This is a genomic window from Pandoraea captiosa (genome assembly GCF_902459775.1).
Classification (GTDB): domain Bacteria; phylum Pseudomonadota; class Gammaproteobacteria; order Burkholderiales; family Burkholderiaceae; genus Pandoraea; species Pandoraea captiosa.
The window spans coordinates 1-56888 of record NZ_CABPSQ010000007.1 but is presented as its reverse complement, the minus strand read 5'-3'; the positions used below and the strand labels follow the sequence as shown (position 1 = coordinate 56888).

55 protein-coding genes and 1 pseudogene (1 of these 56 running past the window's edge) are annotated in these 56888 nt (G+C 63.1%); 4 read left to right on the top strand and 52 right to left on the bottom strand.

The annotated features are described in order from the left end of the window. The 8 genes from PCA31118_RS17770 to flgB form a co-directional block, all read right to left on the bottom strand. Window positions 1-412, bottom strand: the 5' portion of a protein-coding gene (locus PCA31118_RS17770) for a flagellar basal body P-ring protein FlgI (RefSeq protein ID WP_425495375.1). It extends 770 nt beyond the left edge of the window; 412 of the gene's 1182 nt are visible here — the first part of the coding sequence; the start codon lies at window positions 410-412; its stop codon lies off the left edge, out of view. 8 nt (window positions 413-420) lie between these two features. Continuing rightward, complete coding sequence (locus tag PCA31118_RS17765; protein ID WP_246190295.1) at window positions 421-1134, bottom strand: flagellar basal body L-ring protein FlgH; 714 nt, start codon at window positions 1132-1134, stop codon at window positions 421-423. A gap of 55 nt (window positions 1135-1189) precedes the next feature. After that, complete coding sequence (gene flgG, locus PCA31118_RS17760) at window positions 1190-1972, bottom strand: flagellar basal-body rod protein FlgG (protein WP_150626439.1); 783 nt, start codon at window positions 1970-1972, stop codon at window positions 1190-1192. 67 nt (window positions 1973-2039) lie between these two features. Then, complete coding sequence (locus tag PCA31118_RS17755; RefSeq protein ID WP_150626438.1) at window positions 2040-2783, bottom strand: flagellar basal body rod protein FlgF; 744 nt, start codon at window positions 2781-2783, stop codon at window positions 2040-2042. Between the two features lie 46 nt (window positions 2784-2829). After that, the gene (gene flgE, locus PCA31118_RS17750) at window positions 2830-4086 is read right to left on the bottom strand and encodes a flagellar hook protein FlgE (protein ID WP_150626437.1); all 1257 of its coding nucleotides are present in this window, start codon (window positions 4084-4086) and stop codon (window positions 2830-2832) included. 85 nt (window positions 4087-4171) lie between these two features. Beyond that, on the bottom strand, window positions 4172-4900 hold the full coding sequence (gene flgD / locus PCA31118_RS17745) for a flagellar hook assembly protein FlgD (RefSeq protein WP_044457470.1): 729 nt from the start codon (window positions 4898-4900) through the stop codon (window positions 4172-4174). 23 nt (window positions 4901-4923) lie between these two features. After that, window positions 4924-5328, bottom strand: a complete 405-nt coding sequence (gene flgC, locus PCA31118_RS17740) for a flagellar basal body rod protein FlgC (RefSeq protein WP_039394038.1) — start codon at window positions 5326-5328, stop codon at window positions 4924-4926. Window positions 5329-5333: 5 nt separating this feature from the next. Next, window positions 5334-5774: a flagellar basal body rod protein FlgB gene (gene flgB, locus PCA31118_RS17735; protein ID WP_150626577.1), complete on the bottom strand. Its 441-nt coding sequence runs from the start codon at window positions 5772-5774 to the stop codon at window positions 5334-5336. 427 nt (window positions 5775-6201) lie between these two features. On the opposite strand from flgB, the gene flgA reads away from it, so the two are divergent. The 3 genes from flgA to PCA31118_RS17720 all read left to right on the top strand — a co-directional run bounded on the left by flgA (window position 6202) and on the right by PCA31118_RS17720 (window position 8192). Next, on the top strand, window positions 6202-7269 hold the full coding sequence (flgA, locus tag PCA31118_RS17730; RefSeq protein WP_150626436.1) for a flagellar basal body P-ring formation chaperone FlgA: 1068 nt from the start codon (window positions 6202-6204) through the stop codon (window positions 7267-7269). Window positions 7270-7394: 125 nt separating this feature from the next. Then, window positions 7395-7730, top strand: coding sequence for a flagellar biosynthesis anti-sigma factor FlgM (flgM, locus tag PCA31118_RS17725; RefSeq protein ID WP_150626435.1), 336 nt, complete (start codon window positions 7395-7397; stop codon window positions 7728-7730). 3 nt (window positions 7731-7733) lie between these two features. After that, a complete protein-coding gene (locus PCA31118_RS17720; RefSeq protein WP_150626434.1) occupies window positions 7734-8192 on the top strand; it encodes a flagella synthesis protein FlgN in 459 nt (152 codons plus the stop codon). A 950-nt stretch (window positions 8193-9142) separates the two neighbouring features. Here PCA31118_RS17720 and PCA31118_RS17715 read toward each other — a convergent pair. From PCA31118_RS17715 to flhD, 21 genes are all read right to left on the bottom strand, one after another. Beyond that, window positions 9143-9871 carry an RNA polymerase sigma factor FliA gene (locus PCA31118_RS17715; protein WP_150578064.1) on the bottom strand — a complete coding sequence of 243 codons (729 nt, stop codon included), beginning with the start codon at window positions 9869-9871 and terminating at the stop codon, window positions 9143-9145. Window positions 9872-9908: 37 nt separating this feature from the next. Next, window positions 9909-10772 carry a MinD/ParA family ATP-binding protein gene (locus PCA31118_RS17710; protein ID WP_150626433.1) on the bottom strand — a complete coding sequence of 288 codons (864 nt, stop codon included), beginning with the start codon at window positions 10770-10772 and terminating at the stop codon, window positions 9909-9911. Then, complete coding sequence (flhF, locus tag PCA31118_RS17705) at window positions 10765-12027, bottom strand: flagellar biosynthesis GTPase FlhF (protein WP_150626432.1); 1263 nt, start codon at window positions 12025-12027, stop codon at window positions 10765-10767. Before flhF ends, PCA31118_RS17710 begins: the two co-directional genes overlap by 8 nt. Then, on the bottom strand, window positions 12024-14084 hold the full coding sequence (gene flhA / locus PCA31118_RS17700; RefSeq protein WP_425495377.1) for a flagellar biosynthesis protein FlhA: 2061 nt from the start codon (window positions 14082-14084) through the stop codon (window positions 12024-12026). Before flhA ends, flhF begins: the two co-directional genes overlap by 4 nt. Window positions 14085-14132: 48 nt before the next feature. Further along, window positions 14133-15284 (bottom strand): flagellar biosynthesis protein FlhB, encoded by a 1152-nt coding sequence (gene flhB, locus PCA31118_RS17695; RefSeq protein ID WP_150626430.1) that lies wholly within the window; start codon window positions 15282-15284, stop codon window positions 14133-14135. Between the two features lie 236 nt (window positions 15285-15520). Next, the gene (gene cheZ / locus PCA31118_RS17690; protein ID WP_281356277.1) at window positions 15521-16144 is read right to left on the bottom strand and encodes a protein phosphatase CheZ; all 624 of its coding nucleotides are present in this window, start codon (window positions 16142-16144) and stop codon (window positions 15521-15523) included. A 53-nt stretch (window positions 16145-16197) separates the two neighbouring features. Then, complete coding sequence (gene cheY / locus PCA31118_RS17685) at window positions 16198-16596, bottom strand: chemotaxis response regulator CheY (protein WP_044457477.1); 399 nt, start codon at window positions 16594-16596, stop codon at window positions 16198-16200. Window positions 16597-16728: 132 nt separating this feature from the next. Next, complete coding sequence (locus PCA31118_RS17680; RefSeq protein WP_072617536.1) at window positions 16729-17808, bottom strand: protein-glutamate methylesterase/protein-glutamine glutaminase; 1080 nt, start codon at window positions 17806-17808, stop codon at window positions 16729-16731. Then, the gene (cheD, locus tag PCA31118_RS17675; protein ID WP_150626429.1) at window positions 17805-18479 is read right to left on the bottom strand and encodes a chemoreceptor glutamine deamidase CheD; all 675 of its coding nucleotides are present in this window, start codon (window positions 18477-18479) and stop codon (window positions 17805-17807) included. The genes PCA31118_RS17680 and cheD overlap by 4 nt, the downstream gene beginning before the upstream one ends. A gap of 1 nt (window position 18480) precedes the next feature. Continuing rightward, window positions 18481-19422: a CheR family methyltransferase gene (locus PCA31118_RS17670; RefSeq protein ID WP_150626428.1), complete on the bottom strand. Its 942-nt coding sequence runs from the start codon at window positions 19420-19422 to the stop codon at window positions 18481-18483. A 50-nt stretch (window positions 19423-19472) separates the two neighbouring features. After that, window positions 19473-21101, bottom strand: coding sequence for a methyl-accepting chemotaxis protein (locus PCA31118_RS17665; protein WP_150626427.1), 1629 nt, complete (start codon window positions 21099-21101; stop codon window positions 19473-19475). Window positions 21102-21374: 273 nt separating this feature from the next. Next, the gene (locus tag PCA31118_RS27520; RefSeq protein WP_150626426.1) at window positions 21375-23168 is read right to left on the bottom strand and encodes a methyl-accepting chemotaxis protein; all 1794 of its coding nucleotides are present in this window, start codon (window positions 23166-23168) and stop codon (window positions 21375-21377) included. A 124-nt stretch (window positions 23169-23292) separates the two neighbouring features. Beyond that, a complete protein-coding gene (locus PCA31118_RS17655) occupies window positions 23293-23601 on the bottom strand; it encodes a hypothetical protein (protein WP_150626425.1) in 309 nt (102 codons plus the stop codon). A 9-nt stretch (window positions 23602-23610) separates the two neighbouring features. Then, window positions 23611-25674 carry a methyl-accepting chemotaxis protein gene (locus tag PCA31118_RS27515; RefSeq protein WP_150626424.1) on the bottom strand — a complete coding sequence of 688 codons (2064 nt, stop codon included), beginning with the start codon at window positions 25672-25674 and terminating at the stop codon, window positions 23611-23613. 101 nt (window positions 25675-25775) lie between these two features. After that, a complete protein-coding gene (locus tag PCA31118_RS17645) occupies window positions 25776-26291 on the bottom strand; it encodes a chemotaxis protein CheW (protein WP_044457480.1) in 516 nt (171 codons plus the stop codon). Window positions 26292-26308: 17 nt separating this feature from the next. Continuing rightward, window positions 26309-28591, bottom strand: coding sequence for a chemotaxis protein CheW (locus PCA31118_RS17640; RefSeq protein WP_281356270.1), 2283 nt, complete (start codon window positions 28589-28591; stop codon window positions 26309-26311). 51 nt (window positions 28592-28642) lie between these two features. After that, on the bottom strand, window positions 28643-29026 hold the full coding sequence (locus PCA31118_RS17635) for a response regulator (RefSeq protein ID WP_044457482.1): 384 nt from the start codon (window positions 29024-29026) through the stop codon (window positions 28643-28645). Window positions 29027-29043: 17 nt separating this feature from the next. Further along, window positions 29044-30048, bottom strand: a complete 1005-nt coding sequence (gene motB / locus PCA31118_RS17630; protein WP_150626423.1) for a flagellar motor protein MotB — start codon at window positions 30046-30048, stop codon at window positions 29044-29046. 12 nt (window positions 30049-30060) lie between these two features. Further along, window positions 30061-30921, bottom strand: coding sequence for a flagellar motor stator protein MotA (gene motA, locus PCA31118_RS17625; protein WP_044457484.1), 861 nt, complete (start codon window positions 30919-30921; stop codon window positions 30061-30063). A gap of 138 nt (window positions 30922-31059) precedes the next feature. Next, window positions 31060-31668, bottom strand: coding sequence for a flagellar transcriptional regulator FlhC (gene flhC / locus PCA31118_RS17620; RefSeq protein WP_150626422.1), 609 nt, complete (start codon window positions 31666-31668; stop codon window positions 31060-31062). Window positions 31669-31755: 87 nt separating this feature from the next. Then, the gene (gene flhD / locus PCA31118_RS17615) at window positions 31756-32073 is read right to left on the bottom strand and encodes a flagellar transcriptional regulator FlhD (RefSeq protein ID WP_023598340.1); all 318 of its coding nucleotides are present in this window, start codon (window positions 32071-32073) and stop codon (window positions 31756-31758) included. Window positions 32074-32265: 192 nt separating this feature from the next. Between flhD and PCA31118_RS17610 the strand changes: the two genes are divergently transcribed. Further along, the gene (locus tag PCA31118_RS17610) at window positions 32266-32559 is read left to right on the top strand and encodes a hypothetical protein (RefSeq protein ID WP_150626421.1); all 294 of its coding nucleotides are present in this window, start codon (window positions 32266-32268) and stop codon (window positions 32557-32559) included. A gap of 61 nt (window positions 32560-32620) precedes the next feature. Here the strand turns inward: PCA31118_RS17610 and PCA31118_RS17605 are convergent, their stop codons facing one another. The 23 genes and pseudogenes from PCA31118_RS17605 to PCA31118_RS17495 form a co-directional block, all read right to left on the bottom strand. Then, complete coding sequence (locus PCA31118_RS17605; protein ID WP_150626420.1) at window positions 32621-33877, bottom strand: Bcr/CflA family multidrug efflux MFS transporter; 1257 nt, start codon at window positions 33875-33877, stop codon at window positions 32621-32623. A 154-nt stretch (window positions 33878-34031) separates the two neighbouring features. Continuing rightward, window positions 34032-35750 (bottom strand): AMP-binding protein, encoded by a 1719-nt coding sequence (locus PCA31118_RS17600; protein WP_150626419.1) that lies wholly within the window; start codon window positions 35748-35750, stop codon window positions 34032-34034. 410 nt (window positions 35751-36160) lie between these two features. After that, complete coding sequence (locus PCA31118_RS17595; protein WP_150626418.1) at window positions 36161-36577, bottom strand: F0F1 ATP synthase subunit epsilon; 417 nt, start codon at window positions 36575-36577, stop codon at window positions 36161-36163. 147 nt (window positions 36578-36724) lie between these two features. Next, the gene (gene atpD / locus PCA31118_RS17590; protein ID WP_023598336.1) at window positions 36725-38116 is read right to left on the bottom strand and encodes a F0F1 ATP synthase subunit beta; all 1392 of its coding nucleotides are present in this window, start codon (window positions 38114-38116) and stop codon (window positions 36725-36727) included. Window positions 38117-38177: 61 nt separating this feature from the next. Then, window positions 38178-39065, bottom strand: coding sequence for a F0F1 ATP synthase subunit gamma (atpG, locus tag PCA31118_RS17585; protein ID WP_150626417.1), 888 nt, complete (start codon window positions 39063-39065; stop codon window positions 38178-38180). Between the two features lie 88 nt (window positions 39066-39153). Next, the gene (atpA, locus tag PCA31118_RS17580) at window positions 39154-40695 is read right to left on the bottom strand and encodes a F0F1 ATP synthase subunit alpha (RefSeq protein WP_044457490.1); all 1542 of its coding nucleotides are present in this window, start codon (window positions 40693-40695) and stop codon (window positions 39154-39156) included. Window positions 40696-40745: 50 nt separating this feature from the next. Further along, window positions 40746-41276 carry a F0F1 ATP synthase subunit delta gene (locus PCA31118_RS17575; protein WP_044457491.1) on the bottom strand — a complete coding sequence of 177 codons (531 nt, stop codon included), beginning with the start codon at window positions 41274-41276 and terminating at the stop codon, window positions 40746-40748. Between the two features lie 2 nt (window positions 41277-41278). Further along, entirely contained in the window at window positions 41279-41749 is a 471-nt protein-coding gene (locus PCA31118_RS17570; RefSeq protein WP_044457492.1) for a F0F1 ATP synthase subunit B, read from the bottom strand. A gap of 125 nt (window positions 41750-41874) precedes the next feature. Continuing rightward, entirely contained in the window at window positions 41875-42141 is a 267-nt protein-coding gene (gene atpE, locus PCA31118_RS17565; RefSeq protein WP_044457493.1) for a F0F1 ATP synthase subunit C, read from the bottom strand. A gap of 82 nt (window positions 42142-42223) precedes the next feature. Further along, window positions 42224-43072, bottom strand: coding sequence for a F0F1 ATP synthase subunit A (gene atpB / locus PCA31118_RS17560; RefSeq protein WP_150626416.1), 849 nt, complete (start codon window positions 43070-43072; stop codon window positions 42224-42226). A 69-nt stretch (window positions 43073-43141) separates the two neighbouring features. Beyond that, window positions 43142-43648 carry an ATP synthase subunit I gene (locus tag PCA31118_RS17555; RefSeq protein ID WP_150626415.1) on the bottom strand — a complete coding sequence of 169 codons (507 nt, stop codon included), beginning with the start codon at window positions 43646-43648 and terminating at the stop codon, window positions 43142-43144. Window positions 43649-43891: 243 nt separating this feature from the next. Then, window positions 43892-45007 (bottom strand): SLC13 family permease, encoded by a 1116-nt coding sequence (locus PCA31118_RS17550; RefSeq protein ID WP_150626575.1) that lies wholly within the window; start codon window positions 45005-45007, stop codon window positions 43892-43894. Between the two features lie 105 nt (window positions 45008-45112). After that, window positions 45113-46012, bottom strand: coding sequence for a ParB/RepB/Spo0J family partition protein (locus PCA31118_RS17545; RefSeq protein WP_150626414.1), 900 nt, complete (start codon window positions 46010-46012; stop codon window positions 45113-45115). A gap of 27 nt (window positions 46013-46039) precedes the next feature. Next, window positions 46040-46810, bottom strand: coding sequence for a ParA family protein (locus tag PCA31118_RS17540; RefSeq protein ID WP_150626413.1), 771 nt, complete (start codon window positions 46808-46810; stop codon window positions 46040-46042). A 222-nt stretch (window positions 46811-47032) separates the two neighbouring features. Continuing rightward, window positions 47033-47608: a lipocalin family protein gene (locus PCA31118_RS17535; RefSeq protein ID WP_246190293.1), complete on the bottom strand. Its 576-nt coding sequence runs from the start codon at window positions 47606-47608 to the stop codon at window positions 47033-47035. A gap of 5 nt (window positions 47609-47613) precedes the next feature. Continuing rightward, complete coding sequence (gene rsmG, locus PCA31118_RS17530; protein WP_150626411.1) at window positions 47614-48291, bottom strand: 16S rRNA (guanine(527)-N(7))-methyltransferase RsmG; 678 nt, start codon at window positions 48289-48291, stop codon at window positions 47614-47616. A gap of 12 nt (window positions 48292-48303) precedes the next feature. Then, window positions 48304-50286: a tRNA uridine-5-carboxymethylaminomethyl(34) synthesis enzyme MnmG gene (mnmG, locus tag PCA31118_RS17525; protein ID WP_150626410.1), complete on the bottom strand. Its 1983-nt coding sequence runs from the start codon at window positions 50284-50286 to the stop codon at window positions 48304-48306. A gap of 2013 nt (window positions 50287-52299) precedes the next feature. Further along, window positions 52300-53031 carry a hypothetical protein gene (locus PCA31118_RS17520; RefSeq protein ID WP_150626409.1) on the bottom strand — a complete coding sequence of 244 codons (732 nt, stop codon included), beginning with the start codon at window positions 53029-53031 and terminating at the stop codon, window positions 52300-52302. A gap of 142 nt (window positions 53032-53173) precedes the next feature. Continuing rightward, on the bottom strand, window positions 53174-53419 hold the full coding sequence (locus tag PCA31118_RS17515; protein WP_150626408.1) for a DUF2274 domain-containing protein: 246 nt from the start codon (window positions 53417-53419) through the stop codon (window positions 53174-53176). After that, complete coding sequence (locus PCA31118_RS17510) at window positions 53416-54687, bottom strand: TraB/TrbI/VirB10 family type IV secretion system protein (protein WP_150626407.1); 1272 nt, start codon at window positions 54685-54687, stop codon at window positions 53416-53418. Before PCA31118_RS17510 ends, PCA31118_RS17515 begins: the two co-directional genes overlap by 4 nt. Before the next feature lie 2 nt (window positions 54688-54689). Beyond that, window positions 54690-55682, bottom strand: a complete 993-nt coding sequence (gene trbG, locus PCA31118_RS17505; protein ID WP_150626406.1) for a P-type conjugative transfer protein TrbG — start codon at window positions 55680-55682, stop codon at window positions 54690-54692. Next, window positions 55679-56383: a conjugal transfer protein TrbF gene (gene trbF / locus PCA31118_RS17500; protein ID WP_150626405.1), complete on the bottom strand. Its 705-nt coding sequence runs from the start codon at window positions 56381-56383 to the stop codon at window positions 55679-55681. The genes trbG and trbF overlap by 4 nt, the downstream gene beginning before the upstream one ends. 18 nt (window positions 56384-56401) lie before the next feature. After that, window positions 56402-56888, bottom strand: a pseudogene (locus PCA31118_RS17495) (P-type conjugative transfer protein TrbL); the annotation flags it as partial.

Genomic DNA, 56888 nt, shown 5'->3' with positions numbered 1-56888 from the left:
TCGACGACACCACGACGTCGATGGCCTGACCGGGGCGTGTGAACGCCGGCAACGTGGCCGTCACCATCACGGCGGCTACGTTCTTCAACTGCATGTTGGTGCCGGGTGCGACGGTGATACCCAGTTGAGAGAGCATGTTGGTCATGCTCTGCACGGTAAACGGCGTCTGCGTCGTCTGGTCGCCCGAATTGTCGAGACCGGCAACAAGGCCGTAGCCGATCAGCTGGTTGTCGCGCACCCCCTGAATCGACGCCAGTTCCTTGAGGCGCTCGGCGTGCGCCACGCCGGGCGCCAGCAGCACGGCAGCGCCTGCCACGCTCGTCGCGATGGCCACGGCAAACGTGGAGACCGCGCGGCCGATGTGCTGGCGGAGGAGGCTGGAGTCAGGCGCGCGGCGCGACGGGGACGGCATGATCGACATCAGAATGGCGAAACGTTAAGGAAGAAGCGCTGCAGCCAGCCCATGGTTTCGGCCTCGTTGATATAGCCTTTGCCACGGTATTCGATGCGCGCATCGGCCACCTGCGTCGAGGGCACGGTATTCGCGCCCGAAATCGTCTGCGGGCTGACGATGCCCGAAAACTTGATGTACTCCGTGCCCTGGTTGATGGCGATCTGCTTTTCGCCGGCGACCGCGAGGTTGCCGTTCGAGAGCACTTCCATCACGGTCACGGTGATCTGACCGGAGAACACGTTGTTGGCGTTGGCCGCGCCCTTGGCGTCGAACTTGTTCGCGCCGCTCGCGTCGAGCGCCTGATTATTGAGCACACCGCCGATCACACCCGGCGTCTGGTTCAGCGTCAGATTGCCGCTGCCCGAGCGCGTGGTATTGGCCGCCGAGTTCTTGCTCGCCGCCGTGTTTTCGTTGATGACGATCGTGAGAATGTCACCCACGTTGCGCGGACGGCGGTCCTCGAACAGCGGGCGGTTCGAGTACAGCGGACGGTAAATCGAGCCTTCCGGGTCGGCCGCCACGGGCGGGGGCGGCGGACGCGTGGTTGTCGGCCCGTTCACGACCGGTTCCTGCGGCACGTACGCGCAGCCCGCGAGACCGGTCAGCGCAGCGACGGCCACGAGCGCCAGAAACTGCGCGAGGCCTGCGCTGCGGTGCGTTTCGGTCTTGCGTGCGGACATATCGACGTTCATTCCCAAGTGCGTATTACTGGAGGCATTCGCGGCCAACCGCGCCTTACATCTGCGTCAGACGTTGCAGCATCTGGTCGGATGCCGTCACGGCCTTCGAGTTGATTTCGTAGGCGCGCTGCGCGGAAATCATGTTCACGAGCTCTTCGACCACGTTCACGTTCGACGTTTCGACGTAGTTCTGATTGAGCACGCCCGCGCCGTTGGTGCCCGGCTGCGCAACGTTCGGCGCGCCCGAGGCGGCCGTCTCGGCGTACAGGTTCTCGCCCATGCTTTGCAGGCCGGCGTTGTTGATGAACGTGGCGAGCTGGAACGTGCCGATCTGCACGTTGGCCGTATTGCCCGGCTGCGTGACCGACACCGTGCCGTCGCGCGCGATGGTCAGCGACAGCGCGTTGGCCGGAATCGTAATCGCCGGCTGGATCGGGTAACCCGAGGCCGTCACGAGCTGGCCGTTGTTATCCACCTGGAACGAACCGTCGCGGGTGTAGGCCGTCGTGCCGTCCGGCATGAGCACCTGGAAGAAGCCGTCGCCGTTGATGGCCACGTCCTTGGCGTTGGCGGTCGACGTCAGGTTGCCCTGCGTGAAGATGCGCTCGGTAGCGGCGGGACGCACACCCGTGCCCAGCTGCAGGCCCGAGGGCAGCAGCGTTTGCTGCGACGACTGCGCGCCCGGCTGGCGCAGCGTCTGATACAGCAGATCCTCGAACACCGCGCGGCCCTTCTTGAAGCCGTTCGTGCTGGTGTTGGCCAGGTTATTCGAAATCACGTCCATGTTCGTCTGCTGGGCGTTCATGCCGGTGGCAGCGATGTAGAGCGAACGGATCATTGGATGTTTCTCCCCGTATTCGGTGGCGGTGCGTGCTCGCTTTCGGGAGCGCCGCAGCCGGTGCCCGTTAGCTGAAGTTCAGCAACTGGTTGGCGGTTTGTTCGTTGGTGTCTGCGGTTTGCAGCATCTTCATCTGCATCTCGAAGGCACGCGACTGCGAAATCATGTTCACGAGACCGCTCACCGGGTTGACGTTGCTCGTCTCGATGGAGCCGGCCACGACCACGACATTCGGATCGACCTGCGCGGGGGCATTGTTGGCCTGACGGAACAGACCGTCGTCGCCACGCACCAGATTGCCTTCGGGCGGATTGACCAGCTTCAACTGCCCCATCACCGCGATGGAGTTGGGCGGATCGCCCTGCCCCAGCGCCGAGATCGTGCCGTCGGTGCCGACCGTCACCGCAGCCCCCGGCGGCACGGCGGCCGGACCGGCGTCGGTCATGACGGGCAGACCATGCAGCGTGATCTGGCCGTCGGCCGTCATTTCGAGATTGCCGCCACGGGTGTAGGCTTCGCGGCCCTGCGCGTCGCGCACCGCCAGCCAGCCTTGTCCCTGAATGGCCACATCGAGCGCTCGGCCGGTTTGCTGCATCGCGCCGGGCGTGAAGTCCGTGCCCGGCGTCGAGGTGGCGACGAACGTACGCGTGCCGGTCGTGCCGTCGGCGGCGCGCACCGGCGCCTGGCGGAACGCCGAGAGCTGGGCCCGAAAGCCCGGCGTGGAGACGTTCGCCAGATTGTTGGCGGTGGTCGACTGCTGCTCCATCGCCTGCTTCGCGCCGGTCATGGCCACATAGATCAGGCGATCCATCGACGACCCTCCTGCAAGTTACGCATACGCGCCGCTCCCCGTGTGCTTACAGGTTGACCATCGTCTGCATCAACTGGTCTTCCGTCTTGATCGTCTGCGCGTTGGCCTGATAGTTGCGCTGCGCGGTGATCATGTGGACCAGTTCGGCGGTCAGGTCGACGTTCGACGCTTCGACGGCGCCCGCCTGGAGCTTGCCGAGGTTCGTGCCGCCCGGCACGCCGACGATCGGAATGCCGGACGCTGCCGATTCCGCCCACAGGTTGTTGCCCAGCGGGATCAGGCCGTTCACGTTGTTGAAGTTGGCGAGCGCGACCTGGCCCAGCACCATCGACTGCGTGTTCGAGTACGTGCCGACGATCGTGCCGTCGGCGTTGAAGGTGAAGCCGGTCAGGCGGCCCGACGAGTACCCGTCCTGCGTGAGCGTGTTCGGCGTGTAGCTGTTGCCGAACTGCGTCGTGCCGGTCAGGTTCAGGGTCAGGTTGCCCGAGGCCGCGCCGTTACCGTACGTGATCGTCGGCAGCGTGATCGGGCCGGTCACGGTGGCGCCGGTCGAGTCCGTTTGCGACACGAGGCTGCCCGACGAGTTGAACGTGAGCGTGCCGATCGGGCCGGTGCCGACCTGGGTCGTGCCGTCGACCGAGGCGTACACGGTCCAAGTGGCATTGTTGGTCGTGGTGTCGACGCTGGTCTTCGTGAAGTACAGGTTGACGTCGTGGGAATTGCCCAGCGAGTCGTAGACTTTCAGCGATGTGGCGTTGGTGTACGAGTTCGGATCGGTGATCGAGAACGGCGTGGTGTTGACTGCGCTGCGCGAGTCGAGATTGAACTGACCCGTGATCTTGCTGGTCGCCGTGGGCGCCAGATCGCCCGTCGGGATCTGCAGGTCGACCGGCGAGACGCTGTTGATGATGCCGTTCGGGCCCGCCAGATAACCGGTCAGGTGATCGCCGTTCGAGTTGACGATGTAGCCGTTCTTGTCGAGCGAGAACTGGCCGTTGCGCGAGTAAGCAATGGTGCCGTTGTTCGAGACGCGGAAGAAGCCGTTGCCCGAGATCGCCAGGTCGAGCTGGCGGTTCGTGACCGTGATGTCGCCCTGCGTGAACTGCTGGGCGACGGCGGCCACGCGCGTGCCGATACCGACGGTGTTGTTGCCTGCGCCGAACAGCGAGTTCGCGTAGATGTCGGCGAACTGCGCCTGACCCTGCTTGAAGCCGACGGTGGCCGCGTTGGCAACGTTGTTGCCGACGACGTCCAGGTCCTTGGAAGCGGCGTTCAGGCCGCTCAATCCGGTCGAAAAGGCCATGTGTTACTCCTGAAATTCGGTTGTCGACGACACCTGTCGCGACGAAAACGATTCAAAAACGAGAAAGAGCTTGCGTCGTGTCGGGTCAGAGAATTTCGCGCACGTCGGAGAGCTTGATGTTCGAGCCCGTACCGACGTTGAGCAGCGGCGAGCCGGTCGTGCTAGCGACCACGCTCTGCACCTGTGCGTACGAGAGCAGCGTCGGCGTGATGGCTTTGCCGTTGGCCGTTGCCGTCACGCTCAGCGTGTACTTGCCATCGGCCACGTCGACACCCGCGTCGTCCTTGGCGTCCCAGGTGAGGGCCTGCACGCCGGCATCCAGCGCACCCGCGTTGACAGTGCGAATCGTCTTGCCGGTGCTGTCCTTGATCTCGATCTTCACGGTGTCGGCATCGCTCGGCAGCTCGAAGCCGAACGGCGTGGCCGTCTTCGTGACGGTGCCGTCGTCGGCCTTGGTGCTGCCCACGCCGATGTTGGTGCCCGGAATCAACACGCCCTTGCCGACCAGCGCCGCCGCTTGCAGGCTTTGCGTCGAGTTCAGTTGCGAGGTGACGGACGAGAGTGTCGTATTCAACTGGGTGATGCCCGAGACCGTGCTGATCTGCGCGAGCTGCGAGGTCACCTGCGAGTTGTCCATCGGGTTGAGCGGATCCTGGTTGTTCATCTGGGCGACGAGCAACTTGAGGAAGCTGTTCTGCAGATCGTCTGCGCTGCCGGCGGACGACTTCGAACTGCTGCTGTTGGCAGTTCCGTTGATCGAGTCGAGAAAGTTCTGCGAGAAATTCGCAGCGTTCGACGTATTGATGCTGGCCATCTGTCTGGTCTCCGCGCGGCCCCTTACTGGCCGACCGTGAGGGTTTTGAGCATGAGCGTCTTGGCGGTGTTGAGCGCCTCGACGTTGGCTTGATACGAACGGGAGGCGGAGATCATGTTGACCATCTCTTCCACCGGATTGACGTTGGGCATGGTGACGTAACCCTGCGCGTTCGCCGCCGGGTTCTTGGGGTCATACACCGTCTTGAGCGGCGACGGGTCTTCCACCACGCCGGCGACCTTCACGCCGCCCACGTCGGTGCCCGTCACCGGGTTGACCTGAAACACGACCTGCTTGGCGCGGTACGGCTGACCATCCGGGCCGGTCACCGACTCGGCGTTGGCCAGGTTGCTCGCCGTCACGTTCATGCGCTGCGACTGGGCAGTCATGGCGGAGCCGGCGACGTCGAAAATGCTCATGAGTGGCATGGCGCTTACCCTTGATTCGTGATGGCTGTCAGCATCGTCTTGATCTGGCTGCTCAGGACCGTGAGGCCCGTCTGGTAATGCACGGCGTTATCGGCGAAGTTCACTCGCTCGGCGTCGAGTTCGACCGTGTTGCCGTCGACGCTTTGCTGATAAGGCACGCGGTAAAGCAGTTCCGGGCCGCCCATCGGCGGGGCCGTGGTCGCGGCACGCGCGGCGATGTGGCGCGAGGAGGTACGTGTGAGCGACACGCTCGACTCGCTGGCGATCTGCTGCTGCGCGCCGCGCTCGACGGCCTGATTCAGGGCATTGTTGAAATCGAGGTCGCGCGCCTTGTATCCCGGCGTGTCCGCGTTGGCGATGTTCGACGAGATCACTTCCTGGCGATAGGCGCGCATCGACAGCGCCTGCTGAGAAAATCGCAATGCCGCGTCCAGTTTGTCCATGATCTCGTCTCGCTGATGCTTGCCTTGATGCCAGGTACTTGGGTGATGCACAAGAAGCTGTGCCCCGTGCGGTCGCGCGCCGGGCCCGGCTCAGTCTCGTGGCGCGCTGATGCGCCTTGACTGACGGGCGTCGCGCTGTGCGCAGACGGGATGTCCTGCCGGGTCCGGAAAAAATAGGGACCTTTTGGCATGCTTTGCATCGTATGCGTACCCCCCTCGATTCAATCGGAGGAATAGGCAGGAGATTGACCGCCATTTCGGGCCATGCCCGGTCGCGGACATCTCTAGAATGGCTTCCTGACGGCATCGGGCGGGGTTCGCCCCCCAGGCAAAGGAACACTGCCCGGTGCCGTCGGCTTCACAGCTTGAAGTGGGTTGAGTGCCGGCTACCCCGTGGTTCCCCCGGGCGGCGGCCGCTAGGAGAGTGAGCATGGCAGGCAAATCCGACGACCGACTCGTCGACGCCCCGCGCACGCACGGCGTGCAGCGGCACGGCCTGCGCACGCGCCTTCGATCGGGGCTGCTCGCGGCCGCGTTCTCAACGCTCTCGACGTTCACGACCTTCGGCGTGGGCTTGGGCCTCGGTCTGGGCCTGACGCTCGTCTCGGCCGCTTCGGCTCACGCGGCCCCCCAGAATGCAGGGGTCGCCACCGATCCCGCCGCACAGAACCTCGGCAACACGCTTGGCCCCAGCGCCATTGTCATTCCCGGCAACAATGCCGCCGCCGGCGGTGTCGCGTCGAATGTGCCGAACATGGTGCGCCCGGTAGCGACGGTGAACGCATCAGTGCAACCGACCGTGCAGCCGTCTTCACAGCAAGCCGCCGTCCTGGTTCCGCAGAGCTCCGGCGCTCAGAATTCCCAGTACCAGAATCCCCAGATCATCCGCCAGACGGCCGAACGTTTCCTACGCGAGCAGACGACCGGCCTGCCCGGACAGGTCAACATTACCGTCGGCGAATCGGTCTCCGACCACATGCCGGCCTGCACGGCGCTCGAACCGTTCCTGCCCCCGGGGGCCCGCCTCTGGGGCTCGACGAGCGTCGGCGTGCGTTGTGCGGGCGAACGGCCGTGGACGCTGTATCTACAGGCACGCGTGAGCATCAACGCAACCTACTTCGTCGCCGCCCGCCAGATCAACCCGGGTGAGACGATCTCGGCGACCGATCTCTCGCCGCGCCAAGGCGATCTCACGCTGCTGCCGCGCACGGTGGCCACCGATGCCGGCCAGATCGTGGGCACGGTGGCGGTGAACCGCATTACGTCCGGCCTGCCGATCCGCTCCGACCTGCTGCGCAGCGCGATTGCCGTACAACAAGGACAAACCGTGCGGGTCGTCTCGCGCGGATCCGGATTTGAAGTGAGCACGGAAGGCCAGGTGCTCACACGCGCGAGCGCGGGTGATCCCGTGCAGGTGCGCACCCGCGCCGGACAAGTCGTCAGCGGCACGGTGAAGACAGGAAAAAATGGCAACGTCGAAGTCGAAGTTGCACTATGAGTGATTACTCACTATCGTTAAGTATTCGCTGAATCACCCGGGCACTTGAACTGGTAACAGGATGTTACTTGCCTAAAGTTATGGCGGATAATGCCGTTACACAGGCAGGTTTCTGGGGAAAGCACATGAAAATCGAACCACCCGCCAATCCGTTGAGTGGCGTCGGCGCGGGCAAGGCGACGACCGATCGCGCGACTTCCGGCGCTGTGAGCGCCGACACGAATGCTGCAACGACTGCGAATGTCGGCGGCGGTGCGAGCGTGAGCACGAGCGCGTTGTCGTCGGAGATGCGCGCGTTGCAGGAAGCACTGGCACAGACGGGCACGGCGGATATCGACGTTGCAAAAGTGGCGTCGATCAAGGCGGCCATTGCCAACGGCCAATTGGTGATCGACACCTCCAAGATTGCGGACGGTCTCATTGCGACCGCGCGCGATCTGCTCTCTGCGCAATCGAAGTAAGCCATGACCACTGAAGCCCTGTTGAACGCCCTGTCTGCCGAGACGACTGCCATTGGCACGTTTTCGGCGTTGCTCGGGGAAGAACAGCAGGCTTTGGTGAGCGGCACGCTGGATGCGTTGCCGGAGTTGACCGAGCGCAAAGGGCGCGCGGTCGCCGAACTTTCTGCACTCGGTCGCGAACGCGATGCGCAGTTGCAGGCGCTGGGCTTCACGCCGGACGAAGCGGGTGCAGCGGCCGCCGCGGCGACCGATTCCCGCATCGATACCGCGTGGAAGGCACTGCTCGCGGCTGCCGGTGAAGCCAAGCGGGCCAACGACACGAACGGCCTGCTCATCAATACGCGCCTGACCTACACGCAACAAGCCCTTAACGTACTCTACGGCCCGGGCAACAACGCTCCGCTCTACGGCCCCGACGGCCGTACCACGCCGCGCTCCAGCGGTGGAAGTGTGACGGCTTAAGCGCTGTCAGATCATCCTCAACGACATCGGGCACGGCTTCGTCGTCGATCAGCATTTCTCTGCATTGAGAGGCCGCTCTCGCTTATCAAACGGATCCGTGCTGGTCGCCTGACCGGGTATGCGCACGCAATACAGCCCACTAGCTGTTTGGATCCGTTCTATCCGTGATCCATCGGGTCGGATATAACTGGAAACGGCACCCACGGACTGAGGGCCTTGGCCAATTACGGCATCAAACGCTTGCGCGACTGGGTTAGGAATACCACCCACCGCTGTCGGCATGTGATCGCCCGCTGCGTGGGATTGCCGTGTCACTGCCTCTTCCGCAGTGCCGGATTTTTGTGGCTCGTCGTCGGATCTGACAAAAGACGTCACCGATTCTCGCCAATCGAGCAAAGTCGATGTGAGGTCAGTCTCGGCGTCGGCCATTCCCCGCTCCGGCGAGGACGACGGATCGGTGACGTGTTTATTAACCTGATTGACTCACAGCACGTCTTGTCGGTGCGTCTACGAAAAAGACTGTCAGCGCCCGGGACTCGCCGTGAAGGCTCGAACGCCCGGTCCGTTGCGTCAGCGATAAGATCACCGCCGAATGAAGCAAGACGGATATCGCGACGCCGACAACAAGCGCCATGTGTCGACGCCACCCTCTCTGCATACCCCAGCCTGACGTTTGGCCCACCAGTGAGGTTCGGGCCGGAGCACCGAGCATAGCCCCACATGAGCAAGATCAGAGTTGAGACATTTCCGATAAGTATCGATGCCTATTTCGACGTCTGCGGCCGACTTTGCGAGAGTCCATACGTTTTGAGAACGTGCCCCAAAATCCGACTGAAGTTGAATGACCGACTCGACGAAGTGGCCGCACCCGTGGCTTAGTGCACCCAATGCACAAAGAAAACCCCTCGATCGCGTCTTGATTCGAGGGGTTTGGTTGTGACTCGGTATCGCTAGTTCGCCGACGTCCAAGCCTTCTCACGCAGCGTCGCACGCAGGCGTGAAATCGCCTGGCTGTGCAACTGGCATACACGCGACTCGCTGACTTCGAGCACCGCGCCGATTTCGCGCAGGTTCAGACCCTGCTCGTAGTACAGGCTCATCAGGAGCTTCTCTCGCTCCGGCAGGTGATCGATGGCGTCGACCACACCGCCACGCAGGCCTTCGTCGAGCAACATCGTCAGGGGATCGGCGCCCGGGTCCGCGCAGATGCGGTCGATGAACGGCTCTTCATCCGCCGCTTCGAAATCTTCGTAGTAGATCAGCTGGCAGCCATGCACGTCCTGCAACATCTGCTGATATTCGGTCAACCCGATGGACATCTCGCCCGCAATCTCGCTCTCGGACGGCCCACGCCCGAGCCGCTGCTCCAGCCGCTGCACCGCCTTCTCGATCTCGCGCGCCGTCTTGCGAATGCCGCGCGAAGCCCAGTCCAGCTCGCGCAATTCGTCGAGCATCGCTCCGCGAATGCGCTGGCTCGCATACGTTTCGAACTGCGCGCCCTGCGTCTCCTGATACCGGTTCGCCGCATCGAGCAGCCCCAGCATGCCGGCCTGAATCAGGTCTTCCAGCTCAACGCTGGCCGGCAGCTTTGCCATCAATTGCAGCGCCAGGCGGCGCACCAACGGCGCGTATTGGGTCAGCGTGTCGTTCGTGTCGACCTTCCCGCGCGCGGTATACATGTTTCCCTCCGCTTCCTCTCGACGCGTACCGTGCCGCTCAGGCCGTGTGCGCGCTCATCGCGCCCACGCCATGCGCCATCTCACCACCGCGATCACCGCCGATATCCCCGATCCCCGCCGGTCCTGTCTCGCGAATCGCCAATGGCCAATGCATCACCTGCGCCGCCAACTGACGATACGCGACTGCCGCCGGCGCCATCGGGAAAGCATCGACCACCGCGCGCGTGAGTTGACGCGCGCGCACGACCTGACGATCCGACGGCACATGGCCCGCCAACTCCAGCGACACCGCCAGATAACGGCTCGCCGTCGTGGCAAGATTGCGGCACACCACACGCGCTTCCATATCCTCTGCGCGGTTCACGACCACCCGGAACTGGGCAAGCGCATATTCGAAATGCGCCTGCTTGATCCACGAGTACGCCCCCGTGATCGACGCCGGCTCGCGCCCCAACACGACGACCACGTCGTGCGCATGGGCCGCCAGCGGACTCAACACGCCGCCCGCATGCGTACAATCGACGACCACGACATCAGGCTCTCCCGACGTCAACACCGGCAGCGAGCGCTGCGGATCGATCCGCTCGGGATGGCGATGCGCCACCGGCACCAGCACCACGTTGTCGCGCGTTTGCACACGCACCATGTCAGGCGAAACCCGCCCGGCAATCACGTCGTGAATGTCGCCGCGCAGCGGCAGGCCGAGCGCCGGCGCCGCATGGCCGCTCTCGTCGGCCAGCACGACGTCCTGACCATGGTGGGCCAGCGCACTGGCCAGATTCAGGGCAACACTCGTCTGACCGGCTTCAGGCGCACTCCCCACCACCGCGACGATACGCGTGGTATGGCGCGCCACCAGACGGCGCAGTCCCTCCGCTTGATCGAGTACGAGTTTAACCAAAGCAGGCCTCGCCTGAAGGTTGAGCGGGCGCAAACAGCCCGCTGTAGTTGGGATCGACCCCGCGCACCACGGCCGGCAAGTCTTCCTCGGACGGCACGAACGGCGACCCCGTCACCGGCGCAGACAGCGCCGTGTCGATCAGGAATTGCCGGTCCGCCACGTGCAGATTTTCGGGCACGCGCTGTCCCGTGGAAACGTAATGCACCGGCAAACGGTGGCGAATCACCGTATCGAGCACCGAGCCGAGATTGGTCGTCTCGTCGAGTTTCGTCAGAATACACCCGGCCAGATCGCCACCGCCCTCGGCGCTGGCACTGCGATAGGCATGCACCACTTCATTGAGCGTGTCGCCATGGCTCGTGGCATTGAGCAACAGCAAACGCTGCACCGGCGTCTCGGCGCCGCACAGCATCGCGACCTGCTCGGGCACCGTGCGATCGCGCTGACTCATGCCGACCGTGTCGATGAGCACCATGTGCTTGTTGCGCAGCTCGGTGAGCGCCAGACGCAGGTCCGTCGCGTCCTTCACCGCGTGCACCGTGACACCGAGGATCTTGCCGTAGATACGCAGTTGCTCGTGACCGCCGATACGATAGCTGTCGGTGGTGAGCAGCGCGAGCTTCTCCGCGCCATGCCGCATCACGCAACGCGCCGCGAGCTTGGCCGTGGTCGTGGTCTTGCCCACGCCGGTGGGCCCCATGAGGGCGTACACGCCGCCGCGATCCATCAGTTCGTCTTCGTTCGGCATGATGGGCAGGTTGCGCTTGAGCGCATTCTTGACCCAATCGAGCCCGCTGTCACGGTCGCTGCCCTCAGGCAGATGTTCGAGCAACGCACGCCCGAGTTGCGCCGAAAAACCCGCTGCGAGCAACGTGCGCAGAATCTCGCCTTGCGCGGGAGAGCGACGCTGCTTGTCGTTCCACACCAGCCCTGCCACCTGCTCTTCGAGCAGTCCGCGCATGCTTTGCAGCTCGCCCATCATCGACTGTGCGAATGCGCTTGCCGCCGCCATGTCGTTGGCGGCCGTCGTCTGCGCAGCCGCTGTCGGCACGGTGGCGGCCGGACGGGGACGCGGACGATGCGTGGGCATGTCGCCGCCGGCGAGCGCATCGAGATCCTCTTCCGCCAACGCCACGATTTCGACGCCGTTGGCGACCGAACGGTTGGACAACACGACCGCATCGGGTCCGATTTCCTCGCGAATCTGGCGCAGTGCGTCGCGGCACGTGCCCGCAAAGAATTTCCGAATCTTCACGCTTGACCTCCGATGAGTGCCGTCATTTTCACGTTACGGGTATCTGGCACTTCCGCATACGACAAAACCTTGAGCTGCGGCAGGCTGCGGCGCAGGAAGCGCGAGAGCAGCGAACGCAGCGGATGTTGAACCAGCAATACCGCCGGCAGGCCCTGGCGCTCCTGACGCGCCACCGCTGCCTGGGTTTCACGCAACAGCGTGTCCGCAAGGCCCGGCTCCAGGCCGGTGCCACCGCCGGCGGACAACGCCTGCGTAAGAATTCTCTCGAGATTGGCGTCGAGCCCCACCACCTCCAGATCGCCACTGCCCGGGAACACGCTCTGCGTGATCGCCCGACCGAGCGACAGGCGCACCAGCGCCGTGAGATCGTACGGATCCTGCACGCGCGCGCCGTGCTCGGCGATGGTGTCGATGATGGTACGCATGTCGCGAATCGGCACCTGCTCTTCGAGCAGGTTCTGCAACACCTTCTGCAACGTGGTGAGCGCGATGGTCTTCGGCACGAGATCTTCGATGAGCTTCGGCGCGTCCTTGCCGATGCGCTCGATGAGCTGCTGCACTTCCTGCCGTCCGAGCAACTCGTGCGCGTGGGCGTTGATCAGGTGGTTCAGGTGGGTTGCGACCACGGTGCCCGCATCGACCACCGTGTAACCGTAGGCCTGCGCCTGATCGCGCTGGCCCACGTCGATCCACGTTGCGGGCAGCCCGAACGCCGGGTCGCGCGTCGGCGTGCCTTGCAACGGCGCACTCACCTGCCCCGGATCGATCGCCAGCAACTGACCCGGATAGGCTTCGCCTTCGCCAATGATCACGCCTTTGAGCGTGATGCGATATTGATTCGGCCGGAGCTCCAGATTGTCGCGAATGTGCACCACCGGCGCGAGGAAACCGATTTCCTGTGCGAATTTCTTCCGGATGCCCTTGATACGCTTGAGCAGTTCGCCGTCCTGATTGCGGTCGACGAGCGGAATCAGACGATAGCCGACTTCCAGCCCCAGCGGGTCGACCAGCGCCACGTCGTCCCACGACGCTTCGGCCACTTCGGCCGGCGCCGCTGCGGCCACCGGCGTGGGACGCGTCGCCTGCACCTTGGCGGCTGCCGCCTTGCGGAACTGCCAGCGGGCCAACGCGCCGAGGCCCAGTGCGAGCACCAGGAAGGCGAAATGCGGCATGCCGGGAATCAGCCCCATGAGGCCAAGAATCGCAGCGGTAATGCCAAGCACCTGCGGGTTGCTGAACAGTTGCGAGACGACTTGCTGGCCGACGTCTTCGTCGGTGGCGACCCGCGAGACGACGACACCGGCGGCCGTCGAGATCACCAGTGCCGGGATCTGCGCCACCAGACCGTCACCGATGGTCAGCAGCGTGTAGTTCTTGGCGGCCGTGCCGAGATCCAGATTGTGCTGAACCACCCCGACGATCAGCCCACCGATGATGTTGATCAGCATGATCAGCAAGCCCGCAACGGCGTCGCCGCGCACGAACTTCGAGGCGCCGTCCATCGAGCCGTAGAAATCGGCTTCCTGCGCAATCACGGCGCGGCGCTTGCGCGCCTCCTCTTCGCCAATGAGACCGGCGTTCAGGTCGGCATCGATGGCCATCTGCTTGCCGGGCATGGCGTCGAGGGTAAAACGCGCCCCCACTTCGGCGATACGGCCGGCACCCTTCGTAATCACCATGAAGTTGATGACCACGAGGATGATGAACACCACGATACCGACGGCGTAGTTGCCGCCCACCAGGAAGTGCCCGAACGCCTCGATCACCTTGCCTGCGGCGTCCGGACCGGTGTGCCCTTCGAGCAGCACCACGCGGGTGGAGGCCACGTTCAGCGATAGGCGCAACAGCGTGGAGAACAGCAGCACGCTCGGGAACGCCGCGAAGTCGAGCGGCTTTTGCGTGTACATGCTCACGAGCAGCACCATCACGGCCAGCGCAATGTTGAACGTGAACAACAGATCCAGGATGAACGGCGGCAGCGGAAGGATCATCATGCCCAGAATCATGATGATCAGCACCGGCGCGGCGAGCGACTTCAGATTGCCCCCAAGGAGCATCTGCGAGGTGCGCAGCAGCTGGTTCGCGCGTGGGTTCAGGTTCATTCGTTACACTCGTTTCGGCCCGAGACGCCGGGGCGTATCGAGCTCGGCCGGCACCGGCAGATCCGACGGGGTCATCGGCTCGACGCCGCCCTCGGTACGCCAGCGGCGAAGCTGGAAGACCCACGCCAGTACTTCGGCCACGGCCGTGTACAGCGTGGCCGGGATTTCATGCCCGATTTCCACGTGACGGTGCAGCGCGCGTGCGAGCGGCGGGGCCTCGAGAATGGGAATGCGATGCTCCGCCGCCATCTCGCGGATACGCTGCGCGACCAGATCGGTGCCCTTTGCGAGCACGCGCGGCGCGCGCATGTTGTCCTTGTATTCGAGGGCGACGGCAAAGTGCGTCGGGTTCGTCACGATCACGTCGGCCTTGGGCACGTCCTGCATCATGCGACGGCGCGCCGCCTGACGCTGCAACTGACGAATGTGCGCCTTGACGTGCGGATCGCCCTCGGTCTCCTTGTTTTCCTGACGCACTTCCTCTTTGGTCATGCGCAGCTTCTTGTAGTGCTGCCAGAGCTGGAACGGAATATCGATGGCCGCGACCAGCAGCAGCGACGCCACGATGAATGCGCAGCACACCACGATCATTTCGCCGACATACGGCAACGCCGCACGCGGCGGCTGGGTCATCAGCCCCATCACGGCGTCTTTGTCGCGCGCAATGGCCCAGTAGGCCACCGCCCCCACGAGCACCGTCTTGGCCACCGCCTTGACCAGCTCGATCAGGCCCTGCGTCGAGAACATGCGGCCCAGCCCCTTGAGCGGGTTCAGACGGCCGAAGTTGGGCGCGAGCGACTTGGTCGTGAAGAGCCACCCGCCAAGCGCCATGGGCGCCACGATCGCCGCGATCACCAGCACGCCGAACAACGGGGCGATGACCATGAGCGCATCGGCGCCCGAATGGGCAGCGTTGGAGAGCATGCGATGCGTATCGAGCGCCGTGCCCGGCTCGAACTGCATGCCATGGCGCATCAACTGAGCGAAGCCTTGCGAGATACGGTCGGCCGTCATCCACATGCCGGCCACGCCTGCGGCCAGCAAAGCGAACGTCGAAAGCTCGCGCGAACGCGCGACCTGACCCTCCTCGCGCGCCTTTTCAAGGCGCCGGGGGGTCGGTGATTCCGACTTTTCGAGATCGCTTTCCTCAGCCATGCCCTATCCACAGCGGGCGGACGAACCCACCCTATCGCGACCGATTATGGCCGTAACCGTCAAGTCACAAAGGGGGGAATAGAGGCGGGATTGGGCGGTAATTCATGACAGCGTGCGCCGCCATGCCGTGGGCGTAGGGAAAAGCGCTCGCCGAACGGCACACCGCCAGCCGGCATTCGCGGCTGGCGGCGGGAAAACAGCGGCGTCGCGCAGACGCTGCGCGACTCGGCCGGGCGTCAGAAACCGAGGCTGGCGAGCAGGTCGTCGACCTGCCCCTGATCGGCCACGATGTCGGTGCGACCTTCCTTGTTGATCTGCGGCCCGTTGAGCAGCGAATCTTCGGCTTCCTTGCGTTTTTCGGGCGGGATATTCTCGAGCAGCGTCTGGAGCAGATGCTTTTCGATCTCCTGCACCACATCCATGACCTTCTTGATGACCTGACCGGTCAGATCCTGGAAGTCCTGCGCCATCATGATTTCCATCAGATGGTTGTTGGTCGCGCGGGTATCGTCCGGCACGCGGCGCAGGTAAGTGCGGGTCTCGGTGACGAGCTGGCGCGCGTCTTCGAGTTCGAGCGGCTGGTCGAACCACTTGGCCCAGCGCGCGTCGAGTGCGGTGGCGTCCGCTTCGAGACGATCCTGAATCGGCTTGGCCAGTTCAATGGCCGTCAACGCCCGCACCGCCGCCTGTTCGGTCATGGTGGCGACGTAGTTCAGGCGGTCGCGCGCATCCGGAATGGCGGTAGCGGCCTGTTCCAGTTGCTTGTCCAGACCGAGTTCGCGCAAGTTGTCGCGCAACATGCGGGTCAACTGCCCGATGCGCATGAGCATGCGCTCGGCCGGATCCGCCTCGCCGGTCACATAAGCGCCGTTGGGCTCATCCGGCCATTCCGTGCTCGACTCGTGGGTCACGTTCAGGCCCCCGTTTTTTCCATTTTCTCGAAGATCTTGCCCAGCTTCTCATCGAGGGTCGCGGCCGTGAACGGCTTGACCACGTACCCGCTCGCACCGGCCTGGGCGGCAGCGATGATGTTCTCCTTCTTGGCTTCGGCCGTCACCATCAGCACCGGCAGGTGCTTCAGGTTCGGATCGGCGCGAATCTGCTGGAGCATCGTCAGACCGTCCATGTTCGGCATGTTCCAGTCGGACACCACGAACTCGAAACTGCCGCCGCGCAGCTTGGCCAGCGCCGCCGCTCCGTCTTCCGCTTCGTCCACATTGGAGAAACCCAGCTCCTTGAGCAGATTTCGCACAATGCGGCGCATCGTCGGAAAATCGTCGACGACGAGGAATTTCATGTTCTTATCAACCATCATCACTCCAATTCTGCCGGCCCCCCGCGGGGGGCCGACGCTATTCAGGGGCAAATTCCGCCGTCACTCAGTGCCCTGAGTGTGGACGCAAACCGTCGCGGACCATACGGCGAAAAAACGCCAAAAACCGAACTATACCCGTTGCGTGCGTTCGCCGAATTTCGCGACCTGATGAAGCACTTTTCGGGCCATCTCGTGCAACGGCACCACTTCCTCCGCGCCGCCCATCGCAATGGCCTCGCGCGGCATGCCAAAGACGATGCAGCTCGCTTCGTCCTGGGCGAAGGTGTGTGCCCCGGCGCGGCGCATCTCGACCAGGCCTGCCGCACCGTCGCGGCCCATGCCCGTGAGGATCACGCCAATGGCGTTGCGTCCGGCGTGCACGGCTGCGGAGCGAAACAATACATCGACCGACGGCCGATGTCGATTCACGGGCGGCGCCGGATCGAGCACCGCCACGTAGTTCGCACCACTGCGCGAGAGCTGCAAGTGGGTGTCGCCGCCCGGTGCAATGTAGGCGTGCCCCGGCAACACACGCTCACCGTGCTCGGCCTCCTTGACCGTAATGCGGCACAGCCCGTTCAGGCGTTGCGCAAACGATTTGGTAAAGCCTGCCGGCATGTGCTGCGTGATCAGAATGGCCGGCGCGTCCGGCGGCATCGGCACCAGCACTTCGCGAATCGCTTCGGTGCCACCCGTGGACGCACCGATGATGATCAGCTTTTCCGTCGAGACGAGCGGATTGCGCAGCATCGGTGCGGCTTCGACCGGTGCGGGCGCGGCGCTCTTGGGTGGCGCGCTGCGCACCCGGGCGCGTGCGGCCGCCCGAATCTTGTCGGCGATCATCTCGCCATACTCCAGCATGCCGTCCCGGATCCCGAGACGCGGCTTCGTCACGAAGTCGACCGCGCCGAGTTCGAGCGCACGCATCGTGACTTCCGAGCCGCGCTCGGTCAGCGACGACACCATGAGCACCGGCATCGGGCGCAGGCGCATGAGCTTCTCGAGGAAGTCCAGCCCGTCCATGCGCGGCATTTCGACGTCCAGCGTGAGCACGTCGGGGTTGTGTTGCTTGATCAGGTCGCGCGCCACGAGCGGGTCGGGTGCGGTCGCCACTACGGTCATGTCCGGATGCGCATTGATGATCTCGGTCATCAGGCTGCGCACGAGTGCGGAATCGTCCACGCACAGGACTTTGATTGGTTCGCTCAAGCCTCCTCCATTTTTCGGTTGTCAGGCCCCGGCCGAGGCTTGGCATTTCTGGCCGGTGGCGCAAAGAGTTCTACGGAGCCCCGTACTTCGCGTGCGCGCAAACGCTGCGCGTACGCCTGTTCCCGCTGAACGATGGCCGGATCGCCCCGGTCGCCCAGCTTCTTGACCATCACCCGCCCGGTGCGCGGTAAAAAGCACACCTTGCGCGGATGCGGTCCGAGCAGATCCTGCGCCGTCACGCGAATCTGCTCCATCTCGAGATAACGCAACACGAAGTTCGCGTTGCGATCGCCGATATTCAGTGTGGTCATGCCCGCGAGCACCGCGCCGCCGCCGAAGACTTTCGCCTCCAGACGCTCGCGCCGCGCCCCGAGCTTGATCAGCTCGTTGATGAGCATTTCCATCGCATAGGCGCCATAGCGCATGGATGCCGAGAGTAGCCGATCGCGCTCGCTCTCGCCATCGTCGGGCAGCATGAAGTGGTTCATGCCGCCGATGCCGGTCACGGTGTCGCGCACGCAGGCGGCAACACACGAGCCGAGTACCGTGACGAGCATGATGTCTTCGGTCGTGACGAAATACTCGGACGGCAGCAACTTCACCGCCTGCGTGTTGAACGCATTGTCGAAGTAGTGATTCGTAGCCAATGCTTCGGCCAGTGGCTGTGTCATGTCACGCTCCCCGCGCACCGGCACTGGCCAGTTCGTACACGGTCTGCCCGCGCAGCCGGAATGCCCGGCTCACATAGGTGAAGTTCTCCGAGTGACCGGCGAACAGCAGGCCATCCGGTTTGAGCAAGGGGACGAAACGCTCCAGAATGCGCGCCTGCGTGGCCTTGTCGAAATAGATCATCACGTTGCGACAGAAGATGACGTCGAACGGGCCGCCGATCTGCCACGAGGGCGCGAGCAGGTTCAGCGGCTCGAACGTGACCAGTTGTTGCAGCTCGGGCCTCACCTTGATCTTGCCCGAGTTGGCGCCCGTGCCGCGCAGGAAATGCTTGCGCAGTTGTTCCTGTGTGAGCTTGCCGGTCTGTTCGCCGTTGTAGACGGCGGCCGACGCGCGCGCGAGCACCTGGGTGTCGACGTCGGTCGCGAGCACCGTGGCATTGGGCCGCGAGCCGAGTGTGTCGACGAGCGTCATCGCTATCGAATAGGGCTCTTCGCCGGTCGAAGCCGCGCAGCACCACACCGAAATCGGTTTGGCGCGATTGCGCACGAAGTCGGCAAGCAGCGGGAAGTGATGCGACTCCCGGAAGAACGACGTGAGGTTCGTCGTGAGCGCGTTGGTGAACGACTCCCATTCGCTGTCGCCGGTGTCGGCTTCGAGCATGTCGAGGTATTCGGTGAAGCTCGTCATGCCCAGCGCCCGAAGACGTCGCGCGATGCGGCTGTACACCATCTCGCGCTTGTGTTCGGCCAGCGCGATGCCTGCGCGTTGATAGATCAGGTTGCGAATGCGGCCAAAGTCGGCCAGCGAGAAGGCAAAGTCGCGCTCGCCGGAGAGGGCGGCTCCGCTTGCGCGCGCGAAATCCGCGCTGCGCGAGCCCGCGTCGCCGTCGGAGCCCTGAGCTCCGCGACGCGTCAGATGCGAGGTGTTGCGCGAATCAGTCATGGTTTCTCACTTTGTCACGGCGCACATTGCCTGTCGGCGTCATGTTGGCATCACGCCGCGCGCGCGAGCGGCTGCGGCGTCGGCTCGCGGCGCGTCGCGTGCACTGCGCTCAGGTGGCCGGCGCCGCCCGCTCCCGCCGTCTGGAAGACGGATACCGCAGCGCGCAACTCGTGCGCCTGCGATTCCAGTGCGCCTGCGGCAGCGGCAGCCTCTTCGACCAGCGCCGCGTTCTGCTGCGTGACCTCGTCCATCTGCGTGACGGCACGATTGACCTGCTCAATGCCACTCGACTGTTCGGCGGATGCCGCCGAGATCTCGCCCATGATGTCCGTCACGCGCTTCACTGCCTGCACGATTTCATCCATCGTCTGTCGCTGACGCGCGACCAGCGCCGTGCCGTCCTGCACACGACGCGACGAATCTTCGATGAGCGCCTTGATTTCCTTGGCGGCCGCCGCGCTGCGCTGCGCCAGCGTGCGCACTTCGCCTGCCACCACCGCGAAACCGCGACCTTGCTCACCGGCGCGGGCCGCTTCCACGGCGGCGTTCAGGGCGAGGATGTTCGTCTGGAAAGCGATGCCGTCGATCACGCCGATGATGTCGACGATCTTGGTCGAACTGGCCGAAATGCCGTCCATGGTCTCGCCCACCTGCCCCGACACCTCGCCACCCCGCGTGGCGATCTCGGACGCATTCACGGCAAGCTGGCTGGCCTGCCGCGCGTTGTCCGCGTTCTGACGCACGGTCGCCGTGAGCTGTTCCATCGACGAAGCCGTCTCTTCGAGCGACGCCGCCTGCTGTTCGGTGCGCGCCGACAGATCGGTATTGCCCGCCGCGATTTCATGCGCGGCCGTCGTAATGGACTCCGTGCCCTGACGAATTTGCGAGATGGTCGCGGCCAGCGTGTGCTGCATGCGCTGCATGGCGTACAGAAGGCTGTGCGTGTCGCCAGACGCAAGCGTTACCGGGCTGTGCAGGTCGCCGCTCGCGATGCGATGGGCAATCTCGGCGGCATACTCCGGCTCGCCGCCAAGGCTGCGCTGAACATTGCGAATGATCACGAGCATGGCGACCGTCACCATGCCGCCAACGAGCAGCAGTGCAATGCCGATGCGCACCAGCGAGGCGTAGAAGGCGTCGTCGACATCCTGCACATAGACGCCGCTCATCATGCCCCAGTCCCACGGGGCGAAGTACTTCACGTACGAGACCTTTGCCAGACGCTTTTCGCTGCCAGGCACGCGCCCGTAGTAGTCGACGAAGCCCGACCCCTTGTCCTTGGCCACGCGGGCCATTTCCACAAAGTGCGCCTTGCCGGTCGGGTCCTTGTAGTTGGAGACGTCCTTGTTCACCAGATCGGCAAGCGTGGGGTGCATGAGCACGAACGGCCGGGTGTCGAAGATGACGATATAGCCGTTGTCGCCGTAGCGCATGGCCATCAGGCGCGCCATGGCCTGCTGCTTTGCTTCGTCGACACTGATCTTGCCGGCGGCCGCCTGTGCCGCGTAGTCGCGCACGATGCCGTCTGCGCTGCTCACGACATTCTCCACGGCTGCGCGCCGTTCCGACATCATCGTGCCGCGCTCGTGCCAGGCAGCCCACCCGCCAAGGATCAAAAGTCCCAGCCACATCAGCGCGAGCGCCGACCAGAGTTTTGCCTTGAGACTCAACTGCTTCATGACGTGGGCCCTCCACCACCTGCCGTGCGCGGCGTTGTCATGAGAGACAGTGTGCGCGACGACTTTTGTCTTACCGATTGTTGCGACTTGCCGACACGCGCCCCCGAGTTCCCGGCGGTAAAGCCTTCGCCGGGACAGACGCGTGCTACGTTCCTATAGGTTGCTGCGGTACTGCTGTCGCGAGCGGTCGCGGCGCTCGTATCGAGGCCGCCACCGTCGCGTCATGCTTCATGTTTCCTGCTTCACGCTTCCTGCTTCATGCATGACGCACGATCAAAACGTTTCCCAATCGCCGTTCGCATCGTCCGTGCCGGTACGCGATGCCGCCGGCGCTGCGGCTGCCGGTGCGGGCTTGCGCAGCTGCGCTGCGGGTGCCGCAGGTGCCGTCGATACCTTCGGCGCAGCAGCAGGCGCCGACACTGACGGCGAAGCGGACGGCGCCGCCGCGCGCTTCACGACGGCCGGACGTGCCGCAGGCAGTGCTGCGAGCGCGGGGGCCGCATACCCTGCTGCGGCCTGACTCGCATCTACGCGGAACACCGAGACGGTTGACTTCAGACGGTTGGCCTGCTCTTCGAGCGAACCGGCCGCAGCCGCCGCTTCTTCGACCAGCGCTGCGTTCTGCTGCGTGACTTCGTCCATCTGCGTGATCGCGCGGTTGACCTGCTCGATGCCGCTCGACTGCTCGGCCGATGCCGCCGAAATTTCGCCCATGATGTCCGTCACGCGCTTCACCGCCTGCACGATTTCGTTCATCGTGTGGCCTTGCTGCGCAACGAGCGCCGTGCCGTCCTGCACGCGACGCGACGAGTCTTCGATCAACGCCTTGATTTCCTTGGCGGCCGCCGCACTGCGCTGTGCCAACGTACGCACTTCGCCTGCCACCACGGCGAAGCCGCGACCCTGCTCGCCCGCGCGCGCAGCTTCCACTGCAGCGTTCAGGGCGAGAATGTTCGTCTGGAAGGCAATGCCGTCGATCACGCTGATGATGTCGACGATCTTGTTCGAGCTCGTCGAGATGCCGTCCATCGTTTCGCCGACCTGGCTGGACACCTGACCACCACGCGTGGCGATTTCCGAGGCGTTCACGGCAAGCTGGCTGGCTTGACGCGCGTTGTCCGCGTTCTGGCGCACGGTCGCCGTGAGCTGCTCCATCGACGACGCGGTTTCTTCCAGCGACGCGGCTTGCTGTTCGGTACGTGCCGACAGATCGGTGTTGCCCGCAGCGATCTGCTGCGCGGCCGAGGTGATCGACTCGGTACCCGAGCGCACCTCGGCGACGGTGCGCACCAGACTGTCCTGCATGTGCTTCACGCCCTTGAACAGACGACCGGTCTCGGTGTCGTTCCACACGTCGATGCGCGCCGTGAGGTCGCCGCCGGCAATCTTCTCGAAGTGTTTGATGGCGTCGTTGATCGGGCCGACGATGGCACGCGTGAGCGTGATCTGCGTGACGATGCCCACGATCAGGCCGAGGGCCAGACCGATGCCGACCATCCACATCACCATCGTGTAGCGCGCCTGCGCCGCCAGGTATCGGTCTTCGGCGTTCTTCACCTGCAAGTCCGCCAGCGCGGTCATTGCCTTCGTGTAGTCGGCGAACAGTCGCGGCACGTCCATCACCGTCTTGGCATGGAAGTCGGGAATGTCGCCCGACTCGATCGCCTTGAGGGCAGGCAGAATGCCGTCGTTCGAGACCTTGCCGCGCGCCGCAATCACCGCATCGGCCAGCGCCTTCTCGCCGTCGCTCATCGGCAAGGCGGCGTAGCTGGCCCACGAGTCGTCGGCCTTTTTCAGGTTGTTACGAACGCTGTCGATGGCCGACTTGATTTCGGTCGGGTCGGCGATGAACTCGATACGCGAGAGCGTTACGCGCGCCGCCTGCGTCGAAATCGTGGTCTGGGCGAGAAAGCGCGCCGAGGCCATGTCGTTGGTGTAGATCTCCTGCAACGACGCATTGCTCTGACGCAACGAAACGAGCCCCACCGCAGCGCCGATCACCAGCAGCACCATGAAGAGTCCAAGCGCCAGCGTGAGCCGCGCCCGGATGGTGACATTCTTAAACATAACGACCTCTACCCCGTGAAGACCGGCACGCAGCCGGTATAGCCATCACAACAATCTCGACGCCGACTCGACGTTGATTCGACGTTGATTCGACATTCATCGCACGCTCGCCATCGGCGATTCGTTAAAACTCTTCCCAGTCACCCGCGTCACTGGTTTTGGCGCCCGCCGGGGTTCCCGCCGGTTCGCCAGTCGGTGCCTTGCCACGACGCGCCGCAAGTTGCAGCACCCGGGCATCTTCCTGAGCACTCGGTGCCGCCACCGGTGCGCCTGTCTGCGGGCGACGTGTCGCCGTACGCGTGGCGCCTCCTGCGGCAGCGCGCGCCGGTGCGGCACCTGCTGTCGCGGCCTGCGCCGTCGGGGTCACCTGCGCTGCATGCGCGGCGTTCGCCGTCGCCATCGTGGACTTCGCTGCTGCCTGACGCACGGCCATCGTGTTTTGCTAGGCGTGCGCCTGATGCGCGCTCGGTGCGCCCGCGGCCTGGAACGCGTCGCCGACACGGAAGACGGAGACCGCGTCGCGCAGGCGATGCGCCTGATCTTCCAGCGAACCGGCGGCAGCGGCCGCTTCCTCCACCAGTGCCGCGTTCTGCTGCGTGACCTCGTCCATTTGCGTCACTGCGCGGTTGACCTGCTCGATGCCGCTCGACTGCTCGGCAGACGCCGCCGAAATCTCGCCCATGATGTCGGTCACGCGTTGCACCGCCTGCACGATCTCGTCCATCGTCTTGCCGGCCTGCGCCACGAGGGCCGAGCCGTTTTCGACACGACCGACGGAGTCTTCGATGAGGACCTTGATTTCCTTCGCGGCGGTCGCGCTGCGCTGCGCCAGCGTACGCACTTCGCCCGCGACCACGGCAAAGCCACGACCCTGTTCGCCTGCGCGTGCGGCTTCCACGGCGGCGTTCAGCGCGAGAATGTTGGTCTGGAACGCAATGCCTTCGATCACGCTGATGATGTCGACGATCTTGTGCGAACTCGTCGAAATGCCCTGCATCGTGTCGACCACGTTGCCCACGACCTGACCGCCGCGCGCGGCGATCTCCGAGGCATTCACGGCCAGCACGCTCGCCTGCTTGGCGTTGTCGGCGTTTTGCTTGACGGTCGCCGTGAGCTCTTCCATCGACGAGGCGGTCTGTTCGAGCGAGGCGGCCTGCTGCTCGGTGCGCGCCGACAGATCGGTGTTGCCCGCGGCGATTTCACGCGAGGCGATGTTGATCGATTCAATGCCTTCGCGCACATCGGAGACGATGGACAACAGGCTGTTCTTCATCACCGTGAGGCCGAACAGCAGCTGGCCGATTTCGTCGCGACCGGTGCCTTCGGCCTTGCCCGTGAGGTCGCCTGCGGCGATCTGCTTGGACATGGCGAGCGCCACGCGAAGCGGATGGTTGATCGCGCGGCGCAGAATGCTGCCCAGCAGGAACAGGACCACGATACCGCCGAGCACCGCCGCCACGGTGGCCGCCCGCACGATCGTGTGTTCCTTCTGCGACTGTTGATACAGCTCGGTGGCCTGCGTGAGTTCGAGGCGCGTGAGCGCGTTGAGCTCGTCACGCATCGGGCCGTAGGCCGGCTTCACTTTTTCGAGGTAGGTCTGCTGTGCGCCCTCGGCGGAGCCCACACGCAGCATCTCGACCGTCTTTTGCAGACCGTCGGCCGTAAAACGCTGACGGATCACGTCGAACCGCTCGGCTTGCGCGCGCGTGTTCGCGTCGACCGTCTTCATGTATTCCGCCCACTGGCGGTTGATCTCATCGAGGCTGCCCGCGATTTCGTCACCTGCACGCTTCATCGCGTCGAGGTTGGGACTGCCCACGGCTTCGGCGACCAGCAGCACGTCGCGATCGAGCTTCTGGCCGATGACACCCAGCGTGCTCACCGGCACCATGCCGTTCTGATAGACCTGCAACAGCTTGGTATTGCTGCTCGACACGCCCCACAGACCGAGTCCGCCGACGATGGCGAGCAAGATCGCGCCGAGCACGATGATGCCCGTGAGTCGCGCACGCAGGGTGTCCAGACGCACCCGACGCGCCAGCGCCGCAATGCCACCGCGCTCGACCTGCCCCCCCCGAATGCGCAGATTGCCTGCCTGACCGTTACGGAAGCGCGCGTAGATCTCCTCGGCCTGGGCCGTGGCGCCGGCAGCCGGACGTACGCGCACCGACGTATAACCCACCACGGCATTGTTTTCGAGCGTCGGCGTGACGGTGGCCAGCACCCAGTAGAAGTCGCCGTTCTTGCGGCGATTCTTGACCAGCCCCGTCCACGTGTCGCCGCGCTTGATCGTCTCCCACAGATCGCCGAACGCCTCTGACGGCATGTCGGGGTGGCGAACGATGTTGTGCGGCGCTCCCAGCAGTTCGTCACGCGAATAGCCACTCACCTCCACGAAGGCGGGATTGGCATACGTGATCCGCCCCTTCAGATCCGTCCGAGAGATCAGATACTGATGCTCACCGATGACGAATTCGTTCTGGGTAACGGGCTGGTTATCGCGCACGTGCTCGGTCTCCTTGGACTGGGGTGGATGGGTTATGGTCTGTTAGCAACGCGACGGGTGTCTCGGCCCGCCGTCTTGCGTCATGTCGTCACAGCGTCGGATCAGCTCGCCAGACGCTCGATGAGCGCCATGTCGGCACTGGTCATCAGCTTCTCGATGTCCATCAGGATCAGCATGCGGCCTTCGACCGTGCCCAGACCCGTGATGTACTCGGTGGCCAGCTGCGCGCCGAACTCGGGCGCCGGCTTGATTTCGCCGCGCGCGAGCGTCAGCACGTCGGACACGCCGTCGACCACCATGCCGACCACGCGACCCGCCACGTTCAGAATGATCACGACCGTCTGCGTGTCGTACTCGACGCGGCCCAGACGAAACTTGATGCGCATGTCCACGATCGGCACGATGATGCCGCGCAGGTTGATCACGCCCTTGATGAAGTCGGGCGCGTTGGCGATGCGCGTGACGGCGTCGTAGCCGCGAATTTCCTGCACCTTCAGAATGTCGATGCCGTACTCCTCTTCACCCAGCGTGAAGACGAGAAATTCCTGACCGTCGCCATCGGTCTGCATAGCGCCTGCGTGGCGCGACACGGCCTGCTCTTGCGAAAGGTTGTCCATCTAACGCGTCTCCGACTTCAGTTGAAGATGGTGGCAGCGGCCGAGCGCTGACCGCGCTGGAGCGCCGCCACATCGACGATCAATGCCACACTGCCGTCACCCATGATGGTGGCGGCGGAAATACCGTGAATACGGCGGTAATTGGTTTCGAGGTTCTTCACCACGACCTGCTGCTGACCGACCAGCTCGTCGACGAGCAACGCAAAGCGCCGGCCTTCGGCCTGAAGGATCACGATGATGCCCTGCGTCGGGTCGAGACGCGCGTCGGGTACGTCGAAGGCGCGGTACAACTCCACGAGCGGCAGGTACTCGCCGCGCACCAGCACGACCTGACCCTCGCCGGTCACGGCGCGAATGTCGTCGCGACGCGGTTGCAGCGACTCCATCACGAAGTTCAGCGGCAGGATGAAGATCTCCGGGCCGACCTTGACGGACATGCCGTCGAGAATCGCGAGCGTGAGCGGGAGCACGATACGGATCGTGGTGCCCTTGCCGCGCGTGGACAGAATCTCCACGTGGCCACCCATTTGCTGGATGTTTCGCTTCACGACGTCCATGCCCACGCCGCGGCCGGACACGTCCGTCACCGCTTCGGCGGTCGAGAAACCCGGTGCGAAGATCAGTTGCCAGACTTCCTCGTCCGGCATCGAATCGGACACGTTCATGCCTTGCTGCAACGCCTTGGCGAGGATCTTCTCGCGACGCAGACCGGCGCCGTCGTCGCTCACCTCGATGACGATGTTGCCGCCTTGATGCGCGGCTGAAAGCACCAGTTGGCCGACCGGATCCTTGCCCGAGGCCACACGCAGTTCGGTGGTTTCGATGCCGTGGTCGAGACTGTTGCGCACCAGGTGCGTGAGCGGATCGATGATGCGCTCGATCAGGCTCTTGTCGAGTTCGGTCGCCTGACCGAACGTCACGAGTTCGATCTGCTTGCCCAGCTTGGTCGCGAGGTCGCGCACCAGACGCGGGAAGCGCGAGAAGACGTAGTCCATCGGCATCATGCGAATGGACATCACCGCTTCTTGCAGATCGCGCGCGTTGCGCTCTAGCTGGCCCATGCCGTTGAACAGGCGATCGTGCAGCATCGGATCGAGGCTGCTCGCGGTCTGTGCGAGCATGGCCTGCGTAATCACTAGCTCGCCCACGAGGTTGATGAGCTGGTCGACCTTTTCCACACCCACGCGAATCGAGCTGTTCTCGTGGCCGGCCGCGCCACCGGCTGCCGGCGCGGCGGCGCGCTTTTCGGGCGGGTGATGTGCACCGTTGCCGTTGCCGCTACCGCTGCCGGCGGCTGCCTGCGGTGCCGCAGGCGGCACGACGATCGGCTCTGCCGCAGGCGGCGGCGCGACGATCTCGGGCGCGGGCGCGGCTGCAACGGGGACTTCGATCGGCGCGGAGGCGGTGGCTGTCGTTGCTGCGGTCGCGGCGCTCGATTCAGCCGATTCAGCCGGTGCGGCGAAAATTTCGGCGGTCTGCGCGGGCGCCGATACCGGCGCGGATACCGGCGCGGGTTCCGGGGTTGCGGCAGCGGACGCCGCCGCTGCCGATGCGTCCTGCACGTCGATCTGCGACGGTTCGATCACGAAGCAGCACACGGCGAGAATGTCGTCCGCACCGCAGGTGGTGTCGAGCCACAGGTGCAGGGCATCGCCCACGGATTGACGGCCCGAGACGGTACCGAGGTTGCCCAGTTCTTCCGCGAGCAACGCCTGGTCCTTTTCGCCGACGCCGGTGAGCGTGACCTTCAGGCGCGTCTGGCCCGGGGGCACGGCGCCGCTCGGCGCACCGCTGGCGTCCGTTGCAGATTCGGACGACGCAGACGAGGCAGCGGGTGCAGGCGCCGTCGCGGCAGCGGCCGGTGCCGCCGGTGCCGCCGTCGCTGCGGGCGTGGCCGCCGGCGCCGGTGCGCCGTCGCTTTCCGCGGCAAGTTGCTGCAGCACGGCGCAGATGCGCTTCATGGCCTCGGCGTCGGGTTCACTGGAGGCGCGGTAGGCATTCAACTGTTGATGCAACACGTCTTTGGTTTCCAGGAAGGTATCGACCATCTCGGTGCGCAACTGCAATTCGCCGCGACGCGCGCGATCGAGCAGGTTCTCCAGCAGGTGCGTGGTCTCGGTGAGTGCGGTGAAGCCGAACGTCGCGGCGCCGCCCTTGATCGAATGGGCAGCCCGGAAGATCGCGTTCAGTTGCTCGTTATCGGGCGCGCTGACGTCGAGCGCCAGCAGGAGATGCTCCATCTCCGCGAGCAACTCTTCCGCTTCATCGAAAAAGGTCTGGTAGAACTGGGTGATATCCACCGGTTTCCTCGTCCTAACTTGGTTGTGCCATCGACGCCGTCGACTTCATCGTCATGCGCCTTCGCCGACGAGCGAACCGACCACGTCGACCAGTGCTTCGGGATCGACCGGCTTGATCAGCCAGCCGCTGGCGCCCGCTTCGCGGGCGGCCGTCTTGTAGGCGCCGTCGACTTCCGTCGTCAGCACCAGAATGGGCGTCTCGGCGAACGCGTCGAGCTCGCGCAGCGCGCGAATGAGCGACAAGCCGTCCATGCCGGGCATGTGCTGATCGGTCAGCACCAGATCGAATACGGCGTTCGACGCCAGCGCCAGCGCTTCCTGTCCGTCGCGGGCAGTCGTCACCGCATAGCCGGCTTCGTCGAGCGTGGCCGCCAGAATCTGTCGCATCGACGCGGAATCGTCGACGGCGAGAATCGTGTTGCGATTGGCCTGCATGCGTCTCCTCTTGTCAGTTATCGCGCTGACGCGCCCGGCACCGTGGGGGCTGACGGCGGCGCCGGCGGTGCCGGCATGCCAGGCAGGGCCGGCAGCTCGCCGCTGACTGCGGCGCTCACGGCGTTACTGCCCGCGCCGCGTGCGTTCGCGGCGTCGATTGTCGGTTGATCGACTTCGTGCTTCACCGACTGTTCGGCGCGGCGGTTGAGCACGATGATGCTGATGCGGCGGTTGATCGGGTTGAACGCGTCGTCGCGATCGAGCGGGACGGTCGATGCGAGTCCCACGACACGCAGCACCTTCTCGCCGTCCAGACCACCGGCGATCAACTCGCGACGCGAGGCGTTCGCCCGATCGGCCGACAGTTCCCAGTTGCTGTAACTCTTGTCGCCCTGCGCGTACGCCGTGGCGTCGGTGTGGCCCGACAGGCTGATGCTGTTCGGCACGCCATTGAGCGATTTGCCGATCTCGCGCAGGATGTCGCGCATGTACGGCTGCACCTGCGCACTCGCGTTGGCGAACATCGGTCGGTTCTGGTCGTCGACGATCTGGATGCGCAGACCTTCGGTCGTCACGTCGATGAGCAGTTGCTTGCGGAACTGTCTGAGCGTGGGGTTACTTTCGATCGCTTTCTCGATGCGCGCTTTGAGTTCGCGCAAACGTTGTGCGTCGGCACGCTCGGCCATCTCGGCCGTGGTGGCCTGCCGTGAGCGCACCTGATCGCCTCGCGACTTCTGTCCGTCGGTACGTGTGGTGTCGGCGCCGCCGCCCGGAATCACGCCGGCGTTGTCGGCAGCATTACGTCCGCCCGTGAGCGCGACCTTGAGCGGCGTGCGGAAGTACTCTGCAATGCCGGTCAGTTCCTTGCTGCTCACCGAGCTGAGCAACCACATCAGCAGGAAGAACGCCATCATGGCCGTCATGAAGTCGGCGTAGGCAATTTTCCACGCGCCGCCGTGATGGCCGTGTCCGCCGGCTTTGCGGCGCTTGACGATAATGGGCCGCTCTTCTTTCTCGCTCATTGCACTTGCCCGTCAACGTGACTTGACCTGCCGCACGTGCTCTTCGAGCTCCGCGAACGACGGACGGACGGTGGAATACAGCACCTTGCGGCCGAACTCGACCGAGAGGGCCGGGGCATAGCCGTTCAGGCTGGCAAGCAGCGTGACCTTGATGCACTCGTAGAGCTTGACCGACTCATTGATGCGGTGCTCGATGAGTTGCGCCAGCGGCGAGATGAAACCGTAGGCAAGCAGAATGCCGAGGAAAGTGCCGACAAGCGCCTGGGCAATCAGCGCACCGAGCACGGCCGGCGGCTGATCGGCGGAGGCCATCGTGTGCACAACCCCCATCACGGCCGCCACGATACCGAACGCGGGCATGGCGTCGCCCGTCTTTTGCAGACAATGCGCGGGGACTTCGCCCTCGTGGCGATACGTTTCGATTTCGTGATCCATCAGGTTCTCGATCTCGAAAGCGTTCATGTTGCCGCTGACCATCAGTCGCAGATAGTCGGTGAGAAATTCCATGATGCGCGGCTCGCCGAGAATGCGCGGATATTGCGAGAACACCGGGCTGGACGCCGGGTCTTCCACGTCGCCTTCGATGGCGAGCATGCCGTCCTTACGCGCTTTGGCGAGCAGCACGTACAAGAGCGCCATGAGCTCCATGTACAGCTCTTTGGTGTATTTCGAGCCCTTGAACAGCATCGGCAGCGCTTTCATCGTCGCCTTGATCGCCTTGCTGTTGTTGCCCACCACGAACGAGCCGACGCCCGCGCCACCGATGATCAGCAGCTCGGTCGGCTGAAACAGCGCGCCCAAGTGGCCCCCGCCAATGACGAAGCCGCCAAAGACCGATGCCAGAACGATGATGTAACCAATGACGACAAGCACTGCCGGATACCTCTCGCAAAAATACGTCTACGGAAAATTGTCCTTCCTGTTCAGAGGGCTTAACGGCAGACACGCAGGGAAACTGTAGGGGAGGGATAACCTCGATTCGTCTCAATTCACCTTGGCAGGAAGGCCCGCTCAGGCGGCCAGCGGGGAAATGTCCTTGCCCGGCGCAACCGGCGTCATGGCGGGTGCCACAGCCGGCGCCAGATCGGCAGCGTGCGCGTGCTTGGCTTTTCGGGTCTTGCCCGCGCGCGACGGCGGCTGGCACAGACCGCAAACGTACTGGCCATGCGGTTCATGCGCGTGCGTGACGAAATGACCGCCGCAGCGCGTGCACGGCGTCATCTGCAACATCTTGCTGTCGAAGAAGCGAACGAGCGTCCATGCCCGCGTGAAACCGAGTACGGCTTCCCATCCGTGCAATTCCACGTGCTCCAGATAAAGGCGATACGCCTTCACGATGGCCTCGATGCCCTGGCAGCCGCCGTACTGAACGAGGTGACGGTAAATGTTGTGGAAAAGCGACGAATGGATGTTGGGCAACCAGGTCACGAACCAATCGGTCGAGAACGGGAGCATGCCCTTGGGCGGCGAAGCGCCTTTGAGCTCTTTGTAGAGCTTGATAAGCCGGTCGCGGCTCAGGCTCGTTTCCGCTTCCAGCAACTGGAGGCGGGCGCCGAGTTCGATCAGCTCGATAGCCAATTGGATTTCGCGGGCTTCGAGGACGACGCTTTTGGTACGCATATACAGGCTTCCTGGCAAGTCACGCCCAGCGCCGCCCCGCTAAAAACCACAGGAGGGCGCATGGCGTGCGTCGCGTATGTCGTACGTTCAGCCGATCTGCTCGACGGGCTGGCCCGCGAGAAGAATCGAAGCGTGTGACTGCTGCATACCCACGTCTTTCGCACCGTGCGTGAGGCTGGAGAGAATCACGTGGTCGTCGAATCGAAATCGGCACAGAAGCTGATTCGACCCCGCGAATTTGACGAGTTGAGCGAGTGTGAGACTGCCGAGCACGTCGGCGAGCTGATCGCTGATGCCCAGGCGGAACATTGCCGCCGCGCGATCCTCACGGATCAGGCGCTGAGCCAGGACTAGGTAGGAGAGATTCAACTCACGAATCTCATTCAGTGTTTCGCTGTTTCGCATGCGGCCCCCCGGCGCAATGGATGAATCTGGCGGTACTACTGTCTATTCCCTCGCATTGTGGACAAGGGCGAAAGATAAAGAAATCGGAGAAAAACTACAGAGAGGAGCAAGAAAAGCGGAAGTTTTTTGTAGGAATTTTTCCTACATGAGCGGCGCGCAGGGACCCTACGACGCGCTCGGGGGGAACGTTCGATGACGAAAGCGCTGCGCTTCATGAAAGCGTCACGAAGCTACGCTCTACTACTTGACTGTATTTCGGCGGGCTTCCGCCGAACTTTAGCCATCCTTGCAAAAAATTTCAGGGGGCTTTCGCAAGGGATTGCTGGATCGTACTTTGCCTATTACGCGGGCACTGGAACAGCGCAATTACAAAGTGTTACAGATGTAGTGCAGCGCGCCGAATTTCCAGTTTGGAAGGGACTTTCCGGTTTCGGTTCCCCTATATCCCGCAAAACGCGAAGGATGCGGATCGCGGAAGCCGTCTGATCGGGTCGCCGGGAGCGCCCGGGGGCCACTGGGGATTCCGGGCGTGCCGGGTAATTCGCCGTCACACCGGACCGGGCGTCGACGGCGTCGGGGGTGACGTCGACCGCGCCCGGCGGATCAGCACGGTGTGGAAACACCACGAGAGCACACCGCACACGGCCATGACTGCCGCCATCGGTACCGCCGAGCGTGCATGGAGCAGCCCTACGGCAGCGCCGGCGCTCGCCGCCGCAAGGAATTGCAGCGCGCCCAGCAAAGCCGAGGCCGCACCCGCGCGCTGATGCTGACGGTTGAGTGCCTCCGCAATGGCATTCGGCTGGGAAAAACCGAGACTGGTCACGTAAGCGAACAGCGGCACCATCAGTCCGATCAGGCCACCGAGCTTGAGTGCCGCGACCGCCAGCATCACGAGACCGAGGATGGCGACCAGATTGTTGGTACGGCGCAACACATCTGCCGGGCGACGTTTGCGCAGCAAGTACGCGTTGATCTGCGATCCGCCGATGATGCCGCAGGCGTTCAGGCCGAACAGCCACCCGTAGTTGGCCGGATCGACGCCGTACAGATTGATGAAGACGAAAGGCGAGCCGGTGATGTACGCGAACATGCCCGCCTGCGACACGCCGCCGGCCAACGCATTGCCCATGAATTCGCGATCGCTCAGCAAGGCGCCGTAGTTATGCCATGCCGTGGCGAGCCAGTTACGCGCCTGCTTCGCGGCCTGACGCGTCTCCGGCAGCCAGAAGACGGACATCGCAAAACACGTCACGCCGAAGACGGTGAGGCCCCAGAAGATCGAGCGCCACCCCACGAAATTGAGCACCTGAGCGCCGATGAGCGGCGCCAGAATGGGGGCCGCGCCCATGATGAGTGTCATGCGCGAGAGCACGCGCGCCACCGTGGCCGTATCGAACAGGTCACGCGCCATGGCCCGGGCGATCACGAAACAGGCGCACCCGCCAACAGCCTGAATGAAGCGGGAGGCGATCAGGGTTTCGATGTTGGGTGCGAGCGCGCAACCGGCCGATGCGAGCGTGTAAAGCGCGAGACCGGCATAGAGCGGACGCTTGCGGCCGTAGCGGTCGGCCAGCGGTCCATGGAGCAGTTGGCCCAGCCCGAGTCCGATGAAGAACGACGCGAGGGAAAATTGCACCGCCGCATCGGTCGTGTTCAGCTCGCGCGCGATGCTCGGCAACGCGGGCAGATACATGTCGATCGACAGCGAGCCGATGGCCGACAGGATGCCGAGAACGAAAACGGTGCGGAAGGTACGCGAGGTTCCCGCGCTTCGGGCAGATTGGGCGGTTTGGGCGGGCATTGAGCGGAGCCTAGGGTAATCCCGAATGATACGGCATTCGCTTGGGTTCTGCTCAAATAGTGTGCAGGAGAGCCGTCCTCGCCGCACTCCCGCACATTACCGCACACAACAGCACACTCCCGCCCCGCATTTGCGCGACGTCGTTACCGCCCGCTCAGGCGGTCTTTTCTTCGTGCAGTCCCAGCGACTCGACCATTTGTTCGCGCATGACGAACTTCTGCACCTTGCCCGTGACCGTCATCGGCATCTCATCCACGAACCGGATGTAACGCGGAATTTTGTAATGCGCGATCTGGTCCTTGCAGAACGCGCGGATATCGTCTTCCGTGGCGTGCTGACCGGGCTTGAGGATGATCCAGGCGCAGACTTCCTCGCCGTACTTCGCGTCCGGCACGCCGAATACCTGCACGGCCTGGACTTTCGGGTGACGGAACAGGAATTCCTCGATCTCACGCGGATAGATATTTTCCCCGCCGCGAATGAGCATGTCCTTCACCCGGCCAACGATGTTGCAGTACCCCTGCTCGTCGATCGTCGCCAGATCGCCGGTGTGCATCCAGCCATCGCGGATCGCTTCGCGCGTGCGCGGCTCGTCGTCCCAATAGCCCTGCATCACCGAGTAGCCTTTCGTGCAAAGTTCGCCCTTCTCGCCCACCGGCACGATCTCGCCCGCCGCATCGACGAGTTTGACTTCGAGGTGCGGCTGCACGCGCCCGACCGTGGTCACGCGCTTTTCGAGCGGGTCGGTCGTGGTCGTCTGGAACGACACCGGACTCGTCTCCGTCATGCCGTAAGCGATGGTCACTTCACTCATGTGCATCTGATCGATCACGCGCTTCATCGTCTCGATGGGGCACGGTGAGCCGGCCATGATGCCGGTGCGCAGCGAGTCGAAGTGATAGTTGCCGAACTCCGGGTGGTCGAGTTGCGCGATGAACATCGTCGGCACGCCATGCAATGCCGTGCAGCTTTCTTCGGAGACAGCCGCCATGGTGGCCTTCGGATCGAACGCTTCGCCGGGGAAGACCATCGTGGCGCCCGTGGATACGCACGCGAGCACGGCCAGCACCATACCGAAGCAGTGATAGAACGGCACCGGGATGCACAGGCTGTCATGCTCGGAGAAACGCATCGCCATGGCGATGAACCGACCGTTGTTGACGATGTTGTGGTGCGTGAGCGTCGCGCCTTTCGGGTTACCGGTCGTGCCGCTCGTGAATTGAATGTTGATGGGATCGAAGCAATCGAGTCCGTCGGAGATGCGGCGCAGTTCGTCGAGATCGGCATCCGCGCCGAGCGTCACGACGTCGCTGAAATTCATCATGCCGGGCGTGGTGTGCTCGCCCATGCGAATGACGGTGCGCAGCGTCGGGAATTTTTCCGACTGAAGCTGCCCGGGCGCACAGGTCGCCAGTTCCGGGGCCAGCACGTTGAGCATGTCGAGGTAGCGCGAGGTCTTGAACGACTCCGCCGCGACCAGCGCCTTGCAGCCGACCTTGTTGAGCGCATACTCCAGTTCCGCCATCCGATAGGCGGGATTGATGTTCACGAGAATCAATCCCACGCGGGCGGTGGCAAATTGCGTGACCAGCCATTCGACGCGGTTCGGCGACCAGATCCCGACGCGATCGCCCTTCTTCAGGCCGAGGGAAATCAGTCCGGCGGCAAAGGTGTCCACGTGCGCAATGAACTCGCGCCACGTCCAGTCCACGCCCTGCTCGCGAAATACGACGGCCTGCCGCTCCGGAAACTTCGCCGCCGTCTCGGCGAGCAGCCCGAACACCGTCAACGTCGACAGCGGTACGTTGGTATCACCCTTCACATACGACAGTCCATTACGAGGTACAACGCCCGCACCTTCCCGACTTTCCATGCCTTTGTCTCCTGAAGCATTGCTGAAGTGGTGACTGCTGCTGCGTGACGACGGCGGCGACGGCAGTGGCGACGACCGCGACGGCAACGACGGCGCTTTCATGTCGGAAGCTACCGTGCCATATCGGCCGCGAATCTCTGTTCATAACAATAGCGCGTCACGCTGACTTGACGTTTACGTTAACGTAATTTGAGTGACGTTTGGAGTGGGGATGGCCCTGAGTCGGGCATGTGTCGGTCGTCGACACTGGTGGCGACAGGATTCTGACCGGGAAAAACAAAAGCCCCACGCACTTGCATGCATGGGGCTTTCGCTCTCTGTGCGCCGCGACGAACGTCCTGAAACGATCATCTCGGCAAATCGTCCGACAGGGTGCGGCGCGAGGCCGTCACCCGTCGTTGGTAACGACTTTACTTGCGTTGGCGCAGTTTCTGAATCGCGGCGAGTTGAGCAATGGCTTCGGCCAGTTCGGCCTGAGCAGTTGCGTACTCGATGTTCGATTCTTTGTTCGACATTGCTTCTTCTGCACGACGCTTGGCTTCAGTGGCCTTCGCTTCGTCCAGATCCTTGCCGCGGATGGCGGTGTCGGCGAGCACGGTCACCGTGCCCGGTTGCACTTCGAGAATGCCGCCTGCCACGAAGACGAAGTCCTCGTTGCCTGCTTCGTCCTCGATGCGAACCGCACCCGGCTTGATACGCGTGATCAGCGGCGTGTGGCCGGGCAAAATGCCCAGCTCGCCGGCTTCGCCGGGCAGCGCCACAAAGCGCGCCTTACCCGAGAAGATTTCCTCTTCCGCGCTGACGACGTCTACGTGAATGGTTGCCATAATCGCTCCCGTTGAGTGTGATGAAGCGGCAGGCGCGCCGGTCCGGACGTTGCCGTCCTCGCTTCGCTACCCCGCCCCGCAACAGTCACCTGCCGGGATACGGTGGCGTCTCTCGCGAGACTCCGCCGTCGCCCGACACTCAACCGTTTACTGCATCTTCTTGGCTTTTTCGAACGCTTCGTCGATCGTGCCAACCATGTAGAACGCCTGCTCCGGCAGGTGGTCGCACTCACCGTCGACGATCATCTTGAAGCCGCGGATCGTTTCCTTGAGCGGAACGTACTTGCCCGGCGAGCCCGTGAACACTTCCGCCACGTGGAACGGCTGCGACAGGAAACGCTGAATCTTACGCGCGCGGGCCACGGCCAGCTTGTCGTCCGGCGACAGTTCGTCCATGCCCAGAATTGCGATGATGTCGCGCAGTTCCTTGTAACGCTGGAGCGTCGATTGCACGCGACGGGTCACCGTGTAGTGCTCTTCGCCAATCACGTTCGGGTCGATCTGACGCGAGGTCGAGTCGAGCGGGTCGACTGCGGGGTAGATACCCAGCGAGGCGATGTCACGCGACAGAACGACGGTGGCGTCCAAGTGACCGAAGGTGGTTGCCGGCGACGGGTCGGTCAAGTCATCGGCAGGCACGTACACGGCTTGCACCGACGTGATCGAGCCGGTCTTGGTCGACGTAATACGCTCTTGCAGCTTACCCATTTCTTCAGCCAGCGTCGGCTGATAGCCCACGGCCGACGGCATACGGCCGAGCAGTGCCGACACTTCGGTACCGGCCAGCGTGAAACGGTAGATGTTGTCCACGAAGAACAGCACGTCGCGACCTTCGTCACGGAAGTGCTCTGCCATCGTCAGACCGGTCAGCGCGACGCGCAGACGGTTGCCCGGCGGCTCGTTCATCTGGCCATACACCAGTGCAACCTTGTCCAGAACGTTCGAGTCCTTCATTTCGTGGTAGAAGTCGTTCCCTTCACGGGTACGCTCGCCCACGCCGGCAAACACCGAATAACCGCCGTGTTCCTTGGCGATGTTATTGATGAGTTCCATCATGTTCACGGTCTTGCCCACGCCGGCGCCACCGAACAGACCCACCTTGCCGCCCTTGGCGAACGGGCAGATCAGGTCGATAACCTTGATGCCGGTTTCGAGCAGTTCCGTCGACGGCGACAGCTCGTCGAATGCCGGAGCCTTCTGGTGAATCGAACGGGTGTGATCCTTGGCGATCGGGCCGGCTTCGTCGATCGGACGACCCAGCACGTCCATGATGCGGCCCAGCGTCGGCTTACCGACCGGCACCGTGATCGGCAGACCCGAGTTTTGCACCGTCATTCCGCGGCGCAGGCCTTCGGAGGAACCCAGACAGATGGTACGGACAACGCCGTCGCCCAGCTGCTGCTGGACTTCGAGGGTCAGTTCCGAACCTTCCATGGTGAGCGCGTCGTAGATCTTCGGCATGCTGTCGCGCGGGAATTCCACGTCGATAACGGCGCCGATGCACTGTACGATTTTGCCTTCAATCAAAGCAGTACTCATCGCTTTTCCTTTAGATACTCAAATTCATTTCGCCTTACGGCGCATCGGCCCGTGCCACCGCTTACACTGCGGCGGCGCCACCCACGATTTCGGACAGTTCCTTCGTAATCGCTGCTTGACGGCCCTTGTTGTAGACCATCTGCAATTCACCGATCACGGTCTTTGCATTATCCGAAGCGGCCTTCATGGCCACCATCCGGGCGGACTGTTCCGACGCCATGTTCTCTGCGACTGCCTGATACACGACAGCTTCGACATAACGCACCAGCAGGGCATCGACGACCGTCTTTGCATCCGGTTCGTAGATGTAGTCCCACGAATGCTGTGCCGGCACCGCGCTCGCTTCTTCCGATTCGCCTTCCAGCTTCTCGGGCAGCGGCAGCAGTTGCTCCACCACGGCTTCCTGCTTCATCGTGTTGACGAAGCGGTTGTAAGCCAGGTACACGGCATCGAGCTTGCCTTCGGCATACGCGTCGAGCTGCAACTTCACAGCGCCGATCAGCTTGTCGAGGTGCGGGGTGTCGCCCAGTTGCACAACGTGCGAAACCACCTTCGCGCCGATACGGTTCAGAAAACCGAAGCCCTTGCCGCCAATCGCGGTGGCCTCGATCTTCAGGCCCTGTGCTTCGATTTCCTTGAGCTTGGTCACCACGGCACGCAGCACGTTGGTGTTCAAGCCGCCGCACAGGCCCTTGTCCGTCGTCACCACGATGATGCCGGCCGCCTTTGCGTCGGCATGCTTCACCATGAACGGGTGGTGGTATTCCGGATTCGCCTGGCCCATATGCGCGGCAATCTGGCGCACCTTGTCAGCGTACGGCCGGGCATGACGCATGCGTTCCTGCGCCTTGCGCATCTTCGACGCGGCCACCATTTCCATGGCCTTGGTGATCTTGCGCGTGTTTTGCACGCTCTTGATCTTGCCGCGAATTTCCTTCATTCCAGCCATTGCTTACTCCTTGTCTCGGCGCGACATTCGTTGCTGCCCGAATATCGCGCCTTCCCGGGTCCGTTGAATAGTTACCGATTCAACCGGATTAGTAAGCGCCGGTCTTCTTGAAGTCCTTGACCGCAGCGTGCAGGGCAGCTTCGTCGTCCTTCGAGAGATCTTTGGTCTCTTCGATACGGCCGATGAGTGCGCCGTGGCTGGTCTTCAGAACTTCGCGCAGACCCTTTTCGAACGGCAGAACCTGAGCGATTTCGAGATCGTCCAGATAGCCGTTGTTGGCGGCGAACAGCGAAACGGCCAGCTCCCACACTTGCAGCGGTGCGAATTGCGGCTGCTTGAGCAGTTCCGTCACGCGGCGACCGCGCTCGAGCTGCTTGCGGGTCGCTTCGTCCAGATCCGAGGCGAACTGCGCGAACGCAGCAAGCTCACGGTACTGTGCGAGGTCGGTACGGATACCGCCCGACAGCTTCTTGATGACCTTCGTCTGCGCTGCACCACCCACACGCGACACCGAGATACCGGCGTTGATTGCGGGGCGGATACCGGCGTTGAACAGGTCGGTTTCCAGGAAGATCTGGCCGTCGGTAATCGAGATCACGTTCGTCGGAACGAATGCGGTCACGTCACCGGCTTGCGTTTCAATGATCGGCAGTGCCGTCAGCGAGCCGCTCTGGCCCTTGACTGCGCCGTTGGTGAACTTCTCGACGTACTCTTCCGAGACGCGAGCCGCACGCTCGAGCAGACGCGAGTGCAGATAGAACACGTCACCCGGGTAAGCTTCACGGCCCGGCGGGCGGCGCAGCAGCAGCGAGATCTGACGATAGGCCCAGGCTTGCTTGGTCAAGTCGTCATAAATGATCAGTGCGTCTTCGCCACGATCGCGGAAGTATTCGCCCATCGTGCAACCGGAGTACGGTGCGATGAACTGCATGGCGGCCGAGTCCGAAGCGGTGGCGGTCACGATGATCGTGTATTCCATCGCGCCGTGCTCTTCGAGCTTGCGCACCACGTTCATGATCGACGAAGCCTTCTGGCCGATCGCGACGTAGACGCAGGTCACGCCCTTGCCCTTCTGCGAAATGATCGTGTCGATGGCCACAGCGGTCTTACCCGTCTGACGGTCACCAATGATCAGCTCACGCTGGCCGCGGCCGATCGGCACCATGGCGTCGATAGCCTTCGTACCGGTTTGCAGCGGTTGCGACACCGACTTACGCCAAATCACGCCCGGGGCGATCTTTTCGATGGCGTCGGTTTCCTTCGCGTTGATCGGACCCTTGCCGTCGATCGGCTGGCCCAGTGCGTCAACGACGCGGCCCTTCAGTTCCGGGCCGACCGGCACTTCCAGAATGCGGCCCGTGCACTTGACGGTATCGCCTTCCGAGATGTGCTCGTACTCGCCCAGAATCACGGCGCCGACAGAGTCGCGCTCGAGGTTCAGTGCCAGACCAAACGTGTTGCCCGGGAATTCGAGCATTTCGCCCTGCATCACGTCCGACAGACCGTGAATGCGGCAGATGCCGTCAGTCACCGAGATCACGGTGCCTTCGTTACGGACTTCGGCGCCGCTATCGAGACCTTGAATCCGGCTCTTGATCAGTTCGCTGATTTCAGAGGGATTGAGTTGCATATGTGCTCCTGATATTCAATTCTTGCCGTCGCAGGCGTTTCGCGCCGGCCTCAGGCCGTCAGCGACGTCCGCATAGCCGCCAGGCGGGCGCGCACCGAAGTGTCCAGCACCTCGTCGCCAACCACCACACGCACGCCGCCGATGAGCGACGGATCTACCGTCACGCTCGGGTTGAGCTTGCAGCCGAACTTGTGCTCGAGGCCCTTGACCAGCGAGGTCAGTTGCTCACCTTCGAGCGGGAAGGCGCTTTCGATCGTGGCGTCTGCCGAACCGGCAGCAGCGTTCTTCAACGCTTCGAACTGTTCGGCGATTTCCGGCATGGCAGCCAGACGGCCGTTCTCGACCACAGCGGCGACGAAGTTGCGCACTTCGGCGTCGGTCGATTTGACGGCAGCGGTCAGCACGTCGACGACTTGCGACGGGGCGACCTTCGGATCGTCGGCCAGATTGGCCACTTCGGGCAGCGCTGCCACTTGCGCCAGTTCGCGCACGAGCTGCGACCAGCGATTCAGATCGCCGGACTTGGCCACGCGAAACAACGCTTCGGCATACGGACGAGCGATGGTAGCGAGTTCGGCCATGATCAGAGCTCTGCCTTGAGTTGGTTCAGCAGGTCGGCGTGGGCCTTGGCGTCGATTTCACGCTTCAGGATCTGCTCGGCACCCTTCACTGCCAGACCAGCCACGTCTTCGCGCAGCGATTCACGGACCTTGACGGCCTGATTCTCGGCTTCTGCCTTGGCGTTGGCGATGATACGAGCCGCTTCGGCTTGCGCCTGCGTCTTGATCTCTTCGGCCACGGCCAGTGCACGCTTCTCGGCGTCGGCAATACGCTTCGCGCCTTCGTCGCGGGCTTCCGCGAGGGCTTGCGTGGAGCGCTTGTTGGCGGCTTCGAGTTCGGCCTTGCCCTTATCGGCAGCAGCCAGACCGTCAGCGATTTTCTTCGCGCGTTCGTCGATAGCCTTGATCAGCGGCGGCCACACGAACTTCATCGTGAACCATGCCAGGATCAGAAACACGACGGTTTGCGCGAACAGAGTTGCGTTTATGTTCACGGTGTTTCCTTTCGGTGATGCGAGTCGATTGGCAAAACAGCGCGCCCCATTGTGCCAGCTGGCTTGGGCGCGCCGTTCATGTCCAGTGGGTCGCGCATGTCATTGCGCAACCGGCCGAAAGAAACTTAGGCGAGGCGCGACAGCAGCGGGTTCGCGAAGGCGAACAGCATGGCAACGCCCACACCGATCAGGAATGCAGCGTCGATCAGGCCGGCCAGCAGGAACATCTTCGTTTGCAGCGGGTTCATCAGCTCGGGCTGACGGGCGCACGCTTCGATGTACTTACCGCCCATCAGCGCGATACCCAGACAGGCGCCGATAGCACCCAGACCGATGATGATGCCGATAGCAATGGCGGTCAGACCCTGGATGTTGGCGATGAAAGCTTGCATGATTACTCCTTTTGGTTAGAGACTTGAAACTTTAAATTTGAAAAACTGAAAAACCGAAAAACGTTGCTTCCGCGACGACCGATCAGTGATGGTCGTGCGCCTGACCGATATACACCAGCGTCAGCATCATCATGATGAACGCCTGGAGCAGCACGATCAGGATGTGGAAAATCGCCCATGCGGTGCCGGCAATGACGTGGCCGACAAAACCCAGCACCGACGCATCTGCGCCAAAGCTCCAGATACCGCCCAGCAAGGCGATCAACAGGAACACCAGTTCGCCGGCGTACATATTGCCGAACAGTCGCATACCGAGCGACACGGTCTTGGCACAGAATTCGATGATGTTGAGCAGCAGGTTCGGGATCCACAGCAGGAAGTGGTTGCCGAACGGTGCGGTGAACAGCTCGTGCATGAAGCCGCCCGTGCCCTTGATCTTGAAGCTGTAGAACAGCATCAGAATGAGCACGCCGACGGAGATACCGAGCGTGCCGTTAAGGTCGGCCGTCGGCACAATGCGGTGATGCGTGATGATGGAACCCAGACCCACCCATTCGATCACCTTCGACGGCAGATCGACCGGCAGCAAGTCCAGCGAGTTCATGAGCGTGACCCAGACGAAAACGGTCAGCGCCAGCGGGGCGATGAAAGCACGATTGCCGTGCACGATGCTCTTCGACTGGTCTTCGACCATTTCCACGAGCATTTCGACCGCTGCCTGAAAACGGCCCGGCACGCCCGCGGTGGCCTTACGCGCCGCCATCCACAGAATGAAGCAGCCCAGAACGCCCATCGCGATCGACCAGAACATCGTGTCCCAGTTGATGATCGAGAAATCGACGATGCTAGTCTGCGTCGAGCTCGCGAGGTTTTGCAGGTGGTGCGAAATGTACTCCGACGGGTTCGGAGCGTGGCCGGCTTCTACTGACATAGCGATCAAACACCCAATTATGAAAATCCGCACACGGTAGCGTGTCGACGCGCGAGCGGTTTTCCACCGCTACTTCAGTGCCATCGCCAGCCAATAGACTTTGAGCGTGAGCACGAAGGTGATCAGAAGCGCGATCCAGTGAACTCCTGGAAATCCGTACGCCACCGCCACCAATAACGCGATCGTCGTTGCTACCTTGATCGCCTCTCCCGTCACCAATGAACCGACGGAGACACGATCACCTGAAATTCTTAGCCGAAGCGCAAACAGCGCGCCCGGGATCCAACCGATCATTCCACCCAGCCATGCGGACAGCGCCGCGTCTCGTGGCGATGCCGACAGTAGCCACCAGGCCAGCGTCGCTATCAGCGACAGCAGTACCTGGGCTCCCACCACCCTGAATGGAGTCACACTTGACGCGCGCCCCACATCGGGACCGAACAGGCGCTCGGCCTGCGCACGCGTGAGTGGAACGATAGGTTTTTCCTGCTCCTGCTCGTCGTCCCAGGCCTCGTATGCTGCACGTGCCGGCGCTTGCGGTTCGGGTTCGAAGTTCGACCGTGATTTCTCGGTCATCTCGCAGCCTCCCCGCCCGACTCGTACAAACGAATGGGCTCTTCAAGCAGTTAAACCCGCGAGATTTTACGGGAAATTACGAAGGCCAGTCAATCTAAACGCGCAACAAATTCGCCGAAACTGCACAGTGCATGCTTCGATTTGGCGCCAACTCTCACGGAGTGCAATTTCCCTCATGGTGCAGCGCGACATTACGCGCAAACGCCGCACATTCCCCGCAGCTGACCTGCGTTCCGTGCGCGTTCAGACCCATTTCAGTGCAATGAACCCGATTAGAAGTGCCACCAGATAAAACGGGATGGAGAGATAGTGGAAATGCCACCAGATACGTTCCGATTTCGCCATGCGCAATGCGATGAGATTGGCCAGCGAGCCCACGGCCAGTCCGAATCCGCCAACGGCAACGCCAAGGGCGAGCGCCGGCCAATTGTGCGAATACTCCGCGAGCAGAATCGCAGCGGGAACGTTACTGATGAATTGTGACAAGACCGCCGCCCCGCCGTAGGCCATCGGTCCGTGGGAGAAATCGAAGTGCCCGAGCGCTGCGCGAACCTCCGTCAAGCCGGCCACGCCCCGCAACACGACGAACATCAGCACGAAGATCGCGAGCAGCAACCAGTCGATACCGAGCACGGCATTGCGCCGTGCAACGATCAGCACGGCGGTCACGCCGGCGCACGCCCAGGCAGCGAAACCATGATCGGCCAGCGTCACGAAAACGACGAACAACGCCAGTGAGATCCATAGCAGCGGCCAGCGCACATCATGCCTGGGCCCCTGTCGCTGAAAATGCAATGCCCGCGAATCGAATGCGAACGCGCACACGGCGAGCAGCATCGCCATGAGCGCAAGGGTGATGGGCGTCATCATGAGAACGTAGGCGCCGAAGCCCATGCCGCTTTGCTGCCAAAGAAACAGATTCTGGGGATTGCCGAGCGGGGTGAGACTCGAACCGGCATTGACTGCCAGCGCGAGGAAGATGATGAGTCGCTCGATGCGGACCGGTGCGATGCGGGCGAGCGACTGCGCAAGCGGAACGACAGCGAACAGCGCCACGTCGTTGGTCAGCAGCGTGGAAAGTGCGGCGGCGAACGTGACCATCAGCAAGGCGAGGCGACGTTCGGTGCGAAACGCGCGGAGCAACCGTTGGGCGAGCCAATCGAGAAAACCGCTCTGGTCGATGGCGCGCGTGAGCATGAGCAAACCCGCGAGCGTGAGAATCGTGTGCCGGTCGATGCGCGCGAACAGCTCGCCGAGGCTCACGGGCTTCGCAATTTGCAGCACGACGAACGCCGCGAGCAGAATGAGCAGTACGCGGTCGCCACGCACCCGCTCGTAGGTCACATGCAGCGCACGCACGACACGCGACGCGACGCTCGCGTGAGACGTCGTTTTCGCGGCGCGTGAATTCTCTGGCGGATCGCCAGTCGGATGGCTCACGACAGTATCGTCAGGACGCCGAAATTATTCCGCGCGAATGCGCGCGAGAATACCGTCGAGCGCATCGAGGCTACCGAACTCGATCGTCAGTTGTCCGGCGCCCTTGCGGCCGACCTTGATCTTGACGTTCGAGGCGAGCAGATCCGACAGCTCCTCTTCGAGACGGGTGACGTCGCGACCGCCCTCTTCCGCCGAGCGACGCCGAATGCCGTCACCTTGCGGCTTGAGCGAAGCGTTCACGATACGCTCCGTGTCGCGCACCGACAGTCGCTTGTTCACCACCTGATTCGCCAGCGTGATCTGCGTGGCAGCATCGACAGAGAGCAACGCGCGTGCGTGTCCCATATCGAGATCGCCTGCGAGCAGCATCGTTTGCACCGGGTGTGCGAGATTGAGCAGACGCAGCAGGTTCGACACCGCACTGCGCGAACGACCGAGCGATTCCGCCGCTTGCTCGTGCGTGTAATTGAATTCGCCGAGCAGTCGTTGGATGCCTTGCGCTTCTTCAAGCGGATTCAGGTCTTCGCGCTGAATATTCTCGATGAGCGCCATCGCGGCGGCGGCTTCGTCGGGGACGTCGCGCACCAGCACCGGCACTTCGGAGAGTCCGGCAATGCGTGCTGCGCGAAAGCGTCGCTCACCGGCAATAATTTCGTACTTCTCACCATCGATACGCCGCACCAGAATCGGCTGCATCAGTCCTTGCGCGCGAATGCTCGCCGCAAGTTCCTGCAACGCTCCTTCATCCATGCGGGTACGCGGTTGATACTTGCCGGCCTGAAGGCGGTCGAGCGCCATCACCGAGGGTGTGCCGTCGCCGCTCGCTTGCTCAGCGCCGTTATGGTTATCGGCGTGGGCGCCCAGCAGCGCTTCGAGGCCGCGGCCCAGGCCCTTTTTTTTCAGTGCGTTGGTCTTGGTCGCCATGACAATGCGTTCCTGCGCGAATGCGCCTTACATAGTTCGAATGCGCGCGATCATTTCCGCGCCGAAGTCCAGGTACGCCTTCGCACCGCGCGAGGCGGGATCGAAAACGACGCCCGGCATGCCGTAGCTCGGCGCTTCGGCGAGCCGCACGTTGCGCGGGATGATCGCGTTGAAAACCTTGTCGCCGAAGTGCGACTTCAATTGCTCCGAGACTTGTTGCTGCAACGTGATGCGCGGATCGAACATCACGCGCAGCAGACCGATCACCTTGAGGTCACGGTTCAGATTCGCGTGCACCTGCTTGATCGTGTTGACGAGGTCGGACAGTCCTTCAAGCGCGAAATATTCGCACTGCATCGGAATGATGACACCATGGGCGGCACATAACCCGTTAAGGGTCAGGAGCGAAAGCGTTGGCGGGCAGTCGATGAGCACGAAATCATACTCGCCGTCGACCTTCTCCAGCGCTTGCTTCAGACGCGTGTCGCGATTCTCCAGCGAGACGAGCTCGACGTCCGCGCCGGCCAGTTCGCGATTGGCGGGCAGCACGTCGTAGTTCCCCGTCTCCGAGCGCTGTGCGCTCGTGCTCACGTCGATGCCGTCGACCAGCACCTCGTAGACGCTCGTCTCGAGCGAGGCCTTGTCGATACCGCTGCCCATCGTCGCGTTGCCTTGCGGATCGAGGTCGACCAACAAGACACGCTGCCCGTGCGACGCCAGTCCGGCAGCGAGGTTCACCGTGGTGGTCGTCTTGCCGACGCCGCCCTTCTGATTGGCCACGCAGAAAATTTTCGCCATGCCGATGTAGTCCTCCGATTGCTGCCGTGTTGATGCGATTGGTGCAGAGTGATGCCGGGATGCGTGCGCTCGGGCGCCACGAATAACGACCGCGAAGCGAGCAGTTGTCACCCTTGGCAAAAGCGTCCCGCTGATTCGATTATCTGAGCAAAGCTCAGTTATTGCCTTGTTTGCCGCGTGTTACCGCGTGCTGGCCGACCTGCGACTGTCGGCACGAGGTGCTCAGGGCGCGCTTGCCTTCTGGGGCGTCAACACCAACTTGTCGGTGTCGTAACCTTGCTTGCGCAACTGGGCACGCATTTGATTCAGTGTGTCGTCGTCGATCTTCGGCGTGCGCGAGAGGATCCAGAGATACTCGCGACTTGGCTCTCCAACAGCGGCATACTGATAGTCACCGTCGAGCACGATAACCCAGTAGTTCGCCCAAAGCCAGGGAATCCAGCGCAACCAGTCCGGCGCAAACGTCACTTTGAAGCGTGCCGTGCCGGTGCCCTGCCCGTCGGTACGCGCCACGCCGGAATCGCTCGCCCAGGTGCCGTCTTCCTTGCGGCATTTGTTCGTAACGTCGATGTTGCCGTCCGGCCGGGCGACATACTCAGCGGTGACGTCCGACACACATTTTCGCTCGAAGAAATTTGGGTAGCGTGCTATTTCGTACCAGGTGCCGACATAGCGCGTCTTGTCGATTTTCTGCACGGGACGCACGCGCGTAGTCAGCGATTCCTGGCCGGACTGCGCCCATGCCACAGCGGCGACCACCGACAATCCGACCATCACGGCGCCGGTCCAACGAGTCATTCGGGTCATCCCGTAACCTTTACGCGGAGCAAATGACGCTCAGCGTCGAGAAATGGCACCTGCAAGGCCAGACGTTCGATCAATTCGCAGCCTTCCGGCAATGTCAGTTCGCTTTCTGCGGCGACACCCTTCATCGCCCAGAAGCTGCCGTCGGGCGCCAGCAAGTGACGTGCGAGGGTGACGAAATCGGACAACTCGGCAAAGGCGCGCGAGACGATGGCATCGAACGGCGCGGGGACTTCTTTGCCCACGACGAGCGACTCGACGCGTCCGGTGACGACTGTGAGGTTGGACAGCTTGAACGTGGCACGGGCTTGCGTGAGGAAAGCAGTCTTCTTGTGAACGATGTCGTTCACCGTCACTTGCCAGTCGGGGCGTACGATTGCGAGCACTACCCCCGGTAGCCCGCCCCCCGAGCCGACGTCCAGCACACGTGAAATCGGCTCGCGATCGAGACGCGGCAGGATCGAGAGCGAATCGAGCAGATGCTTGACGACCATTTGCTGCGGATCGCGAATCGAGGTCATCTGCAACGAGGCATTCCATTTCGCCAGCAGCATCTGGTAATCGAGCAGTCGTGCCTGCTGTCCGGCATCGATCGTCAGACCGAGTTGCCGGATGCCGTCTGCCAATAGGGTGGCGAGTTCGTTGCCGCCGACAGCGGCACTACGCGGAGCAGTCATGAGGCCTCCGCGTCAGGCAGCGTGCTGGTCGCCGGCATCGCCGTCGGCAGCACCGTGGGTATCGGTGGACGGATTTCCCGCCGGACGTCGGCGACCGAGCCCCTTCTTGAGATGGATCATGAGCAGCGAGATCGCGGCAGGCGTCACGCCCGAGATGCGCGATGCCTGCCCGAGCGTTTCCGGGCGCTGCGCATTGAGCTTCTGGCGCACTTCGATCGACAATCCACGTACGTCGTTGTAATCGATGTTCGCGGGCAGCACCGTATTCTCGTTCGCTTCCTTGCGCACGATTTCGTCGGCCTGACGGTCGATGTAGCCCTGATACTTCACCGCAATCTCGATCTGCTCGCGAATCTGGTTGGCTTGCAGTACGTCATCGGACAGTGGCGATGCCGGCGCAAGACGACCGCCCTGCACTGCCATCAGCGCGTCGTATCCGACCTCCGGTCGACGTAGCAGGTCTGCCAATGAATACTCGTGATCAATAGCCTTCCCCAGCAACGGCACCGAATCTTCCGCCGGGAAGGTCTTGGGATTTACCCACGTCGATTTGAGACGTTCTGTTTCACGTGAAACAGCATCGCGCTTGCGGCAGAACGCTTCCCAACGAATGTCGTCGACCACGCCCAGTTCACGCCCGACTTCCGTCAGACGCATGTCGGCGTTGTCTTCCCGCAGCGACAGTCGGTATTCCGCCCGGCTGGTGAACATACGATACGGCTCGGACACGCCCCGCGTAATCAGATCGTCGACGAGCACGCCGAGGTACGCCTGGTCGCGGCGCGGGCACCAGGCGTCGCGCCCTTGCACCTGCAATGCGGCGTTGATGCCTGCGAGCAGGCCTTGTGCGGCGGCTTCTTCGTAGCCGGTCGTCCCGTTGATCTGCCCCGCGAAGAACAGGCCGGAGATGACGCGCGTTTCAAGCGAGCTACGCAGACCGCGCGGATCGAAGTAGTCGTACTCGATGGCATAGCCGGGACGCAAAATGTACGCGTTCTCCATGCCTTTCATCGATCGAACGAGCTCAAGCTGCACATCGAAGGGCAGGCTGGTAGAGATACCGTTCGGGTAAAACTCGTTGGTCGTCAGGCCTTCGGGCTCAAGATAGATCTGATGCGACGTCTTGTCGGCAAAGCGATGAATCTTGTCTTCGATCGACGGGCAGTAGCGTGGCCCCACGCCTTCGATGACGCCGGTGTACATCGGCGACCGGTCAAGGCCGCCGCGAATGATGTCGTGCGTGCGCTCGTTGGTATGCGTCACCCAGCAAGGCACTTGTCGCGGATGCTGGTCCGGGCGCCCGAGAAACGAAAACACCGGCACGGGATCGAGGTCGCCGGGCTGCTCTTCCAGCACGGAGAAGTCGATGGAGCGACCATCGATGCGCGGTGGCGTCCCGGTCTTCAACCGCCCCTGCGGAAGCTTCAACTCTTTGAGTCGTGCGGAAAGGGTGATGGCGGCCGGATCGCCGGCGCGCCCACCGACATAATTGTTGAGGCCGACGTGGATCTTGCCATCGAGGAAGGTCCCCGCGGTCAGCACGACAGCGCGAGCGCGGAAACGGAGGCCCACTTGCGTGATGGCCCCCACGACACGCTCGCCTTCGACAATAAGATCTTCGACGGCTTGCTGGAACAGCCATAAATTCGGCTGATTCTCCAGTCGATGACGGATGGCCTGCTTGTAGAGAAGACGGTCGGCCTGGGCGCGGGTAGCACGAACCGCCGGGCCTTTGGACGAGTTCAGAATCCGAAACTGAATACCGCCCTCGTCTGTCGCGGCCGCCATGGCACCGCCAAGGGCATCGACCTCTTTGACGAGGTGGCCTTTGCCGATCCCGCCAATGGAGGGATTGCAGCTCATCTGGCCGAGCGTCTCGATATTGTGGGTGAGCAGAAGCGTCTTACAGCCCATGCGGGCTGAGGCGAGCGCAGCCTCGGTGCCGGCATGGCCGCCACCCACCACGATCACATCAAACTCGGTCGGATAAAGCATCGCAATATTGCCGCTAACGGCAAACTCTCTGGATTCGGTAATTGCGGAATTATAGCGGCATTGCAGTGCATCATTTGTAACCACGTATGTGTTTCACGTGGAACGTGCGTGCAAAGCGACGGCTTTGGGGACTGTTTCACGTGGAACGTGGGGATCTCATGGTGATTAGATGCTTTCGGCGGAGTTTGCCAGCCCCCGTCGACCACAACCTTTCACCGTTCCCTCGCCTCCTCCCACCTCCGGGCAGCGGAGATCACCGATACCCTGACTGCGCTCCAACTTAAAGTCGCTCCGTCAGGGCACTGGTAATCTCCGCCAAGCGAGCATCCGAGTAAAACACGGTGAACCGGTCGTTCCTTGTTTCACGTGAAACGTAGGGGGTTTTCGCAGTAAGCAGACGCTTCGTGCACCTCGCCGCCCAACAAGACCACAACCCTTCACCGCCGCCTCTCCTACTCCACCTCCGGGCAGCGGAGATCAACGGCACCCTGACTGCGCTCCAACTTAAAGTCGCTCCGTCAGGGCACCGTTGATCTCCGCCAAGGGAGCATCCGAGTTAAACCCGGTGAACCGGTCGTTCCTTGTTTCACGTGAAACGTAAGGGGTTTTCGCCGTGGGCCGACGCTTCGTGCACCTCACCGCCCAACAAGACCACAACCCTTCACCGCCGCCTCTCCTACTCCCACCTCCGGGCAGCGGAGATCACCGGCACCCGACTGCGCTCCAACTTAAAGTCGCTCCGTCAGGGCACCGGTAATCTCCGCCACACGAGCGCCCGAGTAAAACTCGATAAGACGGTCGTGCCCTGTTTCACGTGAAACCGAACGTGCTCCATAGCAGACAGCAATTATTTAAGGGGTTAGCGACTACGTGCCGCCAGCGGTCGTGAGAGTGACGATCGAAGTTCTCGCGGAATGTGTTCGTCCTGCCACAGCGGTAAGGAATCCCACGAAGCCGTTTGAAGATAGATGAGGGAGATCTTGAGGAAGTCGCAGTCCAGAGCCAACGAACATCTAGCTATTGGCGTCGCCGTCGTAACGGAATTTGAAATTGCGGACGAGACCGATGCGACTGCGATTCTTCTCGGGACGTGTGAGAGGTGGGTATCGGGGGTGCCCTGACGGAGCGACTTTAAGTTGGAGCGCAGTCAGGGCACCCCCGATACCCACTGCCCGGACATATGTAAGAGTGGTGTCGTGTTAGCGGGATGCGGTGTTCCAGGAGAAGCGGAACAACGGCTTGAGCGTCGGAAATGGCACTAAGCAAGGCGCACCACAGCGACCGATGAAAAAGCGTGAGCCTATAAGCGACGACAAAATTCGGACGTCCGACCGGTGCGAATTGGGGGCGCCCTGACGGAGCGACTTTAAGTTGGAGCGTAGTCAGGGTGCCCCCAGTTCGCACTACCCGGAAGCAAGACAGAAGCGACGACGAATTACAGGGACGTGGTGTAAAACTGCCACGTTCCACGTGAAACCAAAAAAGCAAAACGACAACGCAAAAAGCAAAAACACGCTTCGTCATCCCCAAATGCCTCGCGTTATCCACACCCCACCATCGCCGTCGAAATTCCATTTCAGGAATTTGCTTTTCTGTGGATAACATCGAACACGAATTTCACTCGAAATTCGAAAAAATCCCGCAACCCCTTATTGCGGCAGTGCGCCATAGCTTTGCGTTACCCACACATATCCACAAGCAACTGTGAATAAGTGACCTAGCACACTTGAGAACCGAAGTTTGTGTCCGGCCCAAGAGAATTGGGGACGGATGGCGCACGCGAACGACCGTTCGCTATTCATCTATGCCCCACCGATGCGTCGCGGAAATGAAAAATGTCTGATGTCAAGTCCTTGTGGCTGGCTCGGATTTGAGCAAATCCCCATACGCCACAATCAGTTAGGCCCAATTCGGGCCATTCTCCGGTGGGCGCACTTTGAAGCCTAGGAGCCACATAGGGGCACGTCGGTAGCAAGCATCGGCGTGCCCTGGAGGGCATTGTGGTGTCCCGAATCAACTTGGGATCGAGGTCTCCTCCGCTGCGGCCTTTGCCGCCTGCGACAGGTTTTCGCGGAGCCGCGTGGAGTCCACGGCATCGGAGGCAGAGCGGCTCAACTCGACGGTGGCCTGCGAAGGCCAGTCTGTCGAACCGGCTGCAATGACTCCAGGTTGCTCGCCGAACTCCTTGGCGAGTCGCTGGCGAATCGGCTCGGGGATAAAGGCCGCGCCAGGCAGTGCATACGCAAGGTACTCCGTCAGATACGGATGCTTGTGCCAGCGCCCACCATCGACCGCGCGACCCATCGACCGCTCGAAGTGAGAGAGCAGAACTACCAGCGCGCCTCGCCGCTGAGTTCCCGCGTCGGACGAGTGCATCCACTCATACCCGATGCGCTTGATCTGCTCGCGTTCTTTGTACGGCATCGGCACGAAGCCCAACACTGCCTGCGCCTCCTCGAAGTGCTGATGCCGCTCGCTGTGCGTCTTAATGTCGGCGGGCAGCGTCCCATCGAAGGTGAAGGAGCAGAAGCGGCAATGGTGTGCACCGCCGTCCACGTCAACGTGGCTGGCTACCTGCGCGTCATAGCGCTTTTGCAGTTCGTGGAAGTGGCGCACTCCATACTCGGCCGCAGCAATAGCATCAAGCCGTTGCATATGCGTCAGGTCTGGGAGTGCAGCTTTGGCCGCCTTGGCAGCCTTCTTAATGCGAGCCAGATCGGCCCATGTGATGGTGCTTATCTTCATTGGTTTCTCAATCGAAGACTCCTAGGGCCCGCTCAGTAGGAATCCGATCAAGATTCCAATGGAAATTGCCATTGGTAGTGAGTGAACTTTGCCATTGCGGACGGCCAGCACCTACCCGTGCATAGCCTCAATTTTAGCAGGATCAGGTTGGAGCGGGCGATGGCGGGCTCTTCTGCGCCTTGCGCCGAAAACCCCGATCCCCTGCCATGAACGCCTCCAGCATGTGCGGAATCAGCGTCGCAGCATCGACCGCCTCGCCGTAAGTCTGCGCGTGCAGCGCAGCGTAGCGGTCGAGGTCAGCCTTCAAGCCGGCCGGACACGCGAAGGTCAGCTTTGTGGATTCCAGCTTCGGCAGCGGCCCTAGCCGCAGGTTCTTGGTCGTGTTCATTGCATCGCTCCCCTGTTGAAGAACAGCGGCTGGTACGGCCGCAGTACCAAATCGCGGTTGACGATGATGCGAACCGGCAGGCCCGGCCGCTCGGTCAACGTCGGCTGGATGTTCATGTTGCGCCGGGTCATCTCCTGGCCTACCTGGTTCACGCTGTCCTGCAGGCTGTCGCGCCCGGCGACGATGACGCGGTTGCCGTCCTGCCGGTTCTGCGGCGCGGCCAGCTCGGCGCCCACGCCTAGCAGCGTGGTCAGGGCCGCGCCGGCAAAGACCCGATCCCAATGCCAATCGACCCCATCCTCCAGGCCGGCATAGCCGGCGGGATCGGTGCCCGCCAGGTTATCGAGCTTCAACGAAGACGTGTCGGGCAGGATGATGCGGTTCCACACCACCTGCACGCGGCTCTGCCCATAGCTCACCTGGCTGTTGTACTTGCCCAGGATGCGCGAGCCCTGCGGGATCAGCAGGAACTTGCCCGTGGCCGAGTCGTAGACCGGCTCCGTCACCGTGGCGATCACATCACCCGGCAAGTCCGACTTGATGCCCGTCACGAGCGCACCCGCGATCACCGTTCCGGCCATGACCTGATACGGCGAGGCCGGCATCTGCAAGCTGCCGGAATTGCGGGTTTCCGTAGAACCGCCTTTCAAGAACGCCTCCTTCTGGTTTTGCCGGTTCTGCGTGGCGGTCGGGTCGACAGGCTGGGCCGCCGTCGAGGCAGGCCCAGCCGCCAGCGGGTCGAAGCCCGCCAAGGCGCTGCCCGGCGCAGCCGCAGCGCCTTGGGCCGTGGCTGGCGCTGCGGCCTTGCCCTGCTGGCCCGAGCGGAAGAACACCGCCGAAGCCGCAGCGGCGTCGGCCTCCTTGCGCAAGGCGTCCGCCGGGTCATGGCCAGGCGGCGCATAGGTAGGCGTCACCGGCTGCTGCGAGGCCACGATGGCGGGGCCAAGATCGCCCGGCAGCGGCGGCCCCAGCTCGTGCACCTTCTGCGGCAGCTTGGAGTAGTCGGCCGGCAAGCCGTCCAACCCTTCGGACTTGGACACGCGATCGACGTTGTAAAGCTCGGTCTGCTCGCCCGCGCCGCGCCGGTGCGGTTGCAGCGACCAGATCGTGGTCCCGAGCACGGCGACCGACAGGCCGCCGACGAGGACGGCCAGCGTGCGCCGGTTCAGCCGGGTCACGGCACGCGGTTGGACGCGCAGCGCCACCGCCTCGGGCGCGACCTTGCCCGCTTGCGGCGCGGCACGGTCGGGGGTGTCGTCCTGGCTCATGGTCAGTTCCTCCGCGTGCCCGCTGCCGCTCCGTCATTGCGCTCGATCCGCACCACGTCGCCCTTGTGCCCGCCCAGACGCAGTTCGGCCGCGCCAAACAGCCGATCCACGATGTAGTACGGGGAGCGGAATCGGTAGTTGACGAGCCGGCCGTCGCCCTGCGCGCCGATCACGAACAGCGGCGGCAGCTCGCCCTGGGCGATGCCCGGCGGGAACTGGATATAGACCTTCTCGCCATCGTCAAAGGCGCGCAGCGGCTTCCACGGCGGATTACTGCCGCTGACCGCGTAGCGGAAACGGATCTTCTCCAGCGACAGGCCGCTCTCCACCGGCGCAGCAGCGCTGGCCGCCTGCGCCTGGCGCTGCAAGGCCAGCATCTTGTCCTTGGGATACTCCCAGGACACCGAGGCCATCCACGTCTTCTCGGTCGAGGTCAGCTCCAGCAGATAGGTGCGTCGGCTTGTGGTGATGACAAGATTCGTCTTCAGGCCCGAGCGGATCGGCTTGACCATCACATTGACGCGCAGCGCATCGCCGCTGCCGCTCGATGTGTCGCCCACGATCCAGCGCACCGTGTCGCCAGCGGCGACCGTCACCAGTTCCTCACCGGGCTGGAGCGCGATCACGGTCACGCGGCCCACGGCCGCATAGACCTGGTACAGCGCGCCATCGGTGAAGGGCCAGACCTGGATCGCGTTCACGTAGCCCTCGCGCGTCGGTGCGATGCGCGCCTCGGCGTTGGCACGCGAGACGCGCACGGTTTCATCGGCGGGTTCTGCCGCTGACTTGGCATCCGGTACAGGCTTCATCTGCGCCGGCATCGGCAACACCTCGGGCACGGCCACAACCTCCACCGGCTTCGGCGCCTCGGGCAGCGGCTGGGCCTGCACGGGCTCATCAAGCGAGATGGTCGGCGGCGGCTTGCCCTGCGTGGCGCAGCCTGCGAGGGCAAGCAAGATCAGCGGCAAGGCGGATTTACGGAAAATCGCATTCATGGTTTTGCTCCTTCGTTTCCTTCCAGTTCGCGGCTCCACGACAGTCCGTTGACGTAGATGCCCAAGGGGTTCTTGCGCAGGCGCTGCTCGGTGCGCGGGGTCTGCTGCACGATGGAAATCACCGCGTTCCAGCGTTCGGTGCGATCCAGGGCGCCGTTGACGTAGCGGGTTTCCGTCCAGCGCACGTTGAAAGACGTGTCGCTGGCGCGGGTCACGCTGGTGATCTGCACCGTCACCGACTCCTTGCCGATGCGCGCGAACGGATCGTTCACGCGGGCGTAGTCGTTGAGCACCACGGCGCCCTTGTCGGTGGTGTAGTTGTAGGCATCGAGCCAGTTCTGCCGCACCACGATGGGGTCGATGGACAGCGAGCGCACCAGGCCGATGAAGCGGCCCAGGTGGTAGGCCATCTGCGCATCGCTGGGCCGGTACGGCGTGGCGGCTTCGCCCACGGCACGCACCTGGCCCGCGTTGTCCACCTCCACCACATAGGGCGTGACGATGGACTGCGCCGAGCGCCAGACCAGGCCACCGGCCATCAGCAGCGCGAGCGCGAGGCAGCCGAAGGCCATCAAGCGCCAGTTCTTCGCCTGCACGCGGGACGAGCCGATGCGCTCGTCCCACACCTGTGCGGCGGATTGGTAAGGGGTAGCAGGCTGCGGCGTGTCGGCATAGCGCACCTGCGGGCGTTTGAATCGCATGGGTGTTCTCCTTGAGGATCAGGAATCGGAATCGCGCAAGCTCGGCCCTTGGCTGGAGCTGCCGCCATCGCCACCGCGCAGCGTGTGGGCGGCGGTCGTCGCGGCATGGGTGAGTTGCTGCCTGCGATGCAGGCGCTTGGCCCAAGCGGGCTGTTCGGCAGCAGTAGGTGAAGCAGCGGTATCGCCACCGCCCTGCGAGCCCCCAGACGCGGCAGGGTCATCGGGTCGGAAGGCGGCAGCGACGTGCTCTTTCATCGAGCGCGCCCCATCGGCCACCTTCTGCCCGGCCGCCTGCGCGCCGGTCTTGGCGACATTGCCCACGCCGGCGGCTGCGCCTTTGAGGCCACCGCCAGCGAACGCGGAGCCGGCCTGGAACGCCGACTTCGCGCTGCTGGCCGCCCCGGCAGCGGCACGCGCACCGCTGCCTGCCAGCTTGGCCGCAGCCGGGGCCATGCGTGCGCCGGCAGCGACGGCGCCGCCGACGCCCGTGGCCGCTGCGCCCACG

Excerpts from the sequence above, each read along its gene's own strand:
- PCA31118_RS17765 (WP_246190295.1), bottom strand. The coding sequence starts at position 1,134 with ATGTCCGCACGCAAGACCGAAACGCACCGCAGCGCAGGCCTCGCGCAG.
- flgG (WP_150626439.1), bottom strand. The coding sequence starts at position 1,972 with ATGATCCGTTCGCTCTACATCGCTGCCACCGGCATGAACGCCCAGCAG.
- PCA31118_RS17755 (WP_150626438.1), bottom strand. The coding sequence starts at position 2,783 with ATGGATCGCCTGATCTATGTGGCCATGACCGGCGCGAAGCAGGCGATG.
- flgE (WP_150626437.1), bottom strand. The coding sequence starts at position 4,086 with ATGGCCTTTTCGACCGGATTGAGCGGCCTGAACGCCGCTTCCAAGGAC.
- flgD (WP_044457470.1), bottom strand. The coding sequence starts at position 4,900 with ATGGCCAGCATCAATACGTCGAACGCTGCGAATTTCTCGCAGAACTTT.
- flgC (WP_039394038.1), bottom strand. The coding sequence starts at position 5,328 with ATGCCACTCATGAGCATTTTCGACGTCGCCGGCTCCGCCATGACTGCC.
- flgA (WP_150626436.1), top strand. The coding sequence starts at position 6,202 with ATGGCAGGCAAATCCGACGACCGACTCGTCGACGCCCCGCGCACGCAC.
- flgM (WP_150626435.1), top strand. The coding sequence starts at position 7,395 with ATGAAAATCGAACCACCCGCCAATCCGTTGAGTGGCGTCGGCGCGGGC.
- PCA31118_RS17720 (WP_150626434.1), top strand. The coding sequence starts at position 7,734 with ATGACCACTGAAGCCCTGTTGAACGCCCTGTCTGCCGAGACGACTGCC.
- PCA31118_RS17715 (WP_150578064.1), bottom strand. The coding sequence starts at position 9,871 with ATGTATACCGCGCGCGGGAAGGTCGACACGAACGACACGCTGACCCAA.
- flhA (WP_425495377.1), bottom strand. The coding sequence starts at position 14,084 with ATGCTCCTTGGGGGCAATCTGAAGTCGCTCGCCGCGCCGGTGCTGATC.
- flhB (WP_150626430.1), bottom strand. The coding sequence starts at position 15,284 with ATGGCTGAGGAAAGCGATCTCGAAAAGTCGGAATCACCGACCCCCCGG.
- cheY (WP_044457477.1), bottom strand. The coding sequence starts at position 16,596 with ATGGTTGATAAGAACATGAAATTCCTCGTCGTCGACGATTTTCCGACG.
- cheD (WP_150626429.1), bottom strand. The coding sequence starts at position 18,479 with ATGACACAGCCACTGGCCGAAGCATTGGCTACGAATCACTACTTCGAC.
- PCA31118_RS17670 (WP_150626428.1), bottom strand. The coding sequence starts at position 19,422 with ATGACTGATTCGCGCAACACCTCGCATCTGACGCGTCGCGGAGCTCAG.
- PCA31118_RS17665 (WP_150626427.1), bottom strand. The coding sequence starts at position 21,101 with ATGAAGCAGTTGAGTCTCAAGGCAAAACTCTGGTCGGCGCTCGCGCTG.
- PCA31118_RS27520 (WP_150626426.1), bottom strand. The coding sequence starts at position 23,168 with ATGTTTAAGAATGTCACCATCCGGGCGCGGCTCACGCTGGCGCTTGGA.
- PCA31118_RS17655 (WP_150626425.1), bottom strand. The coding sequence starts at position 23,601 with ATGGCCGTGCGTCAGGCAGCAGCGAAGTCCACGATGGCGACGGCGAAC.
- PCA31118_RS17645 (WP_044457480.1), bottom strand. The coding sequence starts at position 26,291 with ATGGACAACCTTTCGCAAGAGCAGGCCGTGTCGCGCCACGCAGGCGCT.
- PCA31118_RS17635 (WP_044457482.1), bottom strand. The coding sequence starts at position 29,026 with ATGCAGGCCAATCGCAACACGATTCTCGCCGTCGACGATTCCGCGTCG.
- motB (WP_150626423.1), bottom strand. The coding sequence starts at position 30,048 with ATGAGCGAGAAAGAAGAGCGGCCCATTATCGTCAAGCGCCGCAAAGCC.
- flhC (WP_150626422.1), bottom strand. The coding sequence starts at position 31,668 with ATGCGTACCAAAAGCGTCGTCCTCGAAGCCCGCGAAATCCAATTGGCT.
- flhD (WP_023598340.1), bottom strand. The coding sequence starts at position 32,073 with ATGCGAAACAGCGAAACACTGAATGAGATTCGTGAGTTGAATCTCTCC.
- PCA31118_RS17610 (WP_150626421.1), top strand. The coding sequence starts at position 32,266 with ATGACGAAAGCGCTGCGCTTCATGAAAGCGTCACGAAGCTACGCTCTA.
- PCA31118_RS17605 (WP_150626420.1), bottom strand. The coding sequence starts at position 33,877 with ATGCCCGCCCAAACCGCCCAATCTGCCCGAAGCGCGGGAACCTCGCGT.
- PCA31118_RS17600 (WP_150626419.1), bottom strand. The coding sequence starts at position 35,750 with ATGGAAAGTCGGGAAGGTGCGGGCGTTGTACCTCGTAATGGACTGTCG.
- PCA31118_RS17595 (WP_150626418.1), bottom strand. The coding sequence starts at position 36,577 with ATGGCAACCATTCACGTAGACGTCGTCAGCGCGGAAGAGGAAATCTTC.
- atpD (WP_023598336.1), bottom strand. The coding sequence starts at position 38,116 with ATGAGTACTGCTTTGATTGAAGGCAAAATCGTACAGTGCATCGGCGCC.
- atpG (WP_150626417.1), bottom strand. The coding sequence starts at position 39,065 with ATGGCTGGAATGAAGGAAATTCGCGGCAAGATCAAGAGCGTGCAAAAC.
- atpA (WP_044457490.1), bottom strand. The coding sequence starts at position 40,695 with ATGCAACTCAATCCCTCTGAAATCAGCGAACTGATCAAGAGCCGGATT.
- PCA31118_RS17575 (WP_044457491.1), bottom strand. The coding sequence starts at position 41,276 with ATGGCCGAACTCGCTACCATCGCTCGTCCGTATGCCGAAGCGTTGTTT.
- atpE (WP_044457493.1), bottom strand. The coding sequence starts at position 42,141 with ATGCAAGCTTTCATCGCCAACATCCAGGGTCTGACCGCCATTGCTATC.
- atpB (WP_150626416.1), bottom strand. The coding sequence starts at position 43,072 with ATGTCAGTAGAAGCCGGCCACGCTCCGAACCCGTCGGAGTACATTTCG.
- PCA31118_RS17555 (WP_150626415.1), bottom strand. The coding sequence starts at position 43,648 with ATGACCGAGAAATCACGGTCGAACTTCGAACCCGAACCGCAAGCGCCG.
- PCA31118_RS17545 (WP_150626414.1), bottom strand. The coding sequence starts at position 46,012 with ATGGCGACCAAGACCAACGCACTGAAAAAAAAGGGCCTGGGCCGCGGC.
- PCA31118_RS17540 (WP_150626413.1), bottom strand. The coding sequence starts at position 46,810 with ATGGCGAAAATTTTCTGCGTGGCCAATCAGAAGGGCGGCGTCGGCAAG.
- PCA31118_RS17535 (WP_246190293.1), bottom strand. The coding sequence starts at position 47,608 with ATGACTCGTTGGACCGGCGCCGTGATGGTCGGATTGTCGGTGGTCGCC.
- rsmG (WP_150626411.1), bottom strand. The coding sequence starts at position 48,291 with ATGACTGCTCCGCGTAGTGCCGCTGTCGGCGGCAACGAACTCGCCACC.
- mnmG (WP_150626410.1), bottom strand. The coding sequence starts at position 50,286 with ATGCTTTATCCGACCGAGTTTGATGTGATCGTGGTGGGTGGCGGCCAT.
- PCA31118_RS17520 (WP_150626409.1), bottom strand. The coding sequence starts at position 53,031 with ATGAAGATAAGCACCATCACATGGGCCGATCTGGCTCGCATTAAGAAG.
- PCA31118_RS17515 (WP_150626408.1), bottom strand. The coding sequence starts at position 53,419 with ATGAACACGACCAAGAACCTGCGGCTAGGGCCGCTGCCGAAGCTGGAA.
- PCA31118_RS17510 (WP_150626407.1), bottom strand. The coding sequence starts at position 54,687 with ATGAGCCAGGACGACACCCCCGACCGTGCCGCGCCGCAAGCGGGCAAG.
- trbG (WP_150626406.1), bottom strand. The coding sequence starts at position 55,682 with ATGAATGCGATTTTCCGTAAATCCGCCTTGCCGCTGATCTTGCTTGCC.
- trbF (WP_150626405.1), bottom strand. The coding sequence starts at position 56,383 with ATGCGATTCAAACGCCCGCAGGTGCGCTATGCCGACACGCCGCAGCCT.